The organism is Allochromatium palmeri (assembly GCF_009720725.1).
In the GTDB taxonomy this organism is placed as follows: Bacteria; Pseudomonadota; Gammaproteobacteria; order Chromatiales; family Chromatiaceae; genus Thermochromatium; species Thermochromatium palmeri.
On the sequence record NZ_WNKT01000003.1, the window covers coordinates 115,344 to 171,356 of the forward strand.

The 56,013-nt window shown below is 62.5% G+C and carries 56 protein-coding genes and 2 tRNA genes (2 of these 58 running past the window's edge); 32 read left to right on the top strand and 26 right to left on the bottom strand.

The window, feature by feature from the left end; all coding sequences use genetic code 11:
* The 3 genes from GJ668_RS02710 to GJ668_RS02720 form a co-directional block, all read left to right on the top strand.
* Window positions 1-1,154: the 3' portion of a TrkH family potassium uptake protein gene (locus GJ668_RS02710; protein WP_155448573.1), read on the top strand. Its footprint begins 298 nt before the window's first position; the window shows 1,154 of its 1,452 coding nt (coding positions 299-1,452); its start codon lies beyond the left edge, outside the window; the stop codon is at window positions 1,152-1,154.
* 90 nt (window positions 1,155-1,244) lie between these two features.
* The gene (locus GJ668_RS02715) at window positions 1,245-1,475 is read left to right on the top strand and encodes a DUF433 domain-containing protein (RefSeq protein ID WP_155448574.1); all 231 of its coding nucleotides are present in this window, start codon (window positions 1,245-1,247) and stop codon (window positions 1,473-1,475) included.
* Complete coding sequence (locus tag GJ668_RS02720; protein ID WP_155448575.1) at window positions 1,472-1,804, top strand: DUF5615 family PIN-like protein; 333 nt, start codon at window positions 1,472-1,474, stop codon at window positions 1,802-1,804. Before GJ668_RS02715 ends, GJ668_RS02720 begins: the two co-directional genes overlap by 4 nt.
* A gap of 8 nt (window positions 1,805-1,812) precedes the next feature.
* Here GJ668_RS02720 and mobB read toward each other — a convergent pair whose 3' ends face one another.
* The 9 genes from mobB to mtnA all read right to left on the bottom strand — a co-directional run bounded on the left by mobB (window position 1,813) and on the right by mtnA (window position 14,519).
* The gene (gene mobB, locus GJ668_RS02725) at window positions 1,813-2,361 is read right to left on the bottom strand and encodes a molybdopterin-guanine dinucleotide biosynthesis protein B (protein ID WP_155448576.1); all 549 of its coding nucleotides are present in this window, start codon (window positions 2,359-2,361) and stop codon (window positions 1,813-1,815) included.
* Complete coding sequence (locus GJ668_RS02730) at window positions 2,358-3,263, bottom strand: prephenate dehydrogenase (protein ID WP_155448577.1); 906 nt, start codon at window positions 3,261-3,263, stop codon at window positions 2,358-2,360. The genes mobB and GJ668_RS02730 overlap by 4 nt, the downstream gene beginning before the upstream one ends.
* Window positions 3,260-4,372 (bottom strand): histidinol-phosphate transaminase, encoded by a 1,113-nt coding sequence (gene hisC, locus GJ668_RS02735; protein WP_155448578.1) that lies wholly within the window; start codon window positions 4,370-4,372, stop codon window positions 3,260-3,262. The genes GJ668_RS02730 and hisC overlap by 4 nt, the downstream gene beginning before the upstream one ends.
* 48 nt (window positions 4,373-4,420) lie before the next feature.
* Window positions 4,421-5,524: a prephenate dehydratase gene (gene pheA, locus GJ668_RS02740; protein ID WP_155448579.1), complete on the bottom strand. Its 1,104-nt coding sequence runs from the start codon at window positions 5,522-5,524 to the stop codon at window positions 4,421-4,423.
* Window positions 5,525-5,543: 19 nt separating this feature from the next.
* On the bottom strand, window positions 5,544-6,713 hold the full coding sequence (locus tag GJ668_RS02745) for a phosphoglycerate dehydrogenase (protein ID WP_155448580.1): 1,170 nt from the start codon (window positions 6,711-6,713) through the stop codon (window positions 5,544-5,546).
* A 134-nt stretch (window positions 6,714-6,847) separates the two neighbouring features.
* Window positions 6,848-7,930 (bottom strand): 3-phosphoserine/phosphohydroxythreonine transaminase, encoded by a 1,083-nt coding sequence (serC, locus tag GJ668_RS02750; protein WP_155448581.1) that lies wholly within the window; start codon window positions 7,928-7,930, stop codon window positions 6,848-6,850.
* Between the two features lie 102 nt (window positions 7,931-8,032).
* Window positions 8,033-12,193: a DNA gyrase subunit A gene (gene gyrA / locus GJ668_RS02755; protein WP_155448582.1), complete on the bottom strand. Its 4,161-nt coding sequence runs from the start codon at window positions 12,191-12,193 to the stop codon at window positions 8,033-8,035.
* A 167-nt stretch (window positions 12,194-12,360) separates the two neighbouring features.
* The gene (locus GJ668_RS02760; RefSeq protein ID WP_155448583.1) at window positions 12,361-13,428 is read right to left on the bottom strand and encodes an EAL domain-containing protein; all 1,068 of its coding nucleotides are present in this window, start codon (window positions 13,426-13,428) and stop codon (window positions 12,361-12,363) included.
* Window positions 13,429-13,463: 35 nt separating this feature from the next.
* On the bottom strand, window positions 13,464-14,519 hold the full coding sequence (gene mtnA / locus GJ668_RS02765; RefSeq protein WP_155448584.1) for an S-methyl-5-thioribose-1-phosphate isomerase: 1,056 nt from the start codon (window positions 14,517-14,519) through the stop codon (window positions 13,464-13,466).
* 68 nt (window positions 14,520-14,587) lie between these two features.
* Here mtnA and GJ668_RS02770 point away from each other — a divergent pair, with 68 nt between their 5' ends.
* A complete protein-coding gene (locus GJ668_RS02770) occupies window positions 14,588-15,898 on the top strand; it encodes a TRZ/ATZ family hydrolase (RefSeq protein ID WP_155448585.1) in 1,311 nt (436 codons plus the stop codon).
* A gap of 22 nt (window positions 15,899-15,920) precedes the next feature.
* Here GJ668_RS02770 and GJ668_RS02775 read toward each other — a convergent pair whose 3' ends face one another.
* Window positions 15,921-16,091: a hypothetical protein gene (locus tag GJ668_RS02775; RefSeq protein WP_155448586.1), complete on the bottom strand. Its 171-nt coding sequence runs from the start codon at window positions 16,089-16,091 to the stop codon at window positions 15,921-15,923.
* 223 nt (window positions 16,092-16,314) lie between these two features.
* Here GJ668_RS02775 and GJ668_RS02780 point away from each other — a divergent pair, with 223 nt between their 5' ends.
* The 13 genes from GJ668_RS02780 (at window position 16,315) to GJ668_RS02840 (ending at window position 25,890) form a co-directional block, all read left to right on the top strand.
* Window positions 16,315-16,563, top strand: a complete 249-nt coding sequence (locus GJ668_RS02780; RefSeq protein ID WP_155448587.1) for an MrpF/PhaF family protein — start codon at window positions 16,315-16,317, stop codon at window positions 16,561-16,563.
* Between the two features lie 7 nt (window positions 16,564-16,570).
* On the top strand, window positions 16,571-16,951 hold the full coding sequence (gene mnhG / locus GJ668_RS02785) for a monovalent cation/H(+) antiporter subunit G (protein ID WP_155448588.1): 381 nt from the start codon (window positions 16,571-16,573) through the stop codon (window positions 16,949-16,951).
* Entirely contained in the window at window positions 16,948-17,202 is a 255-nt protein-coding gene (locus GJ668_RS02790) for a Na(+)/H(+) antiporter subunit B (RefSeq protein WP_155448589.1), read from the top strand. Before mnhG ends, GJ668_RS02790 begins: the two co-directional genes overlap by 4 nt.
* Complete coding sequence (gene mbhE / locus GJ668_RS02795) at window positions 17,199-17,948, top strand: hydrogen gas-evolving membrane-bound hydrogenase subunit E (RefSeq protein ID WP_155448590.1); 750 nt, start codon at window positions 17,199-17,201, stop codon at window positions 17,946-17,948. Before GJ668_RS02790 ends, mbhE begins: the two co-directional genes overlap by 4 nt.
* 41 nt (window positions 17,949-17,989) lie before the next feature.
* A complete protein-coding gene (locus tag GJ668_RS02800) occupies window positions 17,990-18,367 on the top strand; it encodes a sodium:proton antiporter (protein ID WP_155448591.1) in 378 nt (125 codons plus the stop codon).
* 4 nt (window positions 18,368-18,371) lie between these two features.
* Window positions 18,372-19,859 carry a complex I subunit 5 family protein gene (locus GJ668_RS02805; RefSeq protein WP_155448592.1) on the top strand — a complete coding sequence of 496 codons (1,488 nt, stop codon included), beginning with the start codon at window positions 18,372-18,374 and terminating at the stop codon, window positions 19,857-19,859.
* The gene (locus tag GJ668_RS02810) at window positions 19,856-21,637 is read left to right on the top strand and encodes a proton-conducting transporter transmembrane domain-containing protein (RefSeq protein ID WP_155448593.1); all 1,782 of its coding nucleotides are present in this window, start codon (window positions 19,856-19,858) and stop codon (window positions 21,635-21,637) included. Before GJ668_RS02805 ends, GJ668_RS02810 begins: the two co-directional genes overlap by 4 nt.
* On the top strand, window positions 21,637-22,539 hold the full coding sequence (locus tag GJ668_RS02815; protein WP_155448594.1) for a respiratory chain complex I subunit 1 family protein: 903 nt from the start codon (window positions 21,637-21,639) through the stop codon (window positions 22,537-22,539). The genes GJ668_RS02810 and GJ668_RS02815 overlap by 1 nt, the downstream gene beginning before the upstream one ends.
* An 80-nt stretch (window positions 22,540-22,619) precedes the next feature.
* Window positions 22,620-23,249, top strand: coding sequence for a NuoB/complex I 20 kDa subunit family protein (locus GJ668_RS02820; protein ID WP_155448595.1), 630 nt, complete (start codon window positions 22,620-22,622; stop codon window positions 23,247-23,249).
* On the top strand, window positions 23,249-23,887 hold the full coding sequence (locus tag GJ668_RS02825; protein WP_155448596.1) for an NADH-quinone oxidoreductase subunit C: 639 nt from the start codon (window positions 23,249-23,251) through the stop codon (window positions 23,885-23,887). The genes GJ668_RS02820 and GJ668_RS02825 overlap by 1 nt, the downstream gene beginning before the upstream one ends.
* Complete coding sequence (locus GJ668_RS02830; RefSeq protein WP_155448597.1) at window positions 23,884-24,984, top strand: NADH-quinone oxidoreductase subunit D; 1,101 nt, start codon at window positions 23,884-23,886, stop codon at window positions 24,982-24,984. Before GJ668_RS02825 ends, GJ668_RS02830 begins: the two co-directional genes overlap by 4 nt.
* A gap of 18 nt (window positions 24,985-25,002) precedes the next feature.
* On the top strand, window positions 25,003-25,404 hold the full coding sequence (locus GJ668_RS02835) for a 4Fe-4S dicluster domain-containing protein (RefSeq protein ID WP_155448598.1): 402 nt from the start codon (window positions 25,003-25,005) through the stop codon (window positions 25,402-25,404).
* Between the two features lie 12 nt (window positions 25,405-25,416).
* Window positions 25,417-25,890: a Na+/H+ antiporter subunit E gene (locus GJ668_RS02840; RefSeq protein WP_155448599.1), complete on the top strand. Its 474-nt coding sequence runs from the start codon at window positions 25,417-25,419 to the stop codon at window positions 25,888-25,890.
* Window position 25,891: 1 nt separating this feature from the next.
* On the opposite strand, the gene GJ668_RS02845 is transcribed toward GJ668_RS02840, so the two are convergent.
* The 3 genes from GJ668_RS02845 to GJ668_RS02855 form a co-directional block, all read right to left on the bottom strand.
* On the bottom strand, window positions 25,892-26,521 hold the full coding sequence (locus GJ668_RS02845; RefSeq protein ID WP_155448600.1) for a DUF4126 domain-containing protein: 630 nt from the start codon (window positions 26,519-26,521) through the stop codon (window positions 25,892-25,894).
* Window positions 26,522-26,654: 133 nt separating this feature from the next.
* Window positions 26,655-26,852, bottom strand: coding sequence for a type II toxin-antitoxin system HicA family toxin (locus tag GJ668_RS02850; RefSeq protein WP_155448601.1), 198 nt, complete (start codon window positions 26,850-26,852; stop codon window positions 26,655-26,657).
* Window positions 26,852-27,082 (bottom strand): DUF1902 domain-containing protein, encoded by a 231-nt coding sequence (locus GJ668_RS02855; protein WP_155448602.1) that lies wholly within the window; start codon window positions 27,080-27,082, stop codon window positions 26,852-26,854. Before GJ668_RS02855 ends, GJ668_RS02850 begins: the two co-directional genes overlap by 1 nt.
* A 169-nt stretch (window positions 27,083-27,251) precedes the next feature.
* Here GJ668_RS02855 and GJ668_RS02860 point away from each other — a divergent pair, with 169 nt between their 5' ends.
* The gene (locus GJ668_RS02860) at window positions 27,252-27,749 is read left to right on the top strand and encodes a DUF2939 domain-containing protein (RefSeq protein WP_155448603.1); all 498 of its coding nucleotides are present in this window, start codon (window positions 27,252-27,254) and stop codon (window positions 27,747-27,749) included.
* Window positions 27,750-27,768: 19 nt separating this feature from the next.
* Here the strand turns inward: GJ668_RS02860 and proB are convergent, their stop codons facing one another.
* The 4 genes from proB to rplU form a co-directional block, all read right to left on the bottom strand.
* Complete coding sequence (proB, locus tag GJ668_RS02865) at window positions 27,769-28,893, bottom strand: glutamate 5-kinase (protein ID WP_155448604.1); 1,125 nt, start codon at window positions 28,891-28,893, stop codon at window positions 27,769-27,771.
* Between the two features lie 44 nt (window positions 28,894-28,937).
* Window positions 28,938-30,050, bottom strand: a complete 1,113-nt coding sequence (gene cgtA / locus GJ668_RS02870; RefSeq protein ID WP_155448605.1) for an Obg family GTPase CgtA — start codon at window positions 30,048-30,050, stop codon at window positions 28,938-28,940.
* Between the two features lie 137 nt (window positions 30,051-30,187).
* Entirely contained in the window at window positions 30,188-30,445 is a 258-nt protein-coding gene (gene rpmA, locus GJ668_RS02875; protein ID WP_155448606.1) for a 50S ribosomal protein L27, read from the bottom strand.
* Window positions 30,446-30,455: 10 nt separating this feature from the next.
* Window positions 30,456-30,770: a 50S ribosomal protein L21 gene (gene rplU, locus GJ668_RS02880; protein ID WP_155448607.1), complete on the bottom strand. Its 315-nt coding sequence runs from the start codon at window positions 30,768-30,770 to the stop codon at window positions 30,456-30,458.
* Between the two features lie 264 nt (window positions 30,771-31,034).
* Between rplU and GJ668_RS02885 the strand changes: the two genes are divergently transcribed.
* Both GJ668_RS02885 and GJ668_RS02890 read left to right on the top strand, forming a co-directional pair.
* A complete protein-coding gene (locus tag GJ668_RS02885) occupies window positions 31,035-32,003 on the top strand; it encodes a polyprenyl synthetase family protein (protein WP_155448608.1) in 969 nt (322 codons plus the stop codon).
* 15 nt (window positions 32,004-32,018) lie between these two features.
* A tRNA-Pro gene (locus tag GJ668_RS02890) sits at window positions 32,019-32,095 on the top strand.
* A gap of 86 nt (window positions 32,096-32,181) precedes the next feature.
* Here the strand turns inward: GJ668_RS02890 and GJ668_RS02895 are convergent.
* The 3 genes from GJ668_RS02895 to GJ668_RS02905 all read right to left on the bottom strand — a co-directional run bounded on the left by GJ668_RS02895 (window position 32,182) and on the right by GJ668_RS02905 (window position 36,641).
* Window positions 32,182-34,236, bottom strand: a complete 2,055-nt coding sequence (locus GJ668_RS02895; RefSeq protein ID WP_186342839.1) for an HD domain-containing phosphohydrolase — start codon at window positions 34,234-34,236, stop codon at window positions 32,182-32,184.
* Between the two features lie 128 nt (window positions 34,237-34,364).
* Window positions 34,365-35,654 carry a citrate synthase gene (locus GJ668_RS02900; protein WP_155448609.1) on the bottom strand — a complete coding sequence of 430 codons (1,290 nt, stop codon included), beginning with the start codon at window positions 35,652-35,654 and terminating at the stop codon, window positions 34,365-34,367.
* Between the two features lie 3 nt (window positions 35,655-35,657).
* Window positions 35,658-36,641, bottom strand: coding sequence for an aldolase catalytic domain-containing protein (locus GJ668_RS02905; protein WP_155448610.1), 984 nt, complete (start codon window positions 36,639-36,641; stop codon window positions 35,658-35,660).
* A gap of 373 nt (window positions 36,642-37,014) precedes the next feature.
* Between GJ668_RS02905 and GJ668_RS02910 the strand changes: the two genes are divergently transcribed.
* Window positions 37,015-37,323, top strand: coding sequence for a DUF485 domain-containing protein (locus tag GJ668_RS02910; RefSeq protein WP_155448611.1), 309 nt, complete (start codon window positions 37,015-37,017; stop codon window positions 37,321-37,323).
* The gene (locus GJ668_RS02915) at window positions 37,320-39,041 is read left to right on the top strand and encodes a cation acetate symporter (protein WP_155448612.1); all 1,722 of its coding nucleotides are present in this window, start codon (window positions 37,320-37,322) and stop codon (window positions 39,039-39,041) included. The genes GJ668_RS02910 and GJ668_RS02915 overlap by 4 nt, the downstream gene beginning before the upstream one ends.
* Before the next feature lie 91 nt (window positions 39,042-39,132).
* Here GJ668_RS02915 and GJ668_RS02920 read toward each other — a convergent pair whose 3' ends face one another.
* From GJ668_RS02920 to soxB, 3 genes are all read right to left on the bottom strand, one after another.
* Entirely contained in the window at window positions 39,133-40,044 is a 912-nt protein-coding gene (locus GJ668_RS02920) for a diguanylate cyclase domain-containing protein (protein WP_186342840.1), read from the bottom strand.
* 8 nt (window positions 40,045-40,052) lie between these two features.
* Entirely contained in the window at window positions 40,053-43,823 is a 3,771-nt protein-coding gene (locus GJ668_RS02925) for a PAS domain S-box protein (protein WP_155448614.1), read from the bottom strand.
* 75 nt (window positions 43,824-43,898) lie between these two features.
* Window positions 43,899-45,683, bottom strand: a complete 1,785-nt coding sequence (gene soxB / locus GJ668_RS02930; protein ID WP_155448615.1) for a thiosulfohydrolase SoxB — start codon at window positions 45,681-45,683, stop codon at window positions 43,899-43,901.
* 127 nt (window positions 45,684-45,810) lie between these two features.
* Between soxB and soxX the strand changes: the two genes are divergently transcribed.
* The 5 genes from soxX (at window position 45,811) to GJ668_RS02955 (ending at window position 48,378) form a co-directional block, all read left to right on the top strand.
* Entirely contained in the window at window positions 45,811-46,197 is a 387-nt protein-coding gene (soxX, locus tag GJ668_RS02935; protein WP_155448616.1) for a sulfur oxidation c-type cytochrome SoxX, read from the top strand.
* Between the two features lie 61 nt (window positions 46,198-46,258).
* Complete coding sequence (gene soxA / locus GJ668_RS02940) at window positions 46,259-47,104, top strand: sulfur oxidation c-type cytochrome SoxA (protein WP_425482468.1); 846 nt, start codon at window positions 46,259-46,261, stop codon at window positions 47,102-47,104.
* Window positions 47,101-47,463, top strand: coding sequence for a hypothetical protein (locus tag GJ668_RS02945; RefSeq protein ID WP_155448617.1), 363 nt, complete (start codon window positions 47,101-47,103; stop codon window positions 47,461-47,463). The genes soxA and GJ668_RS02945 overlap by 4 nt, the downstream gene beginning before the upstream one ends.
* Before the next feature lie 51 nt (window positions 47,464-47,514).
* On the top strand, window positions 47,515-48,189 hold the full coding sequence (locus GJ668_RS02950; RefSeq protein WP_155448618.1) for a rhodanese-like domain-containing protein: 675 nt from the start codon (window positions 47,515-47,517) through the stop codon (window positions 48,187-48,189).
* A 104-nt stretch (window positions 48,190-48,293) separates the two neighbouring features.
* Window positions 48,294-48,378, top strand: a tRNA-Leu gene (locus GJ668_RS02955).
* 57 nt (window positions 48,379-48,435) lie between these two features.
* Here GJ668_RS02955 and GJ668_RS02960 read toward each other — a convergent pair.
* Genes GJ668_RS02960 through GJ668_RS02970 form a run of 3 tightly spaced genes read right to left on the bottom strand, consistent with a single transcriptional unit; the run spans window position 48,436 to window position 51,116 of the window.
* On the bottom strand, window positions 48,436-49,254 hold the full coding sequence (locus tag GJ668_RS02960) for a class III cytochrome C family protein (RefSeq protein ID WP_155448619.1): 819 nt from the start codon (window positions 49,252-49,254) through the stop codon (window positions 48,436-48,438).
* Window positions 49,251-49,829 carry a hypothetical protein gene (locus tag GJ668_RS02965; protein ID WP_155448620.1) on the bottom strand — a complete coding sequence of 193 codons (579 nt, stop codon included), beginning with the start codon at window positions 49,827-49,829 and terminating at the stop codon, window positions 49,251-49,253. Before GJ668_RS02965 ends, GJ668_RS02960 begins: the two co-directional genes overlap by 4 nt.
* 21 nt (window positions 49,830-49,850) lie before the next feature.
* A complete protein-coding gene (locus tag GJ668_RS02970; protein WP_155448621.1) occupies window positions 49,851-51,116 on the bottom strand; it encodes a 2Fe-2S iron-sulfur cluster-binding protein in 1,266 nt (421 codons plus the stop codon).
* A gap of 484 nt (window positions 51,117-51,600) precedes the next feature.
* Here GJ668_RS02970 and GJ668_RS02975 point away from each other — a divergent pair, with 484 nt between their 5' ends.
* The 5 genes from GJ668_RS02975 to GJ668_RS02995 all read left to right on the top strand — a co-directional run.
* Complete coding sequence (locus GJ668_RS02975; RefSeq protein ID WP_155448622.1) at window positions 51,601-52,023, top strand: YajD family HNH nuclease; 423 nt, start codon at window positions 51,601-51,603, stop codon at window positions 52,021-52,023.
* Between the two features lie 131 nt (window positions 52,024-52,154).
* Entirely contained in the window at window positions 52,155-54,362 is a 2,208-nt protein-coding gene (rlmKL, locus tag GJ668_RS02980; protein WP_155448623.1) for a bifunctional 23S rRNA (guanine(2069)-N(7))-methyltransferase RlmK/23S rRNA (guanine(2445)-N(2))-methyltransferase RlmL, read from the top strand.
* Entirely contained in the window at window positions 54,355-54,972 is a 618-nt protein-coding gene (ccmA, locus tag GJ668_RS02985; protein WP_155448624.1) for a cytochrome c biogenesis heme-transporting ATPase CcmA, read from the top strand. The genes rlmKL and ccmA overlap by 8 nt, the downstream gene beginning before the upstream one ends.
* Before the next feature lie 7 nt (window positions 54,973-54,979).
* Window positions 54,980-55,651, top strand: a complete 672-nt coding sequence (gene ccmB / locus GJ668_RS02990) for a heme exporter protein CcmB (RefSeq protein ID WP_155448625.1) — start codon at window positions 54,980-54,982, stop codon at window positions 55,649-55,651.
* 22 nt (window positions 55,652-55,673) lie between these two features.
* Window positions 55,674-56,013 carry the 5' portion of a PIN domain-containing protein gene (locus tag GJ668_RS02995; protein WP_186342841.1) on the top strand. The gene runs 137 nt beyond the window's last position, so 340 of the gene's 477 nt are visible here — the first part of the coding sequence; the start codon lies at window positions 55,674-55,676; the stop codon falls past the right edge of the window.

Below are 56,013 nucleotides of genomic sequence, written 5' to 3' on the forward strand. Positions count from 1 at the left end.
ACGCGGTCTTCGAATCGATCTCGGGGCTGACGACCACTGGAGCCACGGTCATCATCGGCCTGGACTATTTACCCAAGTCGATACTCTTCTACCGCCAGCAACTCCAGTGGCTCGGCGGCATGGGTATCATCGTGCTGGCCGTGGCGGTGCTGCCGATGCTCGGGATCGGTGGGATGCAGTTGTTTCGCGCCGAGATGCCCGGCCCGATGAAGGATTCCAAGCTCACGCCACGCATCACCGAGACGGCCAAGGCACTGTGGTATATCTATCTGTGGATGACGATCGCCTGTGCGCTCGCCTACTGGTGGGCGGGGATGACGGTTTTCGATGCCATCGGGCACGCCTTCTCAACCGTGGCCATCGGCGGTTTTTCGACCCATGATCAGAGCATCGGCTACTTCGACAGCACCGCCATCGAGTTGATTGCCGTGGCCTTCATGGTGCTGGCCGGCATGAGTTTTACGCTGCACTTCATGGTCGTGCGGCGTCAGGATCCGCGTATTTATTTCCAGGACAGTGAATTCCGGCTCTATCTGCTCGTGCTCGGCGTCGTCATCGCGATCACGACGCTGGCGCTCTATGAGAGCCAGACCTACGCGACCTGGTGGGACTCTTTCATCAAGGGGATGTTCCAGGCCGTCTCAATCAGCACCACGACCGGTTTTGCGACCGCCGAGTTCTATCTGTGGCCGCCTTTTATCCAGATCCTGCTGTTGTTGGCGAGCTTTGTTGGCGGCTGTGCCGGTTCCACCGGCGGCGGAATCAAGGTCATCCGTTTTCTGCTGCTCATCAAGCAGGGCGTGCGCGAGATCAGCCGCTTGATCCATCCCAACGCCCAGATTCCGGTGCGCATCGGCGGCAAGACAGTCGATCATCGCGTGGTCGATGCGGTCTGGGGCTTCTTCTCGCTCTATGTGGCGAGCTTCATCCTGATGTATCTGATGCTCGCCGCGACCGGGCTGGATTTGGTGACGGCGTTTTCGGCGGTGGCGGCCTGTATCAACAACCTGGGTCCGGGCTTGGCTGTGGTCGGTCCGCATTACGCGGATCTCAATGACACGGCCAAATGGATTCTCTGCTTCGCCATGCTGCTCGGGCGGCTGGAAATCTTCACGCTGCTGGTGTTGCTGTCACCGGCGTTCTGGCAGCGCTGATTCCGGGTCGAGTGTCGCCGGCCGGCTCCTGATCATGCATGATTTCGTCATTTACACAAATCAACATCAAGCCCACAGGTGAAGATGACCATGGCCAGCCCACGCCTCGAACGTATCACTATCGAACCTGGAAAATGCGGTGGCAGCCCCTGCATTCGGGGGTATCGCCTTCGGGTCAGCGATGTTCTCGCCTTGCTCGGCTCCGGCGCGACCCATGCGGAGATTCTGGAGGATTACCCCTTTCTCGAAGAGGAGGATATTTTCGCGGCGCTTGAGTATGCGGCCATTCAAACCGGCCATCCGATCCTGATCGCGGCATGAAACTCCTGGTCGACAATCAGTTGCCTGCGGCACTGGCGCGTTTTCTGGAGGAACGTGGCTTGGTCTGTCGCCATGTTTGCGATCTTGGCCTGGACGCCAGCGATGACAGGGTGATCTGGGAGCTTGCCCAAGCCGAGCATTGGGTCATCGTCACCAAGGACGAAGACTTTACATTGCTCGCGAATCGTACCGGCCAGACCGCACCACAGGTCGTTTGGGTCAGAATCGGCAATTGCCGTAAAAGCGTTCTGTTGAACGCCTTTGACCAGGCACTCCCGGATCTGATCCGCCTTCTGGAAGAAGGTCGAACCGTGATCGAAATGCGCTGACAACCGGCTCATCCATGCGTGGATGACAGTCCGGCTCGCTTGAAAATGAATTCGACCAGCTCCGCGATATCATTCAGTGGCAGCACGGGCGGATGTGGCGTGACCGGCGGCGGATCGTCGCTGGCGAGTGCGATGATCTCTGGATCGTCCGGATAGAGCGGCGGCTGACCCAGCGCGGCGCGATAGACCTCGATCTTGGGATAGCGGGCGTGCTTGAAGCCCTCGACCAGCACCAGATCGAGCCGGTCGCGCTCGAAGCGCGCCAGCATGGCGTCCAGATCGGGATCTTCGCCCTTGTGGTCGTTCTCGACCTGCAAGGCCCAACGCTCGCGCGAGGCGAGCAGGGTCTGGGCAGCTCCGGCGGCACGGATCTCGTAGCTGTCCTTGCCCGGACGATCCAGGTCGAAACTGTGGTGGGCATGTTTGAGATAGCCGACACGCAGTCCTTGCGCCTGAAGCGCGGCGACCAAACGTCGCAGGAGCGTCGTCTTGCCGCTGCCGCTGGGCGCGACAAAGCCGAGTACGGGGACATCGGGCCGGCTCGGGGACGTGATCATCTTTGGCTGGAGGAACGCTCAGTGTCTTCGTGTACAGCACACGCCTGATCGACATAGCGATCGCGCGCGGCCTTGGCGCGGGCGAAGATCTCCAGCAGATGCTCGCCGTCGGCGTCGCGGATGCTCTCGGCCAGATCCGTCATCTCGACGCCAAAACGCGCCAGCATGGCGCTCAGCGCCTCGCGGTTGGCCAGACAGATGTCGCGCCACATGACCGGATTGCTGGAGGCGATACGGGTGAAGTCGCGAAAGCCGCCGGCGGCATAGCGGAAGATCTCGTCGTTCTCGCGCATCCGCGCCAGCGCATCGACCAGCCCGAAGGCGAGCATGTGCGGCAGATGGCTGGTGGCGGCGAGCACTTCATCGTGATGGGCGACCGACATCTCAGTGACCTCGGCCCCGCACGCCTGCCACATCGCCGTCACCCGCGTCACGGCCTCGGGGTCGGTCTCGGCCAATGGGGTCAGGATCACGCGGCGATCCCGATAGAGCTTGGCGAAGGACGCTTCCACTCCACTGTGTTCGGTGCCGGCGATTGGATGTCCGGGGACCAGACGCTGTGGCACGCGACCGAAGACCGCGCGCGCATCCTCGACCACACTGCACTTGACGCTGCCCCCATCGGTCACGATCGTCTCGGGTCGCAACTGATCGCGTATGGCCGCCAGCGTGCCGCGCATGGCCCCGAGCGGCACGGCCAGAAATACCATATCGGCTTCGCGCACCGCTTCGGCCGGGTTCTGGGTGATACGGTCGACCACGCCCAGTTCGAGTGCGCGCTCCAGATTGTCGAGCGAACGCCCACAGCCGACGATCTCGCCAACGGCGCCGGCAGCCCGCAGCGCACGCGCCAGCGAGCCGCCGATCAGTCCGACTCCGATGATCGCGAGCCGCTCGATCATGACGCCAACACGTCCTCGAAGGCGGCGATGAAGCGCGCGTTCTCCGACTCCAATCCGATGCTGATGCGCAGATGGTTCGGCATCCCGTAGTTACCGACCGGGCGCACGATGACACCACGCTTGAGCAGAGCTTCGTTGACGGGCGCGGCCGGGCGTCCGCAGTCGACCGTGACGAAGTTGCCGACCGAAGGGATGTAGTCGAGTCCCAGACGCTTGAAGGCGCTGGTCAGTTGCTGCATTCCGGCGCGGTTCAGCTCGACTGAGGCGCGCACATGCTCGCGATCATTGATCGCCGCGATCGCCGCCGCCTGAGCCAGTGCATTAACGTTGAACGGCTGGCGCACCCGATTGAGCAGATCGGCGAGGCGCGGATCACTGAGCGCATAGCCCACACGCAGTGACGCCAGACCATGAGCCTTGGAGAAGGTGCGGGTGACGATCAGATTGGGGAAGGTCTCGATCCAGTGGGTCGCGTCCGGGAAATCCGGCTCAGCGACGTATTCGGTATAGGCTTCGTCGACCACCACGATGCAGGTTTTGGGCAGCGAACCGATGAAGGACTTGAGCGATTCGGCGGCCAGCCAGGTGCCGGTCGGATTGTTGGGATTGGCAATCCAGACCACGCGGGTTTGTTCGTTGACCAGCCGCGCCATGGCGTCCAGGTCGTGTCCATAGTCACGCGCCTTGGCTACACGCGCGGTCGCACCGACCGACTGAATGGCGATCGGATAGACCGCAAAGGCATGCTCGGAGAACACCGACTCGGTCCCAGGTTGCAGGAAGACGTGCGCGATCAGATCCAGCACGTCGTTGGAGCCGTTGCCGATGGTCACCGCCATCGGCGAGAGACCGTGATACTCGGCCAGCACTCGGCGCAGCTCGAAACCGCCGCCATCGGGATAACGGCCCAGCTCGGCGAGCACGGTATCCATGGCCGCACGCGCGCGCGATCCCGGACCTAGGGGATTTTCGTTCGAGGCCAGCTTGACCGAATCGCTGATGCCCAGCTCGCGCTCCAGCTCGGAGACCGGCTTACCGGGAACATAGGGCGTGAGTCCGGCGATCCAGGGAGCGGCCAGTGACAGAAAGGGGTTTTCAGCTTGACTCATGGGGTATATCCAACAATACGTTCAATAGCGATAACGACGCGCGCGACCTCAGAGCACGGCGACCGGATAGGAACCCAGCACCTTGAACAGTAGCGCGTCCTGTTCGAGATTTTGCAGGGCATAGGCGACCTTGGGCTCCTGCCGGTGGCCGAGGATATCGACGAAGAACACATAGTCCCAGATACCGCGGCGCGAAGGACGCGACTCGATGCGCGTCATGCTGATGCCGTGCACGGCCAGCGGCGCAAGCAGCGTGTGCAGACCGCCTGACTGATTTTTGCACGAGAGCAGCAGACTGGTCTTGTCCTGGCCGCTCGACGGCGAGTCCTGCTTGCCGATCACCAGGAAGCGCGTGGTGTTACTCGGCTCGTCCTCGATGCGCTCGGCGAGCACCGCGAGTCCGTAGATTTCGGCGGCCTGGAGGCCGGCGACGGCGGCGGCCTCGGGATCGGACGCCACCAGCCGCGCCGCCTCGGCATTGCTGCCGACCGGCAGCCGCTCGGCGGTCGGCAGATGACGGTCGAGCCATTCGCGACACTGCGCCAGCGACTGCTGGTGCGAATAGACGCGCCGGATGCCGGCCAGATCCGCCGCCTTGGTCAACAGATGCTGATGGACGCGCAGACAGACCTCGCCGGTGATCATGAGCGGTGAGTTCATGAACAGATCGAGCGTATGGCTGACCACGCCCTCGGTGGAATTTTCGACCGGCACCACGCCGAAGTCGCAGGCGCCGGACTCGACCTCGCGAAAGATCTCGTCGATGGTGGCCATGGCCTGCGTGACCACCGAATGCCCGAAGTGCTTGATCGCCGCCGCCTGGGTGAAGGTGCCCTCAGGCCCCAGAAAGGCGGCACGCAGCGGACGCTCCAGGGCCAGACAGGCCGACATGATCTCGCGGAACAGGCGCGCGACCTCTTCGCCGTCGAGCGGCCCCGGATTGGCCTCCTTGATCCGGCGCAGAACGGCGACCTCGCGCTCGGGACGATAGAACTGCACCGATCCGCCCTGAGTTCCGGTCTTGATATGCGCGACCTGCTGGGCGCAGCGGGCGCGCTCGCTGATCAATTGCAGGATTTCCTGGTCGATGGCGTCGATGCGGTCGCGCACTGCCGCCAAGGCCTGCTGTTCCTGGTTGCCGCTCTCGCTCATGGCGTCTGCCCTCCCTCGCTCAACCGCCGAGACAGCGTACCGAGAGCACGCCGTCGATGGCCCGAAGCTGCGCGAGCGTGCCCTCGGGACAGGGCTTGTCGACGTCGACCAGGGTCACGGCTACGTCGCCGCGCGAGCGGTTGAGCATGTCGATGATGTTGAGCCCGGCGGCGGCCAGATCGGTCGAGATCTGACCGAGCATGTTGGGCACGTTGCTGTTGACGATGGCCATCCGGTACCCCTCGGTGCGCGGTAGCACGATGTCGGGGAAGTTGACCGAGTTGGTGACGTTGCCGTCCTCCAGATAGTCACGGATCTGATCGGCGACCATGATCGCGCAGTTGTCCTCGGCCTCGCGGGTCGAGGCGCCCAGATGTGGCAGGGTGACGACGCGCGGATGGTCCTTGAGCCGGTTACTCGGGAAATCGCAGCAATAGGCGTAGAGATGGCCCGAGTCAAGTGCCGCGATCACGGCCTCGTCGTCGAGGATACCCTGACGCGAGAAGTTCAGCAGTACCGCCCCTTTGGGCAGCAGACGGATACGCTCGGCGTTGATCATGTGGCGCGTCTGATCGGTGAGCGGCACATGGAAGGTCACGAAGTCCGAACGCACGAGCAGATCGTCGATGCTCAGCGCCTGCTTGACGTCGCTCGCGAGCTGCCAGGCACGCTGCACGGTGATGGTCGGGTCGTAGCCGATGACGTGCATCCCGAGTGCGCGCGCGGCATTGGCAACCTTGACGCCGATCGCGCCCAGACCGATGACGCCCAGGGTGCGCCCCGGCAGCTCGAAGCCGGCGAAGCGCTTTTTGCCGGCTTCGACCGCTTCGTTGATAGCGGCATCCTCGCCCTGTAGTTCGCGGGCAAACTGCCAGGCCTGGGCGATGTTGCGCGCCGACATCAGCATGCCGGCGAGTACCAGTTCCTTGACCGCGTTGGCGTTGGCGCCCGGCGCATTGAAGACGGCTACGCCACGTTTGGTCATGTCGGCCACGGGCACGTTGTTGGTGCCCGCGCCCGCACGCCCGATGGCCTTGACTGACTCGGGGATCGGCAGGTCGTGCATCTTGGCCGAGCGCACCAGGATGGCGTCGGGATGGGCGATCTCGGTGGCGATCTCGTAGCGCTCGCGCGGCAGGCGTTCCAGGCCGACCACCGAGATGTTGTTGAGCGTCTGGATTTTGAACATGTCGACTCGAACCCTTGTGGTGGATCTCAGAGGGCCTTGGGCCAGCGGCCCGCAGGAGATCAGGAGATGATGAGTGATAGCGAGCCGCCTCATTACAGAGTCGAGACGGCTCTTCCAGCGTCAACGTGTCTACGTCAGCCGTTGCGGCGTTCGAACTCCTGCATGAAGGCCACCAGCGCATCCACCCCCGCCTCGGGCATGGCGTTATAGATGCTCGCGCGCATCCCGCCGACCGAGCGATGGCCTTTGAGCGTGGTCAGCCCCGCCGCCTTGGCTTCCTTGAGGAAGACCTCGTCCAGCTCGGCATTGGCCAGGGTGAAGGGCACGTTCATCCAGGAGCGATCCGTCGGCGCAACCGGGTTGCCATAGAAGCTGGACGCATCAATGGTGTCATAAAGCTTCTTAGCCTTGCGCGCATTGACCTCAGCCATTGCCGGCAATCCGCCCATGTCCTTCAGCCACTTGAACACCAGTCCCGCCAGATACAAGCCATAGGTCGGCGGGGTGTTGTACATGGAGTCGTTGTCGGCGTGGGTCTTGTAGTCGAGCATGGTCGGCGTGCCCTGGATCGGCTGGCCGATCAGATCCTCGCGCACGATGACGATGGTCAGACCCGCTGGACCGATATTCTTCTGCGCGCCGGCATAGATCAGCCCGAACTTGGAGACATCGATCGGGCGCGACAGAATGGTTGAGGACATATCCGCGACCAGCGGCTTACCCCCGGTCTCAGGCACATAGGGGAACTCGACGCCCTCGATGGTCTCGTTCGGCGTGTAATGGACATAGGCCGCATCAGCGCTCAGGTTCAGCTCGTTCTGGGCCGGGGCGCGGGTGAATTTGCTCGACTCGCTGCTCGCCGCGACGTTCACGGTGCCATAGTGACGCGCCTCGGCGATCGCCTTCTTCGACCAGGAGCCGGTGTTGATGTAGTCCGCCCCCTCAGCCCCGCGCAGCAGATTCATGGGGATCATAGCGAACTGGAGCGAGGCGCCACCCTGCAAAAACAGCACCTTGTAATTGGCCGGAATCGCGAGCAGCTCGCGCAAATCGGCTTCGGCCTCGGCGGCGATGGACATGAACTCCTTGCCGCGATGGCTCATCTCAGCCACGCACATGCCGCTGCCGCGCCAATCGAGCATCTCGTCGCGGGCCTGAGCCAGGACCGCCTCGGGCAGCATCGCGGGACCGGCACTGAAGTTATAGACGCGAGCCATTCTGACATTCCCCATGGGTTGAGTGTTGTGCGGTGGACATCCCGCAGGATGTGGTGAGCGGAGCAAACCGCCTCGGTCGCGCCTGAGGCGGTTCAAGCGATTCTAGGCGTCATCCGTCACGGACGCCTCGTTGTCCTCGACGGCCTCCTCGTCAGCGTCCTTATCGCCCTCCAGGGCGGCAATGCGCTCGACAAAGACCAGTCGCTGGCCCTCGCCGAGATTGATCAGCTTGACCCCCTTGGTATTGCGTCCGACCACCGGGATCTGATCGACCGTGGTGCGGATCAGGGTGCCGTCATCGGCGATCAGCATGATTTCATCGCCTGGATAGACCAGGATCGCGCCGACCTGGGCACCGTTGCGCTCGGCGGTGTCGATGGCGATCACCCCCTGGGTGCCGCGCCCCCTGGTTGGGAACTGATCGACAGTGGTGCGCTTGCCATAGCCGTTCTCGGTGACGCTGAGCACGGTGCCGCTGTCTTCGGGCGCGACCAGGGCAATCACCCGCTGTCCCTCTTGAAGCATCACGCCGCGCACACCATGGGCCGCACGGCCCATCGAGCGGACATGGCTCTCGGAGAAACGCACCGCCTTGCCCGCCGAGGTGAACAGCATCAGATCCTGTTCGCCGCCGGTGATGGTCGCGCCGACCAGCAGCTCGTCCTCGCGCAGATCAATGGCGATGATGCCGCGCGAGAGCGGACGCGAGAAGTCCTTGAGCGGGGTCTTCTTGACCGTGCCGGCGCTGGTGGCCATGAACACGAAGAAGCCGTCCTCGTAGTCGCGCACCGGCAGCAGGGTGGTGATGCGCTCGCCCGCCTCCAGCGGCAGCAGGTTGACCATGGGCCGCCCGCGTGCGCCGCGTCCGGCCTGGGGCAGCTCATAGACCTTGAGCCAGTAGACCCGCCCGCGGCTGGAGAAGCAGAGCACGGTGTCGTGCGAGTTGGCGACGAAGATGCGGTCGATGAAATCCTCTTCCTTGATCGCGGTCGCGCTCTTGCCCTTGCCGCCGCGCTTTTGGGCCTGATAATCGCTGATCGGCTGGGTCTTGACATAGCCCTGATGCGAGAGTGTGACCACCCGATCCTCGGGCGCAATCAGATCCTCCAGGGTCAGATCCGTTTGATCGATCTGGATTTCGGTGCGGCGCGCGTCGCCGAACTGGTCGCGCACCGCGATCAGCTCCTCGCGGATGACGTCCATCAGCTGATCGGGATCGGAAAGGATCAGCAGCAGCGCGGCGATGGCTTCCAGGATCTCCTCGAACTCTTTGAGGATCTTGTCCTGCTCCAGCCCGGTCAGACGGTGCAGTTGCAGATCCAGGATCGCCTTGGCCTGGCGCTCGCTGAGCCGATAGCCGGCGTCGCTGAGTCCAAAGCAGGCTTCGAGTTCTTCCGGACGGGTGTGATCGGCCCCGGCGCGCTCCAGCATCGCGGTCACGCTACCCGGTGTCCAGTGGCGCTCCATCAGCCGTTCGCGTGCCTCGGCGGGATTCGACGCCGCCTTGATGGTGGCGATCACCTCATCGATGTTGGCGAGCGCGATGGCATAGCCTTCCAGTACATGCGCCCGATTGCGCGCCTTGCGCAGTTCATAGAGGGTGCGGCGCGTGACCACGTCACGGCGGTGGCGCAGGAAGTATTCGAGGATCTGCTTGAGATTCAGCGTCAGCGGCTGGCCGTCGACCAGCGCGACCATGTTGATGCCGAACACCTGCTGAAGCTGGGTGTGCTGATAGAGGTTGTTGAGCAGCACCTCGGAGTAGGCATCGCGCTTGAGTTCGATGACGATGCGCAATCCGTCCTTGTCGGACTCGTCGCGCAGGCCGTCCTGGGCGATGCCCTCGATCTTCTTCTCCTTGACCAGTTCAGCGATGCGCTCCAGGAGCCGCGCTTTGTTGACCTGATAGGGGATCTCGGTGATGACGATCGCCTCGCGTCCGCTGCGCTTCTGGGTCTCGGTGGTGGCGCGCGCGCGCATGACGCAGCGACCGCGGCCGGTGCGGTAGGCTTCGCGGATACCACGGACCCCATTGATAAGTGCCGCCGTCGGGAAGTCCGGCCCTGGGACGATCTCCATCAGTTCCTCGATGGTCACCAGCGGGTTGTCGATGATGGTCAGGCAGGCGTCGATGATCTCGCGCAGATTGTGCGGCGGGATGTTGGTCGCCATGCCGACGGCGATGCCCGAAGAGCCATTGACCAGCAGGTTCGGAAAGCGCGCCGGCAGCACCGTGGGTTCGTGTTCGGTGTTGTCATAGTTCGGCGTGAAATCGACCGTTTCCTTGTCCAGATCGTCGAGCAGGGTATCAGCGATGCGCGTCATGCGCACTTCTGTGTAACGCATGGCCGCTGGCGGATCGCCATCGACCGAGTTATGGACGAAGACACCGCACGCGAGCAGGAAATTGTGATGATGGTCGACTGTGATGTCGTAGGTGTCCGCGCGATCGGTGAGTCGACGTTGACTGACAACCCGATGGTTATAATGTCTGCCTGCCGTAACGAGCGCATCGAAGTCGCCGAAATACTCAACGGCCTTGTTCAGGCGCGGAATCCAATTCTGGCGACGATTCGATTCGTACAACTCAGGAGTGATATCAGCGTCAGGAAATTGCTTGCTCAGATCATAGACATAACCCGCGATCTTACGCCGCATCACCTGTTGTCGATATTCAGGTGTTCTCCAATTCGTTCGCAAGGACTCGACCGCTTTACGGTTGATATCCCGCATCAAACCAGGATTATCGAGTAAGCGGCGTGCATTGCTGTCGATGACAGCCTGCTTCTGAGCCTGAATGAATTCAGCGGACTCCCACTGCCTGGCGATTTTTTTGCGATGAATCTCACGCGCTTCCGGCTTGTCCCAGAACCTGTGCGCCATGCGCGAGAAATGATCGGCTGGAAATTTTGCTCGGTATTCAGGATTTTGCCACTGGCGCTTGACGGCCTCGCTGATTTTTTTACGAATGGTGTCGGAGGCCATGGCACGGCAAATCGCTGAAACGATCTCTTCACGCTTGTCGTCGTCAGCCCACATGCGCCGGCTTTTTTCCGCGATGATGGCACGGATGCTGGCCTGTTCCTCATCCGAAAGCGGGCGCTTTTTGATACCGGACAGAACACCGGACATTTTTTCGCGATAATCGGCATCCTGCCACAACAGGCGCATACGCTCGGAAATCGCCGCACGCGCTTCCGGGTGCTCGGCATAATAGTGCTGCAACCCTTCTGAGGTTCGAGCCGCATTGATCTGCCTGAAACTCTCGTCCTGATTTTGACGAATGAAGCGCTCGCGCCGACTCTCGGCAGCTTCAGGGTGTTGTGAATAATAGTTTTGCACCCCTTTTTTCTGTGCTTCACGGAACGCTGGATCTTGCCAGAGTTCACCGATTCGCTCAGCGTGCAGATGCAAGTGCTCAAGGAATGTCAGGCGCTGGATATTCGGCGGGGTATTATTCCAGCGATCGAAGTTCCGATGATGTCTAACGAATGGTCCCTGCACACCATCACATTGCCCTCGTTCGGCATTGAACTCGTCGGCTAGATGATGAACGAACTGATACTGCCCAAGATTCGGCTGGAGGATGCGCAGATACTCGTTCAGTCCGGGCTTGACGGGAGCCGTATCGAAGACCCCTGGCATGAGGCTGTCGTCCGGCGTCAAGTCCTGCGCTTCTTTGTAGGAGCCGTCGCGCAGCATGAAACGATGATCAGGCGTGCAGCGGACGACATCGCCGGTGTCGAGCGTGAGTTCCAGAAGCTCGGCGTCGGGGCGGGTCAGGCGCGCATGACGCCCTTCGGCGATCACGATCTTGCCGGTCTTGTCGACCGCATAGACGTAGAAGATTTCATTAGGCGGCAGTTGCGCCAACTCGGCGAAGGTCTTCTCGGTGCCGTCAGCCAGCTTGATGGCCGTATCGCCGGTGAAACAACCGAAGTTGCCCTGACCGTCGACGAGCAGATTACGCAGCGAGAACGGCTGGGCCATGCGCACCATTGTGTCGTAGATGGCTGCGTCACCGTGGGGGTGGTACTTACCCATGACGTCACCGACCACACGCGCTGACTTGCGATAGGCCCGATTCCAGACGTTGCCCTGCTCGTGCATGGAAAAGAGGACGCGCCGGTGGACCGGCTTGAGACCATCGCGGACGTCTGGCAGGGCGCGTCCCACGATCACACTCATGGCGTAATCGAGGTATGACTGACGCATCTCATCTTCGAGATTGATGGGCAGGACTTCTTTGGCGAAATCTGGCATGGGCGTGATGAACCGACTCTGAGGCGCGCGGCAGGGAGCGGGCGCGTGACCGCGCGGGCTTGGTGTTTAATGACGTAATTCTACCACGACAGCGGATCCAGACCGCGTTTCCGGGCCAGTATCAGTTGCAACTTGGCTGGAAATCCAACACCCGTGGCCCTGAATGTCTATCGCCAATCATATCGCTGCAGCTCAGGCGGCTTAGGCGCCGGCCGAGCAAACAGATAGCCCTGCACCAGATCCGCGCCTTCCCCCGCCACATAGGCCAGCTCGGCTTCAGTCTCGATGCCCTCGGCCAGTACCTGAATCCCGAGATCACGCGCGATGCCGACCAGTGCCCGGAACACCGACTGCCGCTGCGTATCGGCATCGATCCCGCGCACGATCTCCATGTCGATCTTGATGATATCGGGCTTGAGGGTAGCGAGCAGATTGAGCGAAGCATAGCCGCTGCCCACATCATCGAGTGCGACCCGATAGCCGGCACTGCGATAGAAGTCGAGAATGCGCTTGAGATGATCAAAGTCTCCGACCCGTTCGGTTTCAACCACCTCGAACACCAGTCGGCCCGGATCGAAACCCAGCTTGCGCGCCCAGCCGACCGTGGTTTGCAGGCAGTGCGCCGGATCATAGATGGCGGTCGGGATGAAATTGACGAAGAGCTGTCCCGAAATCCCCTCAGCCGCCGCACAGCGTAGCGCCGATTCGCGCGCCTGGCGGTCGACCTGGAACAGCAGATCGTTGTCGCCCGCGAGTGAAAAGATCTCGCCGGGGAACATCAGGCTGCCGTCGGGGCGCTGGCCGCGCAGCAGTGACTCATAACCGACCACAGCGCCATCGGCGACCGACAGGATCGGCTGGAACCAGGAGACGAACCGCTTGGCCTCCAGGATCTCGATCAGACCGCCGGCGTCGAGTAGGCTCAGCCACTGCTCCAGGGTGCGTGCACGGGTGAAGGCGTGAAAACTCAGCGCCTCGCCCGGCTCCAGCAGCAACGCCGAAATCCCCTGTCGTTCGAGCGCATTGAACGCGTTGGCGGCGCGCACCCGCTGCAGGAACTCAAACAGGTTGGACTCATGCAGACGCAGTTCCAGTCCGGCGTCCTCGAAGACTAGCCCCTCGATCTCCAGAAAACCGATCAGGATGTCGATGAGTTCGCGCACGGACCCCGTCAGGAGCAATGTGCCGCGCGTCTCGACTGAAAGTGGAAGGGTTTGACAGCGTGAGCAGGCCATGACGACGGGTCTCCATTGCAGTCCGGTCAGAAATGTCAGTCCATCAATGCGCGCATCTTCTCAACCGTCGGATTAAGCACGACGCCGCGCTCCGTGACAATGGCATCGATCAAGGCCGCCGGCGTGACATCGAACACCGGATTGCGCGCCACGCAGCCGGCTGGGGCGATGCGCCGCCCGCCGCAACCGAGCAGTTCGTCAGGATCGCGCTCCTCGATCGGGATCCCGGCGCCAGAGTCAATCGCCATGTCGACGGTCGAGGTCGGCGCCGCGACCATGACTTTGATGCCATGATATTTGGCCATGACCGCCAATCCATAGGTGCCGATCTTGTTGGCGACATCGCCATTGGCCGCGATGCGATCCGAGCCGACGATCACCCAGCCGATCCGACCCGTGGCCATGAGGCTCGCCGCCGCACAGTCGGCCTGGAGCGTGACCGGGATGCCGTCCTGCATCAGCTCCCAGGCGGTCAGACGCGCACCCTGCATCCAGGGGCGGGTCTCGTCGGCATAGACGCGCTGGATCTTGCCGGCGGCATAGGCACTGCGCACCACGCCGAGCGCGGTGCCATAGCCGCCGGTGGCCAGCGCGCCGGCGTTGCAGTGGGTGATGATCTCAGTCGGCTCGGTGATGAGCTCGGCGCCCAGATCGCCGATGCGTCGATTGGCGGCGCGGTCCTCTTCGTGGATGGCGAGCGCCTCGTCGAGCAGGGCCTGACTCGGGTCGCTCGCGTCCAGCCGCTCGATCAGCGCCCGCATGCGCCGGATCGCCCAGAACAGATTGACGGCGGTCGGACGCGAGGTGGCCAGTCGTTCCAGATCGGTCTCGATGGCCTGCTTCCAGTTCGCGCCCGCGCTGGCATAGGCCTCGCGTCCGGCCAGCGCCACGCCATAGGCGGCGGTCACGCCGATCGCCGGCGCGCCGCGCACCACCATGTCGCGAATAGCGGTAGCGACCTCGGCGGCCCGGTCATAGCCCAGGAATTCGGCGCGTTCGGGCAGGAGGCGCTGATCGGCCAGATAGAGTCGGCCGTCGTGCCAGAGCGCGGCGTCATCCGGGGTCGGGGTGGTGGGTGGCGTGGTTTTCATCGAAGGCTCCTTATGGCATGTTGGCGCCTATTGTCACCCATTCGCCCCCGCAACCAAAGGACCGCGCGATGCACGCCGAACTGCTCATCCATGCCGAGTGGATCCTGACCGTCGATCCCGAGAATCGCCAACTGACCGATCACGCCATCGCCATCGCCGACGGGCGTATCCAGGCGATCCTGCCCTACGCAGAGGCACGGCGCACGATCCAGGCCGAGCAGACCGTCGAGCTGCCCGGTCATGTCCTGATCCCGGGACTGGTCAACGCCCACACCCATGCCGCCATGTCGCTGCTGCGCGGTCTGGCCGATGACCTGCCGCTCATGACCTGGCTGCACGAGCACATCTGGCCGACTGAGGGGCGCTGGGTCGACGCGAGCTTCGTCGCCGACGGGACGCGGTTGGCGGTCCTGGAAATGCTGCGCGGCGGCGTGACCTGCTACAACGATATGTACTTCCATCCCGAGGTCACGGCCCAGGTCACGGCCGAGGCCGGGATGCGCGCCGTGATCGGGATGATCGTGGTCGACTTCCCGACCGGCTATGCCGCCTCATCTGATGAATACATCGCCAAGGGGCTGGCGCTGCATGAGCGCTATCGCGACCATCCGCTGATCCGGGTCGCCTGGGCGCCGCATGCGCCCTATTCGGTCTCGGATGAGCCATTGCAGCGGGTGGCGACGTTGGCCGATGAATTGGGCGTGCCGATCCACATCCATCTCCATGAGACTCGGGACGAAGTGGAGAACGCCGTGAACGCGCATGGCGAGCGGCCCTTCGCGCGGCTCGACCGGCTCGGTTTGATCGGTCCGTCGCTGGCCTCCGTCCACATGACCCAACTGGAAGACGCCGAGATCGCGCGCCTGGCCGAGACGGGCGCCAGTGTCGTGCACTGCCCCGAGTCCAATCTCAAGCTCGCCAGCGGTTTCTGCCCGGTCGCCAGACTGCTGGAGGCGGGCGTGAACGTCGCGCTCGGCACCGATGGCGCGGCCAGCAACAACGATCTCAATCTGCTCGGCGAGATGCGTACCGCCGCCCTGCTCGGCAAGGGCGTGTCCGGCTCGGCGTCCGCCGTGCCGGCGACCGAGGCGCTGCGGATGGCGACCATCAATGGCGCGCGTGCGCTGGGGCTGGACAGTGAAATCGGTTCGATCGAGCTGGGCAAATCGGCTGATCTGGTCGCGCTCGATCTGCGTGACCCGCACACCCAGCCGCTCTATCACCCGGTCTCGCAACTGGTCTATGCCGCTGGGCGCCATCAGGTGCGTCAGGTCTGGATTCAGGGCCAGCAGGTCATCCGCGACGGTGCCCCGACCACGCTGCATCTGGCCGAGGTGCTCTCGGAAGCACAGGTGTGGGGAGCGCGGATCGGAGAATAACGGAGCGGCTGGGCAACACGCTTCAGCGCTTCATCATTTCCATCAGGACGGCGGCCATGAGCTTGGCATCCCCGGAGCTGAGCTTGATCGGCGCGGTATTCGAGCGCGGCTTGGTGCTGGCCGGCGTCGCCGTGGTGGTTTGCGGTTTCTGGGGCTGGGCCGCAGGTCGAACGGGCGGTGTGGGCTTGGGCATGTCAACCTCCATACCGGGATTGGATTGATCGAACTCTACACCATGTCCGCAAAATGGACTGATCTTCAGTAACGCCCCATTGACCCTGACCCTGGGATAAAGATTTTCCGTGGCCCTCGGAAGGGTCTAGAATGACGGCCATGGATCACCGTCGACGACACTCAGAGGAGGACAGGACTCGTGTCCCCTGGGTCGAACCGGCGCCAACCGACAGGCGAACTCAATGTTGTGGCTGTACCTTTTGTTGTTCGTGCCGCCGATCCTGATGATCCTCTGGCGGTTCCTGAAGGGGCCTGACGCGGCCAATCGCATCCTGGCGCTCGACACGCTCACCGTGCTCTTCATCGCGCTGCTGGCGCTGCTGGCGCTCTTCCACGGACGCGCGATCTATCTGGATGTAGCCCTGGTGTTCGCCCTGGTCGGCTTCGCAGGCGTCATTCTCTTCGGGCGTTTCCTGGAAAAAGGGGTCTGAAAGGACGATGGATACCCTGCTCATCTATGTGGGCCACACCCTGCTGGCCGCTGGACTCTTTTTTTTCTGGGTCAGTGGACTGGGTCTGATCCGCATGCCGGATCTCTTCACCCGGATGCACGCCGGAACCAAGGCAACCACGCTCGGTTCACTGCTGACGCTGCTGGGTGCGGCCTGTCTGCAACCGGACTGGGCACCCAAGCTGCTGCTGCTCGCCGTCTTCATCCTCCTGACCAATCCACTGAGCGCCTCGGTGCTGGCGCGCGCCGGCTATCGCACTGGCACCGAGGGTATGGACCTGAACGTCGATGCGTGCGCCGAGCGTGACCGTGCTCAGGTCGCAAGCGTCGGTGCCAAGGCCGATCCCACCGAGGAGCCAAGCGCATGATCGGAGTCCTTACCCTGCTGCTCTATCTCTGGATGATCGCTGGGGCCATCCTGGCGATCCGCCACACCGATCTGCTTCAGGCCGTGGTCGGTCTGTCGCTGGTGAGTCTGGGTGCGGTCGGTCAGTTCTTTCTGCTGCATGCGCCGGACGTAGCCCTGACCGAGGCGGCGATCGGTGTGGCGGCCGGGAGCTTCGTGCTGCTGATGGGCGTGCGTCAGTTCGGACGCGATGAGGGGCGCGATCTGTCATGAGCCAGAGTCAACGAGTCCCTTTGCGCAAACGGGTGCGCGTCAAGACGCTGTTGCTTGCGCTGCTGAGTGTCTGGCTGCTGGTGCTGTTCCTGACCCTACTGCTCGATCAGGCGCGCGACTGGCCAACGGCGACAGTCGGCGATGCGCTGCTCGAACGCAATGCTGAGACCGCTTCGGCCAATGCCGTGACCTCGGTGGTGGTGAGTTATCGCGGCTTCGATACGCTCGGTGAGGTCACGGTACTGTTCCTGGCGGCGACCGGTATTGGGTTGCTGTTCAGTGCGCCGCGTCCGCCTTCCGAACCGGCCGCTGCCGAATCCGAAATCGCCGCCGCACCGCCAAACGAGATGATGATCACTGGCATCCGGTTGTTGTTTCCGGTCCTGCTGCTGCTCGGCGTCTATATCGTTCTGCACGGACACCTTTCGCCAGGCGGCGGTTTCCAGGGCGGCGTGGTGATCGCCACGGCGTTCTTTCTGCGCATGCTGGCCGATCCCGATTTTCGGCTGGATCACACCCGTCTCGGCGCGCTCGAATCGCTGTCTGGCAGCGGGTTCGTGCTGATCGGGCTACTGGGTCTGGCGCTGGTCTCGACCGGAACCTTTTTGGGGAATTTCCTGCCGCATCCGGTCGCGTCCATGGGCCAGCTCCTGAGCGCCGGTGTCATCCCGCTCGTCTATGCCCTGGTCGGCGTCAAGGTCGGGGCCGAGGTCGGAGCCATCTTCCAGGACATGCGGGAAACCTGACCCGCCACATCGAAGCTGTTACTCCCGGGAGCTGTAACCCCATGCTGGAATTTCTGGATAGCCCAAGCGTGCTGCATGGCCTGCATACCATCGGCAGCCTGACACTGTTCGCCGTCGGTCTTTACGGACTGCTCGGCAAGCGCCATCTACTCAAGGTCTTCATAAGTCTGGCCCTGATGGAACTGGCGGTCTATCTGCTGTTCATCGCGCTGGCGACCACGCCGGGCGAGACGGCCCCCATCCTGAGCGATGGCCTGACCGCGTTCGTGGGCATGGCCGATCCGGTCCCGCAGGCCCTGACGCTGACCGCGATCGTGATCGGCATGGCGGTGTTGGCGCTCGGCGTATCGCTGGCAATCCGCTATCACCGTCTCAGTGCCAGCGCGGACATCCGCACCCTGGCTGACGCCAAGGACTGACCGCATGGAGTTCTCCGCCTCGCCCGTCTGGTTTATCGCCCTGCCCCTGCTGGCCGCCTTCAGCGCGCCGCTGTGGACGCGCTGGCATCTGCTCGACCACCTGCTGTTCGGCGTGCCGCTGGTGCTGCTGATCCTGGCGCTTGGACTCTTTCCGACGGTGCATGAGGCACCGCTGCTGGAGACCATCGTCATCGCCCCGCCGCTCGGCATCCATTTGCATCTGGACAGCGCCTCGCTGCTACTGGTCACGCTCTTCTGCTTTGCTGTAACGCTGGTGGCAGCCTTTCTCTGGCTCGGCGCAACCGACTCCCATCTGCGCGGACGTCGGCCGTTCGTGCTGATTCTGCTGCTGCTCGTCGGCGGCAATGGGCTGGTGTTGACTGGGGATCTATTCAATCTCTATGTCTTTCTGGAGATTGCCGGGGTCAGTGCCTATGTGTTGAGCGCATTGCGCGACGACCGGCCGGCGCTGGAGGCGGGCCTCAAATATCTCATCATCGGCTCGGTGGCGGCGCTCTTCTTCCTACTGGCGGTGGTGCTGGTTTATCTCCAGACCGGGCAGTTGAATCTGGCGGCGGTGGCGCGCGAGTTCGCGGCCATCCCGCCGGCCATGCAGGGCCTGATCGCGTTACTGATGCTGATTGGACTGGGGATCAAGTCCGAACTCTTCCCCTTCAATTTCTGGGTGCCGGATGTCTATCGCGGCAGTGATCCAGCGGTGACCGCGCTATTCTCGGGGCTGTTGGTCAAGGCGTTCCTGTTCGTGCTGGTGCATCTGGCGGTACTGATCTGGGCCGATCCGGCTGTGGCGCGCGTCTGGCTGATGACGCTCGGGGCACTGACGCTGATCGTCGCTGAGCTGGCGGCCCTGCGTCAGGACGACATGCGGCGAATGCTGGCCTATTCGTCGCTCGGTCAGATTGGTCTGATCATGCTCGCGCTCGGGTTCTTCAGCGAGACGACCACGGCCGGCGCCTTCTTTCACATGATCAATCACACCCTGGTCAAGCTGCTGCTGTTCCTGGTCGCGGCGCTGTTGCTGCGTCGCTGTCTGTCGCTGCGGTTGGAGGATCTCGCCGGGGCGGCGCGTGTCAGTCCGCTGGCCGCTGGGCTGTTCGTGGTCGGGGCGCTGGGGGTCTTGGGGCTGCCGCCATTCGGTGGCTTTATGAGCAAGCTGTGGATGCTCCAGGGCTTTGCCGAGGCGCAGCGCATCTGGCCGATTGCGCTGATCCTGTTCGCGGCCTTGATCGAAGCGGGTTACTACTTCCGCTGGATTCGGGTGCTCTATGCGCCGGTCGCTCCAGCCGCGTCCGCTGACACCAAGACCACGCCTGAACCCTGGGCGGCGTATGCGCCGTTGCTGCTGATTGCTGGACTCATGCTGCTGCTCGGTGTCGCGCCCTTCCTGCTGGAGACGAGCGTTGTCGAGGCCGCGCACGCCCTGCTCGACCGTGATCTGACGCTCCAAAGCGTGCTGGGGGTTGCACAATGAATCTGATCCTCAAGCTGCTGTTTTTGGCCGTGTCGCTGACGCCAGCCCTCACGCTCCTGACCTGGGGCGACGGAACACTAGCCTGGCCGCTGTTCGGCGGCTTCGAACTGCTGTTCGAGTTAGGACCGCTGAGCGCCTTCTTCCTGCTGCTCCTGGCGCTGGGCACGCCGCTGGTGGCGCTGCCGATGGCGCGTGGGACGCCCGACCGCGCCGCTTATGGACTCTTCGCGCTCCTGCTGCTGGGAATGCAGATGCTGCTGCTGGCGGGCGACTTCCTCGGCTTGTTCATAGGCTGGGAGGTGATGACCTGGAGCAGCTATCTGCTTCTGATCCGCTCGACGCGCACCACGCTGGAAGGGGCGCAGACCTACATTCTTTTCAATCTGGCCTCAGCCTTTTTATTGCTGGCCGGGATGCTGGTTTTTTACAGTCTCACCGGTGATTTCCGGATCGCGCCCCTGACCGAGGCGAGTGCGGCTGGACGCTGGGCGGTGTTCATCCTGCTGGGTCTGGCGTTCCTGATTAAGGTTGGCGCTCTGCCCCTGCATCGCTGGATTCCGCTCGGCTATGATCAGGCGCCTGATCTGTTCAGCGCCGTGCTCGCTGGGCTGATTTCCAAGATGGGACTCTACGGCTTGTTGCTGCTGCCGACGCTGTTTCCGGACGCGCTCGCGGGTCTGTCCGGACGGCTGCTGAACGGCCCGGCAGCCGGCTACGGGCTGGCCTGGATCGGGGCCATTACCGCCGTTGTCGCGACCTTCAAGGCGATCTCGCAGCAGGACATCAAGCGTCTGCTGGCCTATTCCTCGATCGCTCAGCTCGGCTATGTCGTCACCGCCATCGGGGTCGGCAGCTCGCTGGCGGTCGGCGGGGCGATCTTCCAGACCCTGGTCCACACCCTGGTTAAGCTACTGCTGTTCATCACCTTCGCCGGAATCGTATTGCAAACAGGGCAACGGCGTTTCAACGATCTGGGTCACCTGATCGACCGCATGCCAATGGCTTTCTTTGCAGTGCTGATCGGCATCATCGGTCTAGCGGGCATGCCGCCGCTGCCGGGCTTCGCCGCCAAGTATCTGATGTTCGTCGGACTGATCGACGCACGCTGGCTGTTGCTGCTGGCGGCCATGATGCTGTCGAGCACAGCGGCCTTCATCTATTGCTATCGACTGATCTATGGCCCTTTCCTGGGTCACGCCAACTCACCCGAGGCGCGTACGGCGACCGAGGCCCCCTGGAGCTATCTGGTGCCGCAGGTCGTGCTCATGGGGCTGCTGGTTTTGCTCGGGATCTTCCCTGGATTCGCCATCGAGGTCATCGTCGATCCGGTGCTGATGACGCTGGGTCTGACGCCAATCGGCGCGCCCTCCTGGGGCGAGCTGGCCACACCCTATGGCGGCTATGACGGCGTGGTGCTGATGACCGTATTCGGCGGCGCCTTCGTCATCGTGACCGCGCTGTTCTGGCTGGCGCGCGGACAAATGCGCCGCGCGGGCAGTCCCTATGACCTGAGCTTTGCCGGCGAGGTGCCGACGGCTGATACGCCGCTGCACTATGGCGCGGGCATGGGGCGCGAGTTGCGGCGCATTCCGTTGATCGGCTGGATCCTGGCGCACACCACGGCGGGCGTTCAAGCCGGTTTGACTCGCCAGACACTGGCGGCGGCGGGTCTGCTGGGCGGACTCTATCGGCGCGATCCGCAAACCTGGACGCTGCTGGCGGTACTGGTGCTGGTTGTCGCCTCGACCCTGCTGGCGCTGAACGGAGGCTGGTTCTGATGCACGTCCTGCTCGATTCGCTGGCGATGATCGCCCTGTGCTATGTGATGGGCTTTCTGTTCCAGGGCTTCTACCGTCAGTTCAACGCCCGTCTCCAGCGCCGCTGGGGGCCGAGCATCTGGCAGAATCTCTATGACAACATGAAGTTTCTGCTCAAGTCCGAGACTCTGATCCATGGCCCGATGTTCTTCTTCGGCCCCATGATTATCGCCGCCGGAGCCATCACCACGCTGCTGTTCGTGCCCTTCCTCAAGGACTCGGACTGGCTGCAAGGGGTCTCGACGCACGGCAACCTGATCCTGATCATTTATCTGCTGGTGGTCGGTCCGCTGGGCAATGCGCTGGCGGTGGGATCAAGCGGCAATCCATTCGGCGTGATGGGCGTCACCCGCGGACTGACCCGATTGATGGGGCTGGAAGTGCCCTTCTTCCTGGGTCTGGCGCTGGTGATGCTGCAACACGAGACCACCTCAGTGCACGCCATCATGGCGGCACAGGATGGCATCGCGCACTGGAACCTGATCACCAACCCGATTGCGTTCGCTGTCATTCTGCTGCCCTTCATCGCCAGTCAGAACGCCTCGCCGTTCGACGTGGTCGGTGCGCCGGTCGAGGTGTATGCCGGGCCGCGCGTCGAGTTCGGCGGACGGCTGCTCGGCGTGCTCATGACCCAGAACATGATGATGACCATCGCCAAGCTGGTGCTGGTGGTCGATCTGTTCCTCGGCGGCGCGAGCAACGTGCTGGAGCTGATCGCCAAGGCGTTCGCGCTCTTTTTGCTGACGACCGCGATCAGCGCTGCCTTTCCCCGGCTCAAGACCGAGCAGACAGTGGACTTCTTCTGGAAGGTGCCGCTGGGGCTGGCGGTGCTGGGCGTGGTTCTAAACGTCTGGCTGATCTGAACGCGGTCCTGGAAACCGGCCCATCGTCCACCATCTTAAGTACCAAGACGACGGGTCCTGGACATCATCCGAGAGCATTCATGTATCACAAGAGCGATTGCGAAGGATTCCAATGCGAGCAGCGGATGCTGGAGGCGAACCTGGGCCAGGACGACGCCGGTCTGGGCGTGGTCGAGCGGCTGATCGGCTGGCTGCGTCAGCGCAGTCTGTTCGTGCTCGCCTATGGCACCGGCTGCGGCGCCATCGAGATGCGTCCGCTCATGACCAGCCGCTTCGATGCCGAGCGTTTCGGCATCATCGGCGCGGCTACGCCGCGTCAGGCCGATGTGTTGGTCATCAGCGGCTATCTGGCGGTCAAGACCCTCAAGCGCGTCATCCGCAGCTATGAACAGATGCAGGAACCCAAGTACGTCATCGCACTCGGCAGTTGCACCATCAACGGTGGCATGTACTGGGATTCCTACAACACCATCAAGTGTCTGGATCACTACATCCCGGTCGATATGTACATCAACGGCTGCATGCCGCGCCCTGAAGCGTTAATCGAGGGGTTCACCGCGTTGCAAGAACGCATCCGGCGCGGCGAACCGGGCGGCTATCAGCGCTATCGCGACAACATCGACTGGTACAAGGCCAATCAGCGGCGAGTGTTCGGCGACAACATGCCGCCCGCCTACACCTATGACTGGTACAGCGAGGGCGCCACCTGATGCTCGACGATCTCCTGCCCCGACTGTCCGGTTTCGAGCTGATCGATCCAGTCGAGCGCCATCCGCGACTGGCCTTCGTGCGCGTGCCCAAGGCGCAGTTGTTCTCGCTGCTCGGCCAGCTCAAGCAGAGTCTGGGCTTCGTCACGCTCCAGACCATCGCCTGTGCCGACTGGATCGAGGATGGCGTGTTCCGGCTGACCTATCTGCTTGAGACGGCGACGCGCGACCGGGCGCTGGGTGTCCAGACCGACCTCGGGCGCGAGGGCGAAGCGATCGAGACCGCGATTCCGCTCTGGCCCCAGGCCGAGATCTTCGAGCGCGAGCTGCATGAAATGTTTGGCATTCCCATCACCGGGCATCCGAGTCTCGGTGATTTCATGCTCGAAGGCTGGACCCATACTCCGCCGATGCGTCGTGAGTTCGATACGCTCAAGTTCGTCCAGGAGCAGTTCGAGGTGCGTCCCGGACGCGAGGACAATCAGGACGTGCGCGAGGCGATCCGGCGGCGTAAAGAGGCCAAGAAGCTGGCCGCCGGGGACGCACCCAAGCCGAAACCTGCCGCCGTGGAGGCACCCGCCCGCATCGACACGCCAGCGCCCGCATCTGGATCGACGCCCGAGACGGGAGGCGCGTCATGAGCGACGTCATCAAGATCTTCCACGGCCCGCAGCATCCCGGCGTGACGGGCAACATGAGCATGGAGCTCGATCTCGACGGCGAGACCATCAGGCGCGCCGTCACCCATGTCGGCTATCTGCATCGCGGCTTCGAGAAGCTCGTCGAGCGGCGCACGCTCATCCAGGCGTTCACCATCGTCTGTCGCATCTGCGTGCCCGAACCTGACCCCAACGAAGAGAACCTGGCGCGCGGGATCGAGGAACTCGCCGGACTCGAAATCAGCGAGCGCGCCCAGTTCATCCGCGTGCTGGTGCTCGAACTGGCGCGGCTCCAGGCGCATCTGCTGTGGCTGGCTGGCCAGGGCGGCTCTATCGGTCATGAAGTCGTGCCGCAGTGGGCCATCGGCGAGCGTGACTACATCCTCGATCTGTTCGAGGAACTGACCGGCGGGCGCGTCTATCACATGTACATCTATCCGGGCGGGGTGCGGCGCGATCTGCCGGACGGCTTTCTCGACCGGGTCGCGGCGGTACTGGATCAGTTAGAACAGCGACTGCCCGAGTATGACCGTATCTTTTTCGAGAACGCCGGGGTCAAGAAACGGCTCCAGGGCGTGGGCGTGGTGGCGGCTGAAGAGGCTGTCGCCAACGGCTATTCGGGACCGGTGATCCGGGGCAGCGGGGTCGCGCGCGACGTGCGCCGCGACGCGCCCTATCTGGTCTATGATCAGCTCGAATTCGACATCCCGACCCAGAGCGCCGGCGATGCCTATGCGCGTGCCCTGGTGCGCCGCGCCGAGATGAATCAGAGCATCCGTATTCTGCGCCAGGTCATCGACCGGATGCCGCCCGGCACGATCCAATGCAAGCTGCCACGCCATCACAAGTTCACGCTGCCTCGTGCTGAGACCTATGTCCAGACCGAGTCGGCGCGCGGGGCCTTCGGCTATTACCTGGCCGGTGACGGTACCGAATATCTGCGCCGCTTGCAGGTGCGCGGACCCTCGATCGTGCATGCCTTTACCCTGCTCGAACAGCTGCTGGTCGGGGCGCAGCTCGCGGACGTGGCCCTGATCATGAACTCGCTCGGCATCTGTCCGCCCGAGATCGAACGTTAGCGCTTCAGGAGTGCCATCATGGCCTGGAATCCCGACATCAAGGGCGTGACCCTGCCCTTCAGCGTGCTCAAGCAGAGCCTGAAACAACCGCACACGCTCAACTATCCGGTCGAGAAGCGTCAGTTGGTCCCCGGCTATCGCGGCTTTCATGTCAACGACCTGAGTCAGTGCGTCGGCTGCGGCAACTGTCAGGAAATCTGCATGAACGAGGCGATCGACATGGTCGAGGCCACCAGCGAGGTTAATCCCAAGAACGCTAGTGGACTGGTGCCCCGCATCGACTATGGACGCTGCTGCTGGTGCAGTCTGTGCGCCGATGTCTGCGGTCCCTACTCGCTGCGGCTGGAAGGCGAATACACCTATGTCAGTGCAGATCCAGACAGCTTTCTCTATGTCCCCAAGGACACTAAAACCTCCTAGGAGCGCCGGATCATGCAACGACTTCAATGGGGCGCGGTGCTGTTCGTCGTCTGGCTGGGGCTGACCAATTCACTCCAGATCCAGGAGGTCATCGCGGGTTTGATCGTCTCGGCGGTCATCGTCTGGCTGACGGTTCCGCGCCCAACGCCGGGCACAGAGACCAAACCCTGGAGCCTGGTCGGATTGCTGCTGTATCTGCCGGTCTTTCTCAAGGCACTGGTGCTGGCCAATCTCGATGTCGCCCGCCGCGTGCTCGATCCCCGGCTGCCGATCGCGCCGGGTATCGTGCGCATCCGTACCGGACTCGAACAGCCCTATCAGCGCCTGATCCTGGCCAACAGCATCACGCTCACGCCCGGCACCGTCACGCTGGAGACGGAGGGCGCGGATCTGTACGTTCACTGGATCGATGTGCGCGAGACCGATCCTGACGCCGCCGGCGAGACGATCAAGGGCGAGCTGGAGCGCGCGATTCGGCGCATTTGATTCAATCGCGCCGCTGATCTGCCGGATCGTCCCGTCCGCCGCCGAAGAGACGCGCGACGAAGCGAAACACTTGTCCCAGGCCGCGCCAGACCCTGGGCAGCAACCAGAACAGCAGCAGCACGAAGAGCGCAAGCAGGACGAGAAAGACCGCCGGATGATTGACCGCGATCAGCAGACCTGCCAGGACACCGACATCCTCCGTGATCGAGGCCGTCCAGTTGGTGAAGGGTTCGGGTGAGGTGTTGATGAGCACGCGCGTGCCCGACTTGGCGGCGTGCGAGGCCGCCGCCAGTCCGCCGCCCAGGATGGCCGCTGCGATCTCAGCGCCGGGTCCGAGATCGCTCATGGCACCGGCGGCGAGCATGGCACCAGCCGGGATGCGCACGAAGGTGTGCAGCGAATCCCAGGCCGTGTCGACGCCCGGTATCTTGTCGGCGACGAACTCGACCAGATACATGAGACCGGCAGCGAACAACACCAGGGGGTCGGTGAGAATCTCGAGTCCCGGCGGCAGATCCAGGCTGCCGCTCGCGCCGAGCAGACCCAGAATCAGGATGGCGGCATAGAGATTGATGCCGCTCGCCCAGGCTGCGCCAAGGGTCAGCGCCAAGGTTTGAGTCAGTTCGTCCAAGGTTTCTGCACTCTCTGATAGGCCGCGACTGGATTCAGCCCAGATTTGGATCGCTGTCCTATGCCCACTCTGCTGGCTTCAACCCAAGAGATGAGCACGGCGACGTCTCTCTCGGGTTTCATCCTGTCTTTGATCACAGTGTTTGCGGCAGACCCGCTTGTTTGAGAACGGTGTTGGCCATGTGACGCGAACGGATTTTTCCATCCACTGCAAAGCGCCGACCGTTGATCGGACTTTCCCAGATGTCGTGGTCGCCCTTGCCATGTCTGACCAGGGTACAGCCGGCGGCGCGGAGCAGGCGGATCAGTTCCGGCGTAAAATTCGCGCCCATCAGGCCACCTGTCGCAGTTGGGCTAGATGCGTGGTGGTCAGCACACGCAACGGAATCTCGTCATCCGCCGGGCAGCCGTTTTCCGCCAGCATCTCCGGCACCCGGACTCGCAACAGAGACATCATGGCTTCCAGCGTGGGCGCTTCGCCGACCAGTCCGGGGACATTGCTGTCCTCAATGTACCAGACACCGGCCTCGGCATCCCATTCGACGCAGATTTCATAATGCATGGCGGTTACTCCTGATGGATGGATCACAGGTCGAATGTTCCCTGCTCTGGCGCCGGCACGGCCGTGGCAGCGTGTCGCCATATGCGGGTTCAGTTGACTAGGAATCCTGGAGAGCCTAGCTTTGCTCAAAAATCAACTGAGACCACAGCGCAATCATGCGCAAGATACCATGACTCGTTTGCTCCTCTTTATGGCCCTGTTCGTCGTCGTGCTCTACGGCTCCTGGCCCTATTACACCATCTATCGGCTCGACGGTGCCTTGGGTGCAGAGGATGCACAAGCCATCGCGCCCTTCGTCGATCTGCCGGCTATCCGTGCCGGCTACAAAGAGCAGGCTGGTGCCGCGCTGAAGGGCATGATGCCGGACTCGTCGCGCGGTGGCGAAAGCGAGCCGTTCGTCGAATGGCTTGCGGCGGGTCTACGTCCGCTCGGCGAAGCGGCGCTCGAACGTACCGTCACGCTCGATTGGGTCCGGTATGCGCTACGAGACGCCGCGCAGCGTGCCACCGAGCAGCGTCCCGCCTATTTCATGGCCGGCATCGACTACGCCTTCTTTCAGTCCTGGAACCGATTCGGTATCCGTCTCGGCTCGACCGAAGTCGTGATGCAGTTTCAGGGATTGAATTGGCGGGTGACGGCGCTCAAAGACCGCGCCCAGGATGAATGACACCTGCAATGGCCGCAGATCAAGTCAACACCAGATTGTCTCGATGGATCAGTTCCTCGTCGTCGAGATAGCCGAGGATCGACTCGAAACTCGACGACGGCCGGCCACGGATGCGCTCGGCCTCATCGGCATCATAGTTGACCAGACCGCGCGCGATTTCGTGCCCGGACTCGTCGACACAGATCACGACTTCACCGCGATTGAAGCGTCCCTGCACCGCCTTCACGCCCACGGCCAGCAGACTGGTGCCCTTCTCGCGTAGCGCCCGCACCGCCCCCGCATCCAAGACTAACCGACCACGCGCCTGAAGATGACCCGCAAGCCACTGCTTGCGCGCCGCCTGCGGCCCCTGGAAGGGAATCAGCAGGGTACCGACCGACTCGCCCGCACCGATCCGGCTCAAAACCTGCTCGCCGCGCCCAGGCGCAATAATCGTCGGGGTGCCTGAACGCGCGGCCAGCCGTGAGGCCCGGATCTTGGTGACCATACCGCCGGTGCCAAGCCCAGTGACACTGCCGCCGGCAACCTGATCGAGCAGCGGATCACTGACCCAGGTTTCGGGGATGAGCTTGGCCTCGGGGTTCTTGCGCGGATCCTGCTCGAAGAGTCCGTCCTGATCGGTGAGCAGGATCAGCAGATCAGCCTCGATCAGATTGGCCACCAGCGCGGCCAGGGTGTCGTTGTCGCCGAAGCGCAGCTCATCGGTTGCAACTGTGTCGTTCTCGTTGATGACTGGGATCACGCCGAGCTTCAGGAGCGTGCGCAAGGTGCTGCGTGCGTTGAGATAGCGCGAGCGGTTGGACAGATCATCGCGCGTCAGCAGCACCTGAGCGGTATGCAGGCCGCGCGCCTGAAAGCAATCCTCATAGGCCCGTACCAGCCCCATCTGACCGATGGCCGCCGCCGCTTGCAGCTCATGCAGCGTTTTGGGCCGACGACGCCAGCCCATGCGCGCCATGCCCTCGGCCACGGCGCCGGAGGACACCAGCACGATCTCATGACCGGCCTGACGGCGCGCGCTCATTTGCTCGACCCAGGGGTCGAGCATGGCGCGCTCCAGGCCCTGACCATCGCGCGTCAGCAGCGCACTGCCGATCTTGACCACCCAACGCCGCGTACCTGGAATCCTGTCTCGCGAGATCATGCTGCTGCAACCGCGCTCAGAGTATGAAGTTGTAGAATTCGGGTTCAGTCCAAAGGATGCCAGTCGCCGGTCGCCGAGGCGTCGAAGTCATCCCAATCAGAGGCGACCTGCGTCGATGGGACGGCGACAGTGCTGTCGGGATCCGTCTTGAGCGCTTCCAGGCGATACATCAGATCATTGACCAGCGCCTCGGTCCCGGCACCCGTGAGCGCCGAGAGGCTATAAACCGGTCCGCGCCAGTCGAGCTGTTCGACGATCTGCGCACAACGCGCCTCGTAGTCAGCAGCTTCGAGCTGATCGATCTTGTTCAGCACCAGCCAGCGTTCCTTGTCCAGCAGCCCGGCACCGAAAGCGTCCAGCTCAGCCTCGATCTTGCGCACCTGTTCGGCCGGATCCTGACTTTCATCGAGCGGCGCGATGTCGACCAGATGCAGCAGCAGGCGCGTGCGCGACAGATGCTTCAAAAAGTGAATGCCCAGTCCCGCGCCCTCAGCCGCGCCCTCGATCACGCCGGGGATGTCAGCGATGACGAAGCTGCGCCGGTCGCCGACTCGTACCACGCCCAGATTCGGATAGAGCGTGGTGAACGGATAGTCGGCGACCTTGGGCTGGGCGCTGGAGACCCGGCGGATCAGCGACGACTTGCCCGCGTTGGGGAAGCCGAGCAGACCGACATCGGCCAGCAGGATCAGTTCGAGAAACAGATCGCGCCGCTCGCCCGGCGTGCCCGGCTTGGACTGACGCGGCGCGCGATTGGTGCTCGATTTGTAGCGCGCGTTGCCGATGCCGTGAAAACCGCCCTGAGCGACCAGCAGCCGCTGACCCGGTTCGAGCAGCTCGCCGATCAGTGCTTCGGTCTCTTGGTCGAAAACGCGGGTGCCGACCGGGACCGGGACCGTCAGACTCTGTCCGCCGCGCCCGGTCATGTGTTTGCCCTTACCGTTCTCGCCGCGCTCGGCGCGATGACGGCGCCGATAACGAAAATCGACCAGGGTGTTGATGTTGTTGTCGGCGATCAGATAGACGCTACCGCCATCGCCGCCATCACCGCCGTCCGGACCACCCTTGGGGATGTACTTCTCGCGGCGAAAACTCACACAGCCGTTTCCGCCATCGCCAGCCTCGACCCGAATGACGGCCTCGTCGACGAATTTCATAATGATTTATCTCAGAAAAGAAAAAGCCCCGCCCGAGGGACGAGGCTTCGCGATCGGCGCGAACAGCGTGATTGAGACAGGCCGGCGAGGGGTCCGAAGAACCGCTGCGGCAGGCCGCGCGCCGATGCGACGCAGAATCAGGCGCTCTCGACGGTGACGAACTTGCGGTTCTTCGGACCCTTGGTCACGAACTTCACCACGCCGTCGGCCAATGCAAACAGGGTGTGGTCCTTGCCGCAACCAACGTTGACGCCGTTGTGGAAACGGGTGCCACGCTGACGCACGATGATGCTGCCCGCCCGGATCTTCTGGCCGCCGAAGATCTTGACGCCCAGTCGTTTGGATTCGGAATCGCGGCCGTTGCGTGAACTACCGCCTGCTTTCTTATGTGCCATGGCTAACTCCTCAACCCGCGCTGATGCCGGTGATCTTGACCGCCGTGAACCACTGACGGTGGCCCTGACGCTTCATGTGATGCTTGCGACGACGGAATTTGATGATCTTGACTTTTTTGGCGCGCCCGTGCGACTCAACTGTCGCGGTCACTTTGCCGCCAGCCAGATAAGGCTGACCGACCTTGACGTTATCACCATCGGCCACCATCAAGACCTGTTCGAAATCGACACTGTCGCCGGTCTCGGCGGTCAGCTTTTCGATCTTGACCGTGTCACCTTCGGAAACCCGGTATTGCTTGCCACCGGTTTGAATGACCGCGTACATGTTCTGAAGATCCCCAGGAGTGTTCGGATAGGGCCGACGCTCCGCGCCGGAACAAAGAAGCGGAATTCAACCAGAAAATCCCTGTTGGGTCAACGTCGAAAAACGAATGGCGGCACGCTGAGCCCGCCGAACGTCAGTCAAGAGTCGACCGGGCGCGTTAAATTGCGTACCCTTAGCCGATTGACAGCGCGGGGCGCTTGGCTTGACAGTCGCTCGCCCACGCCCCTAGCATCCGCCGCCATTCTACGGTAGACCCAGACACGCATGGACCTCTCCAGGATTCGACAACCCGTCGCCGAGGACATCAAGGCCGTCGACGCCTTGATCCTGCGCCGACTCCAGTCCGACGTGGTATTGATCAACCAGATCGGCCACTACATCGTCAACAGCGGCGGCAAGCGTCTGCGTCCGCTTTCGGTGCTGCTCGCCGCACGCGCCTGCGGCTACAGCGGCGAGCGTCACATCGATCTTGCGGCTGTGGTGGAGTTCATCCACACCGCCACCCTGCTGCACGACGACGTGGTCGATGGCTCGGAACTGCGGCGTAATCGCGAGACGGCCAATACGGTCTGGGGCAACGACGCCAGTGTCCTGGTTGGTGACTTCCTCTACTCGCGCGCCTTCGAGATGATGGTCGAGGTCGGCAACATGCGGGTCATGGACATCCTCTCGCATGCGACCAACCGCATCGCCGAGGGCGAGGTGCTGCAGTTGCTCAACGAGCGCGACCCGGACACCGACGAACAGCGTTACATGGAAGTCATCACGCGCAAGACCGCGACCCTGTTCGAGGCCGGCATCCGGCTCGGCGCCGTGCTCGCCGAGTCGCCGTCCGAGATCGAGGAGGCCACGCGCGAATACGGTCTCAGTCTCGGCATCGCCTTCCAGCTCGTCGACGACGCGCTCGATTACAGCGTCGATAATGCCGAGCTGGGCAAAAACGTCGGCGACGATCTCGACGAGGGCAAGCCGACCCTGCCGATCATCCGCGCCATGGCGGTCGGCTCGCCCGAGCAGCGCGCCCTGCTGCGCGATGCCATCGAGCATGGTGGACGCGATCGCATCGAAGCCGTCACGGCGGCTATTGCGTCTACCGATGCGATCGAATACACTACGCAGCTCGCACAGTCATACGCGGCACGGGCCAAAAACGCGCTTGAGCGCCTACCCGCCTCGCCCGCGACCGACGCGCTTGCCATGCTGGCGGATTTCGCAGTCGCGCGCACGTATTGACGGTGTCACCAGTCACGGGGTGTAGCTCAGCTTGGTAGAGCGCTGTCTTCGGGAGGCAGAAGTCGCAGGTTCGAATCCTGTCACCCCGACCAAATCTCTCGATAGAAAAAACCGGCTTCAGCCGGTTTTTTCTTGTCCGTCATTCATGTCGCTACGGCGTACCAGCGAGCGCAAATCCTCACCCCCGCTGACTCATCTCCGCCCAATGCTCGCGTCCGTCGCGATTGTCGAGATGATTGAGCAGACTCAGCACGAACCGCTTGTCGAAGCGCCGCCCGATCTCACGCATCAGAATGGCCTCGGCCTCGTCGAAGCTCCGGGCGTCGCGGAAGGCCCGCGGGCTGATCAGGGCGACGAAGGCATTGGCCAGCGCGACCACCTGGGCCGTAGGCAGAATCTCATCGCCCTTCAAGCCGTTCGGGCGGCCACTGCCGTCGACCCATTCGTTGATCTGCGCCAGGGTTTCGAGCACCGGACCGTCGAACTCGATGTCACGCAACAGCGTTGGACCTTCGTCGAGCGCCTCGCGCACCCGCTTCAACTCCTGATCGGTCAGACCGCCCCCCTTGACCAGCAGCGCGCGCGGGATGCGGATCTTGCCGATGTTGACCAGACGCGCCGCCTGCTCGGTGGTCTCGATCAGTGCGTGCTCGAACCCGAGATCCTCGGCAATGGCGCGTGCGACCTGGACAACGTATCTGGATTGATGCGCCGAGTCAGGATCGCGCTCGTCGACCAGGCCGACCAGCGTATCGAGCAGATGCTGGGTGTTGCGTTCGCGACGGGCACGCTCGTACATCAGATCAGTCAGATCTTCGATGGTCACGAGTACGGCCAGCTCTGGATCCTCGGTCGCTGCCGTGAACGCCATATGATGCGAGCGCCAAATGTGCTCCTGATCGCGATCACCGAGGACGCGCCCGATCTCGACCTGGGGCGTCCCGGTTTCCAGTACCCGCTGATTGATGGCGCTATAGCGCGTCGCCGTGTCCTGCCCAAGCACCCCGGCCAGCGAGCGCCCGATCAACTCCTCGCGCGCGATGCCGCTGAGCTCGGCCAGACGACGATTGGCATAGGTGATGTGATTGTTCGCATCGACGACCAGGATGGGATTGGGCTGGCTGTCGGTCAGGATGTCGAGAAAGCCCGACAGACGCTCGAAGCGTTCTGCCGACAAGCGATAGCATTCGGCAACCTCCTCGACCCGGCGCGAGGTGGCATAGAGCCAGACCAGCACCAGAGCCGCGCCGATCAGCACCGCCAGCACCGCCAGACCGCTGATGAGCGTCATGCGTCGCGCGTCGCTCGCCGCCAGGGCTTCAGCGGCCCCGAGACGATGCACCAGCACCCAGTCGGTTCCGGGGATGCGCCGGCTGACAGCAAAGGACTCGGTGAACGCATAATGACGGCCATGGTGGAAGAGTCCAGGCTGTTCCAGTGCTTCGACGTCGATGAGATCCTTGGTATTAACCGCAAGCCGTTTCGTCAGCGGCTCGCTGCCATCGAGCAGCGGCGAGAGATATTCGACCAGATTGCCGGAGCGACGGATCAGATAGGTTTCAGCCGTGCGTGCTGCGAGTCCGGGCTGCCTGAGGATCGCGAAGACACTCGCATCGATCGGACGCAGCGCCAGGAAACGAGCGATCACCCGACCCTTGCCTTCGGAAGCATCCGCCTGCACCGGCACCAGAAAACCGAGTGTCAACCGCTCATCCACACCGCGATGCAGATCGAGCAGCGCACGCTCGGTCAGCGGCGTTTGTTGCAGAATATCGGCCAGTGGGCCGTCGATTGGCGGCATACCAGGCGTTGCGGCCAACACACGGCCTTGCGGATCGAGCACGGCCAGTTGGACTTCGAGCACGGTATCGAAGCGGCCTGGCTGATAGCCGGTACTCTGGCGCGACACAAAACCCATGCGTTCGGCCGTCACGGCCAGCAGCGCGCTGAGCGTCTCGCGGGATGCCGCATCCGGCGCCCCGCTCTCCTGCACGAGATTGGTCACTGCATGCTGAAACGGCGCGTGATGCGCTGATCGCTCCATCACCGCATATTGACCTTGCAGCCAGTGCTCGATGGCCTCGACGCGACTGTCGACCACGAGACTCATCTGGGTCTGTAACGCCTGGAGATCGCGCCCCTTTTCGGCGTTGGCGAAGACGATGATGCCGTAGATCGCCAGCCCCAGGCTGAGCACGAGCGCGGCGATGGCGAACTGGATCTGTTTGTTCACACCTGTGTCCTCTTTTTACGCAGACAGGATCGAACTCACCCATCAGGCCGCACGAACGATCCCGATGAGCCCCGATCGAGCCTGTCCGTTGTCAGATGACCGCCGTCGCGAGCGACCATGCACAAGGTTTAAGTGCGTGACTCCCGGGGCACGTGATCGGTCACGCCCGGACCGACATAGATCTGGCGCGGACGGGCGATCCGGTTGCCCTGGGTCTGGGCCTGCTCCCACCAGTGCGCGATCCAGCCGGGCAGCCGGCCGATGGCGAACATGACGGTGAACATGTTGGTCGGGATGCCGATGGCGCGCAGGATGATGCCGCTGTAGAAATCGACGTTGGGATAGAGCTGGCGGTCGACGAAATAAGGATCTTCCAACGCGATCTCTTCGAGCCTGCGCGCGATGTCGAGCAGCGGATCCTGGACGCCGAGCGTCGGCAGCAGCTTTTCGGCCACGTTGGCGAGCATTTTGGCGCGCGGGTCGAAGTTCTTGTAGACCCGGTGTCCGAAGCCCATGAGCCGGACCCGGCTGTCGCGATCCTTGGCCAGTTGCACATAGTCCTCGGGACTGATGTGGCCGCGATGGATCTGTTCGAGCATCTCCAGCACCGCGACATTGGCCCCGCCGTGCAGCGGCCCCCAGAGCGCGCACACGCCGGCCGCGCAGGAGGCGAACAGGTTGGCCTGACTGGAGCCGACCATGCGCACCGTCGAGGTCGAGCAGTTCTGCTCGTGATCAGCGTGCAGGATCAGGATCAGGTTGAGCGCATCCTTGACGATCGGATCGCAGACATACTCGGCATAGGGCTGCGAGAACATCATGTGCAGGAAGTTCGGCACATAGCGCTGCCCCGGATGGGGATAGATATAGGGTTGTCCGACCGAATGCCGGTAGGCATAGGCGGCAATGGTGCGGATCTTACTGATGAGTCCGGCGGCGGCGGCCTGGAAGTGATCCTGGTCCTCCAGCTCAAAATAGTCGGGATGGAAGCAGGACAGCGCATTGATCATGGCCGAGAGAATGGCCATGGGCGGCGCCGAGCGCGGAAAGCCCTCGAAGTGGTGCTTCATGCTTTCGTCGAGGTTGGCGCAGGCGGTGAGCCGCTCGGAGAAGATCCGGTACTCCTCGGCGCTCGGCAGATGCCCGAAGATCAAGAGCCAGGCGACCTCGACGAAGTTCGGTGCCTGTTCGAACTGCTCGATGGGGATGCCGCGATAGCGCAGAATGCCCTGCTCGCCATCGATGAAGGTGATGGCGCTCTGACAACTGCCGGTATTGCCATAACCCGGATCGAGCGTGATATAGCCAGTGCGCGCCCGCAAATCCTGGATGTCGATCGCACGTTCGCCCTCGGTGCCCTCGCGGATGGGAAAGCGGTACTCCTGGCCGTCCAGGATCAGGGTCGCGTCACTGGTCATGGCTCAGATCTCCGCCACCAGCTTGTCGTAGAAGCCCAGGAAGTCGTCCGGGGTCGGTCCCTCGCGCCACTCGATGGCACTGCGCGGGTGCTGGTTGAGCTGGCCGGTGAGGTTGTAGGGGATCGACGGCCCCCAGTCGAGCTGCTGGCGCAAGGGGAGCAGATACTTCTGAATCACCTCGATCACGGGGCGCACATCGAACTTGGGATTGCGCAGGAACCCGAGCAGCATCTCGGTGTGACAGTTGCCCGCGCCGCGCCCGAAGCCATACATGGTGGCATCGACGCGATTGCAGCCGAGGATGATGGCCTCGATGGTGTTGGCGAAGGCCAGCTGCAAATTGTTGTGGGCGTGGATGCCGATCTCCTTGCCGGTGCCTTCCAGGGCCGAGGTGTACTTTCTGTAGAGCCGGTCGATCTGCTCGCGGTAGAGATAGCCGAAGCTGTCGACGATGACCATCGTGGTCGCCGGGGTGGGCGCGATCGACTCCAGTACGGTATCGATCTCCTCCTCGGTGATGTTGGAGACGGCCATCAGATTGGCCGTGGTCTCGTAGCCGAGCTCATGGGCGTGGCGGATCATGTCGACCGCCTCCGAGACCTGATGGGCGTAGAAGGCCACGCGGATCATCGACAGCGGACTCTCAGCCGCCGGGACGATCTGGGTCTCCCAGTCGCTCTTGCCGGCGTCGGCCATGGCGGCGAGCTTCAGACCCGTCTTCTCGGGGTCGTGATCGCCGACCACGCGTCGCAGATCAGCCTCGTCGCAGTGCCGCCAGGGGCCGAACTTCTCCTTAGGGAAAATCTTGGGCGAGTTCTTGTAGCCGATCTCCATGTAGTCGATGCCCGCCTCGACGCAGGCCCGGTAGACGGCCCCGACGAACTCGTCGCTGAATTGATGGGCATTCACCAGCCCCCCGTCCCGCACGGTGCAGTCGAGCACCTTGAGTTCGGGCCGGAAGGTGATCCAGGGGGCTTTGTCGGACATGGGTCGGTCTCCGCGAGCGCTTAGGCTATTGATCGATTCCACATTGTCAACCCAAAGGCATTGTCTGGGCAAATAGCAACGCGCCTCGCCGTGCAGTGATCGAGCTGAAGCTCAAACGCATAGATAGAATTTACAGATTCAATCATCATTTGGTTGACTCTTGATATAGGTCAATACCAGAATCCCGCTGCTCTGCACCGCGCGCCTCCCCTATTCCAAAGACATTGACGAGAGACGCCCGTATCGCCTCGATGCGGGGTCATACAACAGCGCGCCTTCATACGGCTCGACGACTTTTTCGACGTGCATCGCCGTCGTCTATCCGTCCTCCGTCTCTCGATCCTCAATTCTCACAACGCTCGAAGGAAGACCCATGCAACAAGACTCGGTCGACGCCATCAAGGCGCACCCGCGTTATCAGGAGCTCGTGTGCTCCCGTAAATGCTTCGCCTGGAACCTGACGGTCATCATGCTGGTGATCTACTACGGCTTCATCCTGACCATCGCCTTTGCGCCCTCACTGCTTGGCACCCCGATTGCCGAGGGTGCTGTGACCACCATCGGCATGCCGATCGGGGTGGCCATCATCATCAGCGCCTTCGTTCTGACCGGGATCTATGTCGCTAAGGCCAACAGCCGCTTCGATGCCCTGACCAAGGCCATCCGGGAGGATCTGCAATGAAGCGGTTCTATCTCTGGGGCGTGCTGCTCGCACTGCTCGCTCCGTTTGCGCTAGTCGCCGGTCCGGCTGTTACCGGCGAAGTCGAGCGTCAGGCGATCAATGTCACGGCCATCATCATGTTCCTGGTGTTCGTGGCCGGCACCCTGGGTATCACCTACTGGGCCGCCAAGCGCACGCGCTCGGCCAAGGATTTCTACACCGCCGGCGGCGGCATCACTGGTTTTCAGAACGGTCTGGCGATTGCGGGCGACTTCATGTCGGCGGCGTCCTTTCTGGGCATCTCGGGCCTGGTATTTGCGTCCGGCTATGATGGCCTGATCTACTCCATCGGCTTCCTGGTCGGCTGGCCGGTGATTATGTTCCTGATCGCCGAGCAAATCCGCAACCTTGGCAAGTTCACCTTCGCCGATGTCAGCTCCTACCGCTTCGGCCAGACTCAGATCCGCACCATGGCGGCGATCTCCTCGCTGGTGGTGGTGGCCTTCTATCTGATCGCGCAGATGGTCGGCGCCGGCAAGCTCATCCAGCTCCTGTTCGGTCTGGACTACTGGATGGCGGTGGTTGCCGTTGGCGCGCTGATGATGGTCTATGTCATCTTCGGTGGCATGACCGCGACGACCTGGGTGCAGATCATCAAGGCCGTGCTCCTGCTGGCAGGTGCCACCTTCATGGCGGGAGTGGCGCTGTCGACCTTTGGCTTCTCGCCCGAAGAGATGTTCCGTCAGGCCGTCGAGACCCATCCCAAGGCACTCGCCATCATGTCGCCCGGCTCGCTGGTCACGGATCCGGTCAATGCCATCTCGCTGGGTCTGGCGCTGATGTTCGGTACCGCCGGCCTGCCGCACATCCTGATGCGCTTCTTTACCGTGCCGGATGCCAAGGAAGCACGCAAATCGGTGTTCTATGCCACCGGCTTCATCGGCTATTTCTACATCCTGACCTTCATCATCGGCTTTGCCGCCATCGTGCTGCTGGCGCAGCATCCTGAGTTCTTCAAGCCCGAGGCGCTCGCGGCCGACGGTTCGGTCATCAAGGATCAGCTCGTCAAGGGGATCAACGGCGGCACCAACATGGTCGCCATCCGTCTGGCCGAGGCCGTCGGCGGCAACCTATTCCTGGGCTTCATCTCGGCGGTCGCTTTCGCCACCATCCTGGCGGTGGTCGCAGGTCTGACCCTGGCTGGCGCCTCGGCGATCTCGCATGACCTCTACGCGAGCGTCATCGCGCGCGGTCGCAGCAACGAGACCACCGAGATCCGTATCTCCAAGATCGCGACCTTCGGCCTGGGTCTGCTGGCGATCATGCTCGGTATCGCCTTCGAGAGCCAGAACGTGGCCTTCATGGTGGGTCTGGCCTTCGCCATCGCCGCGAGTGCCAACTTCCCGGTGCTGATCACCTCGATCTTCTGGGGCAAGATGACCACCAATGGCGCGCTGGCCGGCGGTGTAATCGGTCTGATCAGCGCCGTGGTGCTCACCATCCTGTCGAAGGCGGTGTGGGGCGATGTGCTGGGTCATGTCGATGCCGACGGCAAGTCGGTCGGACTGATCGCGCTCAACAACCCGGCGATCATCTCGATGCCGCTGGCGTTCTTCTTCATCTGGATCGTCTCGCTGCTCGATCATTCCGAGCAGGCCAAGCGCGAGCGTCATGCCTTCGAGGCGCAGCGCATCCGCTGTGAGACGGGAATCGGCGCCGAGGGCGCGGTGGATCACTGAGATCCAGCTTGAATCGAGCCAGGTCCGATCGACTCAACTTGGCTCGATGTACGAAGCGAGCGGGACGCCGCCTCTGGCGCGTCCCGCTCGGTCACTCGAATCCAACGCGATTCCGCCCCTGGGACTTGGCCTGATACAGTGCCTGATCGGCGCTCCGCTTCAATGCCTCGGCATTGTGTTTCGGGTGCTGCGGCGAATGGGTGGCCACGCCAATGCTGATGCTGACCTGAGGCGCCACATCCGAGTAGGCATGCTCGATCCCCAGTGCACGCACGGCTTCGAGCAGACGCCGGGCCAGATGCGCCGCTCCCTCTTCGTCGGTCTCGGGCAACACGACCGCGAACTCCTCTCCCCCATAGCGCGCCACCAGATCCACCGGGCGTTGCGGCACCTGATACAAGGCTTGAGCGACCTGCCTGAGACACTCGTCTCCGGCGCCATGACCATAGTGATCGTTGTAAAACTTGAACTGGTCGATATCGATCATGAGCAGCGACAATGACTTTGCATTGCGGGTCAAGCGTCCCCACTCCTCCTTGAGCTTCTGATCGAAGTGACGACGGTTGGGAATCTGGGTCAAGCCATCCTGCATGGCGACCTGCTCCAGCCGGTCGGTTCGCAGCTTGAGATTGATCTGGTTGCGCACGCGAGCGCGCACGATTGCCGGGCTGAACGGCTTGCTGATGTAGTCGGCCGCACCGAGATTGAGTCCATGCTCCTCGTCCTGCTCCTCGCCAAGCGCGGTGACGAAGATGATCGGGATCGCTTTGGTCGCCTCGTCATTCTTGAGCCGAAAGCAGACTTCATGTCCATCCATATCCGGCATCACGATGTCGAGCAGGATCAGATCCGGTGGCGGGGCTTGAGCGGCGAGTTCCAGGGCCTTTTCACCGTGCGTGGCGGTCAGGATCCGGTAGTCTTTCTTGAGTAACGCCGCCAGGGCATGAATATTGGCCGGCTGATCATCGACGATCAGCACTGTGGCTTGTTTATTGTCCGACACATCACACCTCAAACGCGCTCAACACCCGTCCGCTTGGCCAGCGAGCGCAACAATGCGGCGGCCTGATCGTGCTCAAAGGCGTGCGCGAGTCGCCGCAGCTCATCGGCGTCGGCCCACTGGCCCTGAGCCTGAATGAAATCGATCACTCGGACCAACACGGTCTCATCGACCAGTTCACCCGTGGACAGGGATCTTAGCAGTTCGCTGAGGATAGGCGCGATCGTCTCGGCAGTCTCCAGCGGATCGCGGCGGGGCGATGGTGCGGCCGGCGCCACATCCAGTGCGGCCAGCGCGTTCCGAACCGCATGCAACGCCTGCTCGAAGCGGTGAAGCTCAGACTCCGGAATCGGCTCACTGCGCCGGATGAAGACTTCGAGACGGGCCGCGGCGGCCGACAGCGTCTGCGCGCCCACCGTGGCCGCCAGACCCTTGAGTGTATGCAGCAGACGCCGTTTCAGGCTCGGCTCGATACCATCCAGGGGACCGAACAGTGGCTTGAACTCCGTTTCGAGCTGTTCCTTGAAGAGCGCGAGAGCACGCTGGTAGAGAACCTGATCGCCATCGAAGGCCCGCAGCGCCCGTGCCGTGTCGATGACCGCTGAGTGGTCCGGCACGCCCTGTGGCGCTGGGCTGGCATCCAGCGGGGACTGGGTGCAATCGCCATCGGCCTGCAACCACTTCTCCAGCATGTTGAACACAGAATGGATTTCAATGGGTTTGGCCAGATGATCGTTGGCTCCAGCCAGCCGTGCCTGCTCGCGATCGGCGTCCATGACCGCCGCTGACAGCGCAATGATCGGCAACGCTGGATATTGGGCGCGAATGCGCCGGGTCGCCTCGAAACCGTCCATGACCGGCATCTGCAAATCCATGAACACCAGATCCACCTGAGCCTGACCGACCTGGTCGATGGCTTCCTGGCCATTGCTGGCGAGCAGGATCTTGATCCGGGTCTTGTCGAGGATGGCCATGGCGACTTCGCGATTCAGCGCATTGTCTTCGACCAGCAGCAGGGTGTACTCGCTGAAGCAGGGAATATGGCGGGCGACGGAAGCGGGCGGTCGCTCCGTGGTCTGCTGTTCAGAGACGGCCTGCCGCATGGCTTCGAGCAACACGTTCGCCGTCACCGGCTTGCTCAGGAAGGCGCTGTAGAACTCGGCATGATCGGCGACGTCCTGCTGACTGTAAGCACTGACGATCAGCGCCGGAATCGTCTTGCCCTTGAGGACACCCATGCCGCGCATTGTGTGCAACTCCTTGAGCGTTTGCAGTCCATTCAGCTCACCGGGCATTTTCCAGTCCATGAGAATGAACTGAAACGACCGGCCCTCCTGTTCGGCGGCCTGAACGGCCATGATGGCGGCCTGGCCACTGTCGGCTTCCTCCACGTCGAAGCCGTGACTGTCCAGCAGACCGCGCAGTATGGTTCGGGCGGCGGCATGATCGTCGACGATCAGTACTCGCCCGCCGGACCACAACTCGGCTGGCCGTGACGGACTGGCTTGATCGGGCGACAAGGGCAGGGTCAGGTCGAAATAAAACCGGCTGCCTGCTCCGGGCGTCGACTCCAGCTTCAGCGTCGCGCCCATCTTTTCCACTAATTTACGACTGATGACCAAGCCGAGACCGGTTCCACCATAGCGGCGCGTCGTGGAGCTGTCGGCTTGCGAGAACGGTTTGAACAAGCGCTCCTGCTGATCGGGCGTGATACCGATACCCGTATCACGCACCTCGAAACGCAGGCACGCCGACGTCGTTCCGGCCTCCAGCTGACGGATAGAGAGCACCACCTGCCCCTGCTTGGTGAACTTGATGGCATTGCTGAGCAGATTGATCAAAATCTGACCCAGTCGCAACGCATCGCCCTCGACCCTGTTGCTTGATGCAACGGCCAGATCGAAGAGGAGTTCGATGCCCCTGGAATCGGCTTCGCTGCCAAAGAGCGTCCGCATCTGATCGAGCAGATCATCGAGACAAAACGGCTGAAGGACCAGTTCCAGCTTGCCGGCCTCGATCTTGGAATAGTCCAGGATGTCGTTGATGATCCCGAGCAGCAGGCGCGATGAATTGTGAATCTTGCGCAGATAGTCGTGCTGCTTGGCATCGAGCGACGTCTCCAGGAGCAGATCGCTCAAGCCGATCACGGCATTCATGGGCGTGCGGATCTCATGACTCATATTGGCCAGGAACTGGCTCTTGGCTCGACTGGCACGCTCGGCGGCTTCCTGAGCCTGCTTGATCTCGGTCAGATCGTTGTAAACGGCCACCACCTCACCGGAGGAAAGCTTGAATACCGTGTTTTCACGCCAAACCTGCAAACGATCGTCCTGATAATAGGATGATGGCAGGTACTCGGTCTGCCCGCTCAGATTCACCCGTCGCAACACATCCACCAGTCCCATCTCGATGGTCGCCGGAAAACACTCCGTCAAGCGCCGACCAATCACCTCCTGGCGTGTGGTCCGATCCATGCGTTCGGCGGCTGGATTATAGTCGGTGAAGATGAAATCCTGACCATGATCGATTGGCCGATAGACCGCCACGGCACTGCCGGTCTTTTCGAAAATGCCTCTGAAGCGCTCCTTTTCGTCCTCAAGCGCATCCTTGGCATACTTGGCCTCGGTGATATCGATATCACTGCCACGATAGCCGAGCAGCCGACCTTGATCGTCGATGACTGGAATGGCGTTGGTCGACACCCAGATCACCTGGCCATCCTTGCACAGGATCGGGTTGACATACCCCTGGAATTTCATCTTTTGGACAAACGCCTGAAAGACCGATTTCTTGAACGCTTCGCGCTCCGGCTCAGGGTGGAGATCATAGAAATGGCACTGGCCAACGATCTCGTCCGGCGCATACCCCCAGACGATCTCGGCCACCGGGCTCAGGTAGGTGTAGCGTCCTTGCGTGTCCACTTCCCAGGTCACGGTGCGGCTTTGTTCAGCCAGTTGTTGCAAGCGTCGCTCGCGATCGAGGATTTCGCGCTGGGCCTCCTGGAGCTTGGTGATGTCTTCATTGACGCCGACAACGCGAATCGCTTGACCCTGATCATCACGGATGACGCGCGCCAGGCCGCGCAGGGTCCGAACTTCGCTATCGCTGGGACGGCGAATCTGAAACTCGACATCGAAGGGCTGGCTGGATTCGATCAGGGCCTGGAAATCCGCTTTCACGCGCTGAAGCGATTCCGGCAGGACGAGCGACGACCAATCTACGAACCGATAACCAAAGAGTCTCGGTTCGAGACCATAGAGCTGAAACATCCGTTCATCCCAGATCAGTCGATCCTGCTGGATATCATAGTCCCAGATGCCGAGATGGGCCGCTTCCGTGGCTAATTGCAGTCGCTCTTCGACCTGACGTTTTTGACGCTCATTCTGCTTGCGACGGCTGATGTCACGAAACACGGCCAGCAATAATGGACGTTCATCGAGATCCAGGCGCGAAACCGTGACATTCACATCGATGACGCGGCCATCCTTGCGCCGATGCTGGGTTTCGAACTCATCGCGTCCCTGAGTCAGGATCTTCTGAACATGCGCGGCGACATCCTGTGTGGATTCCTGGACTTCGTAATCGCTGATACACACGCCTGAGAATTCAGCGGGCGTATAGCCGAGTTGTGCGCAGGCGACCTGATTGAACTCCAGGGTCGAGCCATCGCTCGGATCGATCAGCAGGATGCCATCCGGATAGATCTCGAACAGAGCACGGAACTTGGCTTCCTGTCTCACTACCTCGGTCGTCGCCATACTGCGCAGTTTGGAGAAAAACATAGAGTCCGCCGCTTATTGAATCGACCCTTAAAGCACGACATGCCGACTCGGCATCCGCACGCTGTCTGTCAACGATCAAACGAACCGGCCTGCATAATCGGCGATGCCCGGATTGCCGGTGACGTTCTTGAGTCGGGGTGTGTCGAGCCGTTCGAGCTTGACGGTCTTGATATCGCGCAGATAGGTCGCGACCGTATCCCAGATCGGCTCGCCCGGCGCCTGACCGCCGACCGTGGCCCAACCGGCCACCACATAGGTCTTGCCCGCCTCGATCGGTGTGCCATCGGCCAACTGCATCGCCTGGATGCGCTCACCCATGGACGCGGTCGGATCGCAGACATAGTCGAGTCCGCCCACGCGCACCATGTCGCCGCCCTGCTGGACATAGGGATCAGGGTTGAAGAGGTTGTCGGCGACGTCCTCCAGAATCCGCTTGAGGTCCGCCCCGCTCATCTCACGCCGATAGGTTTCAGGATAGGTGATGCAGGTCTGATCGAGTACATGCTCCAGGGTGATCGTCTGTCCGGGGAGCACCGTGGTGCCCCAGCGGAAGCCGGGCGAGAGGCTGATCTGAGCGTCGTGCACCTGGCGCAGAGCGTCGCAGATGACCTGATCGAAGGTGCCGTTGAAGTTGCCGCGCCGGTAGAGCAGTTCGCCGGTGGTGGCGAGCTTCTCGTCGAGCCGCTCGGCATAGGGCGCGCGCACCTCGGCGATATAGTCGCGCATCGCCCGGTCCGGCTCGATCAGGTTGGAGAACACCGGCAGCAGCCGATAGCGATAGTCGCTCACCCGCCCGTCCTTGATCTCCAGATCCATGACGCCGACGAACTTGCCGTTGGAGCCGGCATTGGTGACCAGGGTCTTGCCGCCGGAGTTCTCGATCAGGATCGGCGCGGGCACGCCATCGTGAGTATGGCCACCGAGGATGACATCGATCCCGCGCACGCGCGAGGCGAGCTTGAGATCGACGTCCATGCCATTGTGCGAGAGCACCACCACCACGCCGGGCTTCTCGCGCTCACGCACCTGGTCGACGATCTCCTGCATCCGCCCATCCTCGATACCGAAGGTCCAGTCCGGGATGAAACGCGCCGGATTGGCGATCGGGGTATAGGGGAAGGCCTGACCGATGACCGCGACCCGGACCCCGCCGACATCCTTGATGACATAAGGCTTGAAGGCCAGACCCGAATCCTCGTTGAAGCCGGCGAAGTCCTCGAAGCGATAGTCGAACAGCGCCTCCTCGCGGACCCTGACGTTCTGAGCCACGAACTCGCCCTGGAACTCAGCGATGTTACGGATCACCGCCTCTTCGCCATAGGTGAACTCCCAATGGCCGGTCATGACCTCGACGCCGAGCCGATTGCAGGCCCCGACCATATCCCGACCGCGCGTCCAGTAGGCCGTGCCCGAGCCTTGCCAGGTATCGCCGCCGTCGAGCAGCAGACTGCGCCTCTCCCCGGCCTGAGCGCGCAGTCGATCAATGAGTGTCTTGAGATGGGCGAAGCCGCCGACAGCCCCGAACCGCTCGGCTGCCGCCGCGAAGTCGAGATAAGTGAAGGCATGCGCCTCCAGCCCGCCCGGCGCGATGCCAAACTGTTCGAGCAGTGCCGTGCCGACGCGATGCGGCGCGCGACCGAGTGCCGCGCCGATCCCCAGATTGACGTTCGGCTCGCGGAAATAGATCGGATTGAGCTGCGCGTGGGTGTCGGTGATGTGCAGCAGGCGGACGTGACCGAACGCCGGGATCTCGTAGCGATCGGACGGACGCCCGGAGGTCGCGCGACCTGTGACGGGCAGCAGACCGGCCGTGCCGGCCAGGCCCAGGAGTCGGATGAATTCGCGTCTTGAAAGCGGCATGGTTCGCTGAGTCCTCCAGAATCATTGTCGGGCGACCGCCCGCCGATACGCTTGAAATTCGACGGACGCTCCCACAGTAAACGTCGATTGCCGGCCATATCCATAATAATCAAAGGAGGTCTCGTCCATGCCGTCAACCCGGTTTCACCGATTGCATCGACTCGCCCTGGTCTTGGGGCTATCCGTGTCGATCACGACGCCGCTCCTGGCCGCCGGCCCACCGGATGATCTTGTACTCGATGGCGATCCCGAAGTCGGCCGTCTGGTGGCCAATGACCGCGCTAAGGGTAACTGTGTCGCCTGCCATATCATGGCCGACGCCGAGGGTCCAGGCTCGCTCGGGCCGGTGCTGATCGCGATACAGACCCGCTTCCCCAGCAAGCGCGAGCTGGCCAGTCAGATTTGGGACGCGACCCTCAAGAATCCAGAGGCGGTCATGCCGCCCTTCGGCAAGCACGCCATCCTGACCCAACAGGAATTCGTCGATGTCGTCGAATACATCTGGACACTCTGAGTCCGGCCTGGACCGACCAGATCCATCCGAGATCCGCCAGCTGCCGGAGGACCGTGCCCCAATGACAACCGCTCGCTCAACCTTCATGCTCGCCGTCCTGCTCGTCGGCCTGATGCTCGCCGGCGGGGCGTTCGCCGCCACACCCGCCGAGGAACAGGCCGCGTTCCAAGCCTATTTCAAGCAACGCTTCCCGAACGTCCCCGAGGACGAGTTCAAGAACGGCGCCTATGCCATCGACCCGGTCGGGCGCGAGAACTGGGAGGCGATCGAGGAATTCCCGCCCTACGAGACCGCCATCTCCAAAGGCGAGACGCTCTGGAACACGCCCTTCGCCAATGGTCGCGGCTATGCCGACTGCTTTGCGGACGGTCCAGCGATTGCGGCTCAGTATCCGCGCTGGGACCGCGAGCGCGGGATGGTGGTGACCCTGCCGCTGGCGCTCAACGACTGCCGCCAGGCCAACGACGAGGCGCCGCTGAAGTATGTCAAGGGACCGATCGCCGATCTCGTCGCCTATATCGCTTATGAGTCGCGGGGCCAGATCACTCAGGTCGAGATCCCGGCGGACGACCCGCGCGCGCTGGCGGCCTATGAGCAGGGCAAGCGGTTCTATTTCGCCCGGCGCGGTCAGCTCAACTTCTCCTGCGCCCACTGCCATTTCGCCAACTCCGGGGCCAGGCTGCGCAGCGAGGTCTTGAGTCCGGCGCTCGGGCACACGACGCATTGGCCGGTCTACCGTTCCGACTGGGGCGAGATGGGGACCCTGCATCGACGGTTCGCCGGCTGCAACGAGCAGGTGCGGGCCAAGGCGTTCAAGCCCCAGAGTGAGGCATATCGAAATCTCGAATATTTTCTCACCTATCTGAACAACGGACAGGAACTCAACGGACCCGGAGCACGCAAATGACCGAGGATTCCATAATCGCATCGAGACTGAAACGCGGATTCAGAAACAGCCTGATCCTCGGCCTGTTAGCGGTGCTCCCGCTGGGCGCGGCCTGGTCGGAGACACCGGACCAGAGTCAGGCACTGGCCAGTATCGAGGCCGCTGAAGCGGCCCGCCAGCGCGCTGACTCGGTCGGCGGTGAGTGGCGCGACACAGCGACCATGATTGAACAGGCCAAGACGCTCGCGGCAGATGGACGTTACGCGGCCGCCATCGAACTGGCCAACGATGCCAAACGTCAGGGCGAATTGGGTTACGATCAGGCACTCGGCGAACAGCACGCGGACTTCCCCGCCTATGTGCTCGATCGGTCTCGATAGCGCCGAGCAATCATCGGCGACCATCCATCACACATTCAGGAGTCTCGTATCATGCCCGTCATTCGATCTCTGCGTCTCACGGCCCTTGCAATCTGTTTCGGTGCTTCGACCCTCGCGCTGGCGGCCGACAACAGGATCACGCCGACACTCGAGAGCGTCCAGATCCAGCACAATGGTCAGACCATCACCATCCAGCGCGGACACGACCTCGATGCCACCCTGCCCGAGATCTACCAAAAGACCGACCGTGGTTGTCCGCCCTTCTGCGTGCAGCCCATGGTCGTGGTCGAGGGCGTCGAGACCATTGGTGAGCTGGACGTGCTGAATTATCTGCACCGGATGTCGCAGGGCGACACCGGCATTCTGCTAGTCGACTCACGCACTCCGGACTGGGTCATGCGCGGCACCATCCCCGGCTCGGTGAACATCCCCTGGAACAAGATCAGCCGCGACAACGCCGGCACCTTCGAGACGCCGCGCGAGGCCGATACCTTCGAGCAGACCCTGCACGATGACTTCAACGTCACCCGCGACCCGGCAAGTGGCGCCCTGGACTTTAGCAACGCCAAGACACTGGTGCTGTTCTGCAACGGCATCTGGTGCCCGCAATCGACGGCCAACATCAAGACTCTGGTCGGCATCGGCTATCCGCTGCACAAACTCAAGTGGTATCGCGGCGGGATGCAGGACTGGCTGAGCGTCGGGCTGACCAGCGTCCAGCCTTGAGCGTCCCTGTTATGTCGCGCTCCTGGCCTCCGGCGTCCGGTGACGACCACGCCGATCAACGATTCATACCGATTTTTCCAAAACCACGCTAGAATGCCCTGATTGCGCGGGTGGCGGAATTGGTAGACGCGCTGGATTTAGGTTCCAGTGGAGCACTCCGTGGGGGTTCGAGTCCCCCCTCGCGCACCATCAATACCTATTTTGTGTACTGAGATATAGTCTCTTAGACGATTTCCGGAAATCACCTTAATCGTCGTCATCGTCATGTTCGCCATGCCGGTTGCGACTCTGCTCCCAAAAATCCTGACGCATCCGGCTCGGCGCAAGCCCCACTTCACGCTCTCGTCGCGCATCGCCGCCCGCTCGCCCATGTTCATGTTCCTCGGCCTCACCGGTACGGTGACACTCGACACAGTTCTCGTAATCATAAATTCCTTCCTCCACATGCTCTTCGCGGATGTTCGAGCGCGAGTGCTCATGACAGCCGTAACAGGTGTAGCGGCTGTAATCCTGGTCCATGTGACAGGTGGCGCAGGCGGTCTGGTGATCCTGATCGAAGCGGAAGAAACGATCATGATCGAGGGTGGCCGGCGTCCAGCTTTGTGGTGAGTGACACTGACTGCATTGGGCAACCACCTCCCGGTGCAGACTGTCTCCAGGGTTGCTGTGGCACCCATTGCACTGATCGCGCGTCTTGACCTGCAACAGCGCATGCGAAAACTGGCCGATGGGGCGGAAGGCCTGTACGCCCTTGTGGTCGCTGTGGCAGGCAACGCAATCCTGTTCGATCAGATCCTGATGGAAGGGCACGAGTTTTCGCTCGTTGGCAATCGGCAGACCCGTGGTTGTGATGAGACCGATCTCCGCCGGCTGATGACAGTGCATGCACTTCGCCGGACGGCTGCCAATGAAGGGGGTATGACAGGCGAAGCAATCGGTCTCCAGCGACGCATGAGCTGCAATCGGCGGGCCGGGTGCGACCATCCATTGCGGATACAAAAAGGTCAGCAGCACCAGAAGTGCTAGATTAGCGGCGACAACATAGAAAATGATTTTTTTGCTCATGACCACTGCCAGAACAGGAAGATACTGAGGATGTGCGTCAGGCCGAGCACCCCGAAGGCAAGCGTGATCGGGAAATGCACGGTCCGCCATTGCTTCATCAGATCCACCGTAACCGCATTCCAGAAGATCTCCTTCTCGGCGGCCTGGCCGGTCAGACCCTGCTCGGCAAGATTTTCACGTTGTGCGCCCAATTGACGCCGCGAGCGGTCCAGCAGGTACTGACCCGTCATCCCGCTGGCGAGCGTGACCAGCATTGCCACCAGCGCCAGCCAGGGGAGAATGGCGTACACATGGATCCCGGCGTGGACCATGATCATCAGCGCCCCGAGCCAGGTCAGCACCTCGTGCAGACGCAGCAATTTTTTCGGTTCGCCGAATCGGATCAGCTTGCGCTTGCGCATCGAGTAGAAAAAGGACAGCAGAATCAAGATCGTGCCGGGAATCCCCAGATAGCGACCGACCCACACCAGCCCCAGTAGATGCAGCAGGATATCGGCAATGGCGGTCGCAACCAGCAGCGACCCAAACAGGATCAGAAAGGGCAATACTTCTTTGCGAATGATCGAACGTTTCATGGCAGTCTCGGTGCGCAGTCTCTACAGGGCCAGAGTCAGATCGGTGGCCGGGGTGGCGATACAGAGCAGACAATGGCCGGGCTTCACATCTGCGTCCGGGGTCTGTTGGTACACGACCTCGCCGGACTCGATGCGGGTCTGACAACTGCCGCAACTGCCAGCACGGCAGCCCGAATCGACCCGGATGCCCTGATCCTCGGCCAGTTCAAGTAAGGAGTCACTGGTCGAGTCCCACTGGATGGTCTTGCCCGACCGACTGAAGCGCACCGCGACCGGGATACTCACCGTCGCTGAGACAGGCGCCCGACGCCTGGTCAGCGAAGCGGGGCCAAAAGACTCGTAATGGATATTCTCGTCGGCGACGCCTGCTTCCCCAAGGGCGGGAACCAGGGTCTCCATCATGGCCAGCGGGCCGCAGACATAGAAGTCATAGCGACCAAAATGCAGTGTCCGCCGGAGCAGTTGGATATCGATCCAGCCCTGATGCTGGTAGTCGATGCCGGCACGGTCCTCGGCGGATGGCTCGGCGTAACAGACATGCAGGTGCAGCGTCGGGTGCGTGTCGCGCAGGTGCTCCAGATGCGCTTTCATGATGTGCTCGCCCCGATGACGCACGCCATAGAAGAGCCAGACTTCGCGTGGATCGGCCTCATGAGCAAGCGTGTTTAGGATACTGAGCAGCGGCGTGAGACCGATGCCGCCGGCGATCAGCACGATCGGCAGTTCACTCTCGGCGTCCAGATGGAAGTGTCCGGACGGCGCACGCACCGACAGGCGCGAGCCTTCCTGGATATGGTCGTGGAAATGGTTCGAGGCGATTCCCGGCGCGACATCCGGCTTGCCCGGCGGGGCCGGTACCCGTTTGATCGACACCCGGAAGTGATCGGTGCGCGGGCGGTCGGAAAGCGAGTAGCAGCGCACGACATGGGTCGGCAGACCACCCGTCGGCTCCGGGATCTCCAGCTTGAAGGTCAGATATTGTCCTGGCTGGTAGACTGGCAGCGGTGCGCCGTCGGTCGGCACCAGATAGAAGGAACAGACACTGGCGTTGCCATCTTCGATCACCCGACGCTGGACCACGAACTCCCGCTCGCCGGACCAGGCGATGGCCCTGGTTATGGCGGGCACTGTCGAGCCGACCGCAGACGGTGGTGGGACGACATTCGGTTCCGGGCGTTCCAGCGCGCGATAGCGGGCCTGTTGACGATAAAACCCGAAGGCCGCAAAACCTGCGACCTGAAGCAGGATCACGCCACTGATCAGGATGGCAAAGGTGGTGGTGCTCATCAGCGCCTCCGCGAGAAACCCCGTCCTTCAACGGGTAAGGATAGCGACTGCAACCGTGCAGACGTGGTCAAGCCCACGCTGGGCAGGCCGCCAATTGCTGATTGCCTGCCGCAAGAAGCTGGCTGTTGTCGGTCCCTGTCCGGTAAATCAGCATGGACCGCCAGTCAGCGCGCAGCTTACAGGGGAGAAACTGACAGAACGCTGACAGTCTTATTCAGGGATCGATCAGTGAAATCCGGTTAGGATGCGAAAGAGGCTCGACGAGCGCGAAACCTAAACGACTGTTGCCGTTCTCCCCGCACGTCTCAGACGTTCACACGTTGGATTGAGTCACGAACGCGCGGAGACAAATGTGCTAAGTAGTTTGCTATGATCGCGCTTTCGTTGCTGCGGCTCGATTTTCCCCGCTTACGCACCAAAAACCATCGATCGGACGCTCATCCACATCTAACGCCGACCCAACTTCCAGACCGAGGATCGACGCATGGCCCCGACTCACGGCCCCCGTCATGGCAAGACCGGCAAACCCATCGATACCGCCAAGCTCGATCAGGTGGTCGCCAACGCGCGTAAGGCGAGCGAGGAACGCGCCGCCGGCTATCGCGATCAGGCGCTGAAACTCTATCCCTGGGTCTGCGGACGCTGTGCCCGCAACTTCACGCGCGAGAATCTGCGCGAGCTGACGGTGCATCACAAAGACATGGATCACGACAACAACCCGCCCGACGGCAGCAACTGGGAACTGTTGTGCATCTACTGTCACGACAACGAGCATCAGAAGTACGAAGAGCACCTGGCCGCGCTCGCGCGTGGCACCGGCACGCCGGCCAAGCCGACGGCCAGTGGCGGCACGGCAGCAACCTTCAATCCCTTCGCCAGCCTCGGCGACCTGCTGAAAAAAGACTGAGGCGCCACGTACCCTTTTCGACCGTTTCACTGGATGAACAAAATTTAAAGACCTGACGGCGGAAAATCCCGTCCAATATGAACCGCCCGACAGCCTGGTTCAGCCCATCGCCCCGGAGTCCCGCCAACCGCATGTCCGATCATCTGTTCTTTGCCTCCGCCCCCAAGCACATGGGCAGCCTGCTCGCCGAGGAGCTGACCCGACTCGGGATGGCGGGGGCCGCCGAGACGCGTGGCGGGGCGCGCTTCTCGGGCCGGATCGAGGACGGCTATCGCGCCTGTCTCTGGTCGCGGATCGCTAACCGCATCCTGCTGCCGCTCGCGCAAGTGTCGCTGAACGGCCCGGATGAGATCCACGACAGCGCACTGGAGATTCCCTGGGAAGACCATCTGACACCGGATCGCACCTTCGCCATCCAGTTTGACGGCGCACTCCAGGGCGTCACCAACCCGCATTTCGCCATCCTCCAGGTCAAGGACGCCATCGCCGATCGCTTCAACCAGCTCTACGGGCGGCGTCCGAGCGTCGATCCCGAGTGTCCGGATCTGCGCATCCATCTCTATGGGCAGCGCGACAACCTGTCTTTCAGTCTGGATTTCTCAGGCGACTCGCTCCATCAGCGCGGCTATCGCGAGGCCGGTTCCGCCGCGCCGCTAAAGGAAAATCTGGCCGCCGCGCTGCTGCTACGCGCCGGCTGGTCCGAGATCGCCGCTGAGGGCGGCGCCCTGCTCGACCCCATGTGCGGCTCGGGCACGCTCGTCATCGAGGGCGCACTGATCGCGGCTGACATCGCGCCCGGTCTCCTGCGCGAGCGCTTCGGCTTTCACGGCTGGACCCAGCACGACGAGACGGCTTGGCAGCGGCTGCTCGCCGAGGCGCGTCTGCGCCGTACCGCCGGACTCAAGCGGCTCGGCGCGCTACGCGGCTATGACGTCAACCCGAATGCCATCCGTACCTCACTGCATCATCTGGAGCGTGCCGGACTCGCCGGTCTGGCGCATTTCGAGCGTCGCGAGCTGTCTGACTGCTACCCCGGACGTGAAGAGGACGAGGGACTGGTGATCGTCAATCCGCCCTATGGTGAGCGGCTCGGCGCCGATGAAGATCTGACCCAGCTCTATGCGCGTCTCGGCTCGGTGCTCAAGGAGCGGTTCGTCGGCTGGCGCGCGGCGGTCTTCACCTCCAACCCCGAGCTGGGCAAGAGCCTGGGATTGCGGGCGACACGGATGCACAGTCTCTACAACGGTCCGATCGAATGCCGCTTGCTGAGCTTCCAGATCGAGCCGCGTTATTTCGTCAGTCATCTGCCGCGCCCGCTGCCGCCGGAAGAGCGCAGTCCGGGCGCGACCATGCTCGCCAACCGGCTGGTAAAAAACCTCAAGGCCCTGCGTAAATGGCGCCAGAGCGAGGGCATCGACTGTCTGCGGATCTATGACGCCGATCTGCCCGAATACGCTCTGGCCATCGATCTCTACGAGGGCGAGCGGCGCTGGGTGCATGTCCAGGAATACGCCGCGCCGCCGAGCGTCGATCCCAAGCGCGCGCGCCAGCGGCTGCGCGAAGCGCTGGGGCTGATCCCCGAGGTGCTCGATGTCCCCGGTGAGCAGGTGTTCCTCAAGGTGCGCCGTCAGCAGAAGGGCCGCGCCCAGTACGAGCGGCTGGCCGAGACCGGGCGCTTCCACGAGGTCTCGGAATACGGTCTCAGGTTCCTGGTCAACTTCGAGGACTATCTGGACACCGGGCTGTTTCTCGATCATCGCGACGTGCGACGGCTGATCGGCTCGCTGTCGGCCGGGAAGCGGTTTCTGAACCTCTTCGCCTACACGGGCACGGCGACCGTGCAGGCGGCCAAGGGCGGCGCGACCTCGACCACTACGGTTGATCTGTCACGCACCTATCTCGAATGGGCCGGGCGCAATCTGGAACTCAATGACATTCAGGGACCGAATCATCAACTGATCCAGGCCGACTGTCTGCGCTGGATCGAATCGATGTTCGGCCAGCGCCGCTTCGATCTGATCTTTCTCGACCCGCCGAGCTTTTCGACCTCCAAGCGCATGCAGGGCACGCTCGACATCCAGCGCGATCATGTCGACATCATCCAGGCGACCATGCGCCTGCTCGAACCCGGTGGGCAACTGATCTTCTCGAACAATCTGCGCCGTTTCCGGATCGATCTGGACGGCTTAGCGCCTTTCGAAGTCAGCGACATCAGCGCCCAGACTCTGCCGCGCGACTTCGCCCGCAATCCGCGGATCCACAACTGCTGGGTGATCCAGCATCCGGAGTCCCAGTCCAGCCGGGAGGATCGAAGCGACGACGAGGCCATCCATGCTTGAGATCGCGGACCTGGAATGCCGGCGCGGTGATCGGCGGCTGTTCAGCGGTCTGAATCTGACGCTGGAGCCTGGAACCCTGCTCCATGTGCGCGGTCGCAACGGCAGCGGCAAGACCACGCTGTTGCGAACCTTGTGCGGACTCTTCACCCCGGATGCGGGCGAGGTGCGCTGGCGCGGTGAGTCGATCCGCGCCCTGGCCGAGGACTATCGGCGCGAGCTGCTCTATTTCGGCCATCTCAACGGCATCAAGTCCGATCTGACCGGGATCGAGAATCTGTCGATTGCGGCGCAGCTTGACGGCGATCCGGTCGGGATCGATGACGTCTGGCAGGCGCTTGCGCGCATTGGACTGCGCGGCTTCGAAGATCTGCCCACACGGATGCTCTCGCAGGGACAGAAGAAGCGCGTGGCTCTGGCCCGGCTCATTCTCAGTCGCGCCCGACTCTGGGTGTTGGATGAGCCATTTACGGCGCTCGATGTCGAGGCCGTGGCCCTGCTCCAGGGACTGATCGCCGAGCATGTGGCCGGCGGCGGACTGGCGGTCCTGACCACACACCAGGAGGTGCCGCTGACCTCGGGCCAGGTCGCCCGTCTGGATTTGGGAGACTGACGCCATCATGTGGGCTGTATTCTGGTGTGTCCTCAAGCGCGATCTGCTGCTGGCCATGCGGCGACGGACCGATGCGCTGACGACGCTGTTCTTTTTTATCATCGTGGTCAGTCTATTTCCGCTCGGGGTCGGCACCGAGCGTCAGGTGTTGCAGATCCTGGGACCGGGTGTGGTCTGGGTCGCGGCACTGCTGGCCTCGATGCTGGCGCTGGAGCGGCTGTTCGCGGCGGACTATGAGGATGGAACGCTGGAGCAGATGCTCCTGACCGCCCAGCCGCTGTCGCTGCTGGTGCTGGCCAAGGTCGGTGCGCACTGGCTGCTGACGGGTCTGCCGCTGGTGCTGATCGCCCCGCTGGTTGGGATGCAGTACCATCTGACGGACACGCAGATCGGGATCATGATGCTGTCGCTCGCACTCGGCACGCCGATCCTGAGTCTGATCGGGGCCATCGGCGCGGCGCTGACGCTCGGACTGCGCGGCGGCGGCATCCTGCTCTCGCTCTTGATTCTGCCGCTCTATATTCCGGTGCTGGTCTATGGCGCCGGCGCGGTCGAGGTCAGCCGTATCGCGCTCACCGACACCGAACCCTATCTGATGCTACTGGGGGCCTTTCTGCTCGCAGCCCTGACACTAGCGCCACTGGCCTCAGCGGCGGCGCTCAAGATTTCGCTGGAATGAGCTGAATTTTAAGTTAAACGCCGTGCCTCAGTCCGTCTATATTGAATCCTCCGTCATCAGCTACTTGGTCGCCCGATCGAGTCGTGATGTCGTGGTGGCGGCACGCCAAGCGATCACCGAGATCTGGTGGAAACAGCATCGCGCCGACTTCGATCTCTATGTCTCCGCACTTGTATTTCAGGAAATCAGGCGCGGCGACGCTGAAGCAGCGGCAAGACGCCAGAAGGTGATCGAAGCGATCCCAATGCTCGCGATTTCACCCGAAGCCCGAATGCTGGCCGAGGATCTGCTGACGCAAGGTGCGATTCCCAAGAACAGTGAGGAAGATGCCCTGCATATCGGCATCGCCGCAGCGGGCGGTA

Coding starts and splice junctions, on each gene's coding strand:
- GJ668_RS02715 (WP_155448574.1), top strand. CDS start 1,245: ATGGCCAGCCCACGCCTCGAACGTATCACTATCGAACCTGGAAAATGC.
- GJ668_RS02885 (WP_155448608.1), top strand. CDS start 31,035: ATGGACCTCTCCAGGATTCGACAACCCGTCGCCGAGGACATCAAGGCC.
- proB (WP_155448604.1), bottom strand. CDS start 28,893: ATGATCTCGCGAGACAGGATTCCAGGTACGCGGCGTTGGGTGGTCAAG.
- GJ668_RS02855 (WP_155448602.1), bottom strand. CDS start 27,082: ATGCATTATGAAATCTGCGTCGAATGGGATGCCGAGGCCGGTGTCTGG.
- gyrA (WP_155448582.1), bottom strand. CDS start 12,193: ATGCCAGATTTCGCCAAAGAAGTCCTGCCCATCAATCTCGAAGATGAG.
- GJ668_RS02850 (WP_155448601.1), bottom strand. CDS start 26,852: ATGGGCGCGAATTTTACGCCGGAACTGATCCGCCTGCTCCGCGCCGCC.
- GJ668_RS02745 (WP_155448580.1), bottom strand. CDS start 6,713: ATGTTCAAAATCCAGACGCTCAACAACATCTCGGTGGTCGGCCTGGAA.
- GJ668_RS02925 (WP_155448614.1), bottom strand. CDS start 43,823: ATGTTTTTCTCCAAACTGCGCAGTATGGCGACGACCGAGGTAGTGAGA.
- ccmB (WP_155448625.1), top strand. CDS start 54,980: ATGTGGGCTGTATTCTGGTGTGTCCTCAAGCGCGATCTGCTGCTGGCC.
- rpmA (WP_155448606.1), bottom strand. CDS start 30,445: ATGGCACATAAGAAAGCAGGCGGTAGTTCACGCAACGGCCGCGATTCC.
- GJ668_RS02965 (WP_155448620.1), bottom strand. CDS start 49,829: ATGAAACGTTCGATCATTCGCAAAGAAGTATTGCCCTTTCTGATCCTG.
- GJ668_RS02775 (WP_155448586.1), bottom strand. CDS start 16,091: ATGCCCAAGCCCACACCGCCCGTTCGACCTGCGGCCCAGCCCCAGAAA.
- GJ668_RS02810 (WP_155448593.1), top strand. CDS start 19,856: ATGAATCTGATCCTCAAGCTGCTGTTTTTGGCCGTGTCGCTGACGCCA.
- GJ668_RS02900 (WP_155448609.1), bottom strand. CDS start 35,654: ATGACCAGTGACGCGACCCTGATCCTGGACGGCCAGGAGTACCGCTTT.
- GJ668_RS02860 (WP_155448603.1), top strand. CDS start 27,252: ATGACTCGTTTGCTCCTCTTTATGGCCCTGTTCGTCGTCGTGCTCTAC.
- GJ668_RS02825 (WP_155448596.1), top strand. CDS start 23,249: ATGCTCGACGATCTCCTGCCCCGACTGTCCGGTTTCGAGCTGATCGAT.
- GJ668_RS02905 (WP_155448610.1), bottom strand. CDS start 36,641: ATGTCCGACAAAGCCCCCTGGATCACCTTCCGGCCCGAACTCAAGGTG.
- GJ668_RS02945 (WP_155448617.1), top strand. CDS start 47,101: ATGACCGAGGATTCCATAATCGCATCGAGACTGAAACGCGGATTCAGA.
- mbhE (WP_155448590.1), top strand. CDS start 17,199: ATGAGCCAGAGTCAACGAGTCCCTTTGCGCAAACGGGTGCGCGTCAAG.
- GJ668_RS02730 (WP_155448577.1), bottom strand. CDS start 3,263: ATGATCGAGCGGCTCGCGATCATCGGAGTCGGACTGATCGGCGGCTCG.
- GJ668_RS02770 (WP_155448585.1), top strand. CDS start 14,588: ATGCACGCCGAACTGCTCATCCATGCCGAGTGGATCCTGACCGTCGAT.
- GJ668_RS02910 (WP_155448611.1), top strand. CDS start 37,015: ATGCAACAAGACTCGGTCGACGCCATCAAGGCGCACCCGCGTTATCAG.
- GJ668_RS02970 (WP_155448621.1), bottom strand. CDS start 51,116: ATGAGCACCACCACCTTTGCCATCCTGATCAGTGGCGTGATCCTGCTT.
- mobB (WP_155448576.1), bottom strand. CDS start 2,361: ATGATCACGTCCCCGAGCCGGCCCGATGTCCCCGTACTCGGCTTTGTC.
- GJ668_RS02815 (WP_155448594.1), top strand. CDS start 21,637: ATGCACGTCCTGCTCGATTCGCTGGCGATGATCGCCCTGTGCTATGTG.
- GJ668_RS02840 (WP_155448599.1), top strand. CDS start 25,417: ATGCAACGACTTCAATGGGGCGCGGTGCTGTTCGTCGTCTGGCTGGGG.
- GJ668_RS02720 (WP_155448575.1), top strand. CDS start 1,472: ATGAAACTCCTGGTCGACAATCAGTTGCCTGCGGCACTGGCGCGTTTT.
- serC (WP_155448581.1), bottom strand. CDS start 7,930: ATGGCTCGCGTCTATAACTTCAGTGCCGGTCCCGCGATGCTGCCCGAG.
- GJ668_RS02830 (WP_155448597.1), top strand. CDS start 23,884: ATGAGCGACGTCATCAAGATCTTCCACGGCCCGCAGCATCCCGGCGTG.
- rlmKL (WP_155448623.1), top strand. CDS start 52,155: ATGTCCGATCATCTGTTCTTTGCCTCCGCCCCCAAGCACATGGGCAGC.
- soxX (WP_155448616.1), top strand. CDS start 45,811: ATGCCGTCAACCCGGTTTCACCGATTGCATCGACTCGCCCTGGTCTTG.
- GJ668_RS02960 (WP_155448619.1), bottom strand. CDS start 49,254: ATGAGCAAAAAAATCATTTTCTATGTTGTCGCCGCTAATCTAGCACTT.
- cgtA (WP_155448605.1), bottom strand. CDS start 30,050: ATGAAATTCGTCGACGAGGCCGTCATTCGGGTCGAGGCTGGCGATGGC.
- mtnA (WP_155448584.1), bottom strand. CDS start 14,519: ATGAAAACCACGCCACCCACCACCCCGACCCCGGATGACGCCGCGCTC.
- pheA (WP_155448579.1), bottom strand. CDS start 5,524: ATGAGCGAGAGCGGCAACCAGGAACAGCAGGCCTTGGCGGCAGTGCGC.
- GJ668_RS02975 (WP_155448622.1), top strand. CDS start 51,601: ATGGCCCCGACTCACGGCCCCCGTCATGGCAAGACCGGCAAACCCATC.
- GJ668_RS02790 (WP_155448589.1), top strand. CDS start 16,948: ATGATCGGAGTCCTTACCCTGCTGCTCTATCTCTGGATGATCGCTGGG.
- ccmA (WP_155448624.1), top strand. CDS start 54,355: ATGCTTGAGATCGCGGACCTGGAATGCCGGCGCGGTGATCGGCGGCTG.
- GJ668_RS02820 (WP_155448595.1), top strand. CDS start 22,620: ATGTATCACAAGAGCGATTGCGAAGGATTCCAATGCGAGCAGCGGATG.
- GJ668_RS02835 (WP_155448598.1), top strand. CDS start 25,003: ATGGCCTGGAATCCCGACATCAAGGGCGTGACCCTGCCCTTCAGCGTG.
- GJ668_RS02805 (WP_155448592.1), top strand. CDS start 18,372: ATGGAGTTCTCCGCCTCGCCCGTCTGGTTTATCGCCCTGCCCCTGCTG.
- soxB (WP_155448615.1), bottom strand. CDS start 45,683: ATGCCGCTTTCAAGACGCGAATTCATCCGACTCCTGGGCCTGGCCGGC.
- GJ668_RS02780 (WP_155448587.1), top strand. CDS start 16,315: ATGTTGTGGCTGTACCTTTTGTTGTTCGTGCCGCCGATCCTGATGATC.
- mnhG (WP_155448588.1), top strand. CDS start 16,571: ATGGATACCCTGCTCATCTATGTGGGCCACACCCTGCTGGCCGCTGGA.
- hisC (WP_155448578.1), bottom strand. CDS start 4,372: ATGAGTCAAGCTGAAAACCCCTTTCTGTCACTGGCCGCTCCCTGGATC.
- GJ668_RS02950 (WP_155448618.1), top strand. CDS start 47,515: ATGCCCGTCATTCGATCTCTGCGTCTCACGGCCCTTGCAATCTGTTTC.
- GJ668_RS02915 (WP_155448612.1), top strand. CDS start 37,320: ATGAAGCGGTTCTATCTCTGGGGCGTGCTGCTCGCACTGCTCGCTCCG.
- GJ668_RS02760 (WP_155448583.1), bottom strand. CDS start 13,428: ATGGCCTGCTCACGCTGTCAAACCCTTCCACTTTCAGTCGAGACGCGC.
- GJ668_RS02800 (WP_155448591.1), top strand. CDS start 17,990: ATGCTGGAATTTCTGGATAGCCCAAGCGTGCTGCATGGCCTGCATACC.
- rplU (WP_155448607.1), bottom strand. CDS start 30,770: ATGTACGCGGTCATTCAAACCGGTGGCAAGCAATACCGGGTTTCCGAA.
- soxA (WP_425482468.1), top strand. CDS start 46,259: ATGACAACCGCTCGCTCAACCTTCATGCTCGCCGTCCTGCTCGTCGGC.